The 54,764-nt window shown below is 70.6% G+C and carries 51 protein-coding genes and 1 pseudogene; 39 read left to right on the top strand and 13 right to left on the bottom strand.

Annotated elements, in window-relative coordinates; translation table 11 throughout:
• The 16 genes and pseudogenes from IO39_RS38975 to dprA form a co-directional block, all read left to right on the top strand.
• Window positions 1-205: roadblock/LC7 domain-containing protein (locus IO39_RS38975; RefSeq protein ID WP_043634933.1), on the top strand; the 205-nt coding region annotated here is incomplete at its 5' end.
• A 5-nt stretch (window positions 206-210) separates the two neighbouring features.
• Window positions 211-606, top strand: a complete 396-nt coding sequence (locus tag IO39_RS38970; protein ID WP_043634928.1) for a DUF742 domain-containing protein — start codon at window positions 211-213, stop codon at window positions 604-606.
• Window positions 587-1,056 (top strand): annotated as a pseudogene (locus IO39_RS38965) (GTP-binding protein). Before IO39_RS38970 ends, IO39_RS38965 begins: the two are co-directional and overlap by 20 nt.
• Before the next feature lie 57 nt (window positions 1,057-1,113).
• Complete coding sequence (gene ffh / locus IO39_RS38960; RefSeq protein ID WP_043634926.1) at window positions 1,114-2,661, top strand: signal recognition particle protein; 1,548 nt, start codon at window positions 1,114-1,116, stop codon at window positions 2,659-2,661.
• A gap of 298 nt (window positions 2,662-2,959) precedes the next feature.
• Entirely contained in the window at window positions 2,960-3,400 is a 441-nt protein-coding gene (rpsP, locus tag IO39_RS38955) for a 30S ribosomal protein S16 (protein ID WP_043634924.1), read from the top strand.
• Between the two features lies 1 nt (window position 3,401).
• The gene (locus tag IO39_RS38950) at window positions 3,402-3,647 is read left to right on the top strand and encodes an RNA-binding protein (protein WP_043634919.1); all 246 of its coding nucleotides are present in this window, start codon (window positions 3,402-3,404) and stop codon (window positions 3,645-3,647) included.
• Window positions 3,648-3,723: 76 nt separating this feature from the next.
• A complete protein-coding gene (gene rimM, locus IO39_RS38945; protein ID WP_043634909.1) occupies window positions 3,724-4,224 on the top strand; it encodes a ribosome maturation factor RimM in 501 nt (166 codons plus the stop codon).
• A complete protein-coding gene (gene trmD, locus IO39_RS38940; RefSeq protein WP_043634906.1) occupies window positions 4,224-5,015 on the top strand; it encodes a tRNA (guanosine(37)-N1)-methyltransferase TrmD in 792 nt (263 codons plus the stop codon). Before rimM ends, trmD begins: the two co-directional genes overlap by 1 nt.
• 138 nt (window positions 5,016-5,153) lie before the next feature.
• A complete protein-coding gene (rplS, locus tag IO39_RS38935) occupies window positions 5,154-5,516 on the top strand; it encodes a 50S ribosomal protein L19 (protein WP_043634900.1) in 363 nt (120 codons plus the stop codon).
• Window positions 5,517-5,663: 147 nt separating this feature from the next.
• Window positions 5,664-6,518, top strand: coding sequence for a signal peptidase I (gene lepB / locus IO39_RS38930; RefSeq protein WP_043634897.1), 855 nt, complete (start codon window positions 5,664-5,666; stop codon window positions 6,516-6,518).
• On the top strand, window positions 6,518-7,111 hold the full coding sequence (lepB, locus tag IO39_RS38925) for a signal peptidase I (protein ID WP_043634896.1): 594 nt from the start codon (window positions 6,518-6,520) through the stop codon (window positions 7,109-7,111). Before lepB (IO39_RS38930) ends, lepB (IO39_RS38925) begins: the two co-directional genes overlap by 1 nt.
• A 52-nt stretch (window positions 7,112-7,163) precedes the next feature.
• A complete protein-coding gene (locus tag IO39_RS38920) occupies window positions 7,164-7,832 on the top strand; it encodes a ribonuclease HII (protein WP_043634894.1) in 669 nt (222 codons plus the stop codon).
• A 39-nt stretch (window positions 7,833-7,871) separates the two neighbouring features.
• Window positions 7,872-8,195, top strand: coding sequence for a DUF2469 domain-containing protein (locus IO39_RS38915; RefSeq protein ID WP_026215037.1), 324 nt, complete (start codon window positions 7,872-7,874; stop codon window positions 8,193-8,195).
• Window positions 8,196-8,925: 730 nt separating this feature from the next.
• Window positions 8,926-9,285 carry a YraN family protein gene (locus tag IO39_RS38910; protein WP_043634885.1) on the top strand — a complete coding sequence of 120 codons (360 nt, stop codon included), beginning with the start codon at window positions 8,926-8,928 and terminating at the stop codon, window positions 9,283-9,285.
• Window positions 9,286-10,821: a YifB family Mg chelatase-like AAA ATPase gene (locus IO39_RS38905; RefSeq protein WP_043634883.1), complete on the top strand. Its 1,536-nt coding sequence runs from the start codon at window positions 9,286-9,288 to the stop codon at window positions 10,819-10,821.
• Window positions 10,822-11,006: 185 nt separating this feature from the next.
• Window positions 11,007-12,899, top strand: a complete 1,893-nt coding sequence (dprA, locus tag IO39_RS59495; protein ID WP_342671471.1) for a DNA-processing protein DprA — start codon at window positions 11,007-11,009, stop codon at window positions 12,897-12,899.
• Window positions 12,900-13,213: 314 nt separating this feature from the next.
• Here dprA and IO39_RS57050 read toward each other — a convergent pair whose 3' ends face one another.
• Window positions 13,214-14,113: a helix-turn-helix domain-containing protein gene (locus IO39_RS57050; protein WP_084774246.1), complete on the bottom strand. Its 900-nt coding sequence runs from the start codon at window positions 14,111-14,113 to the stop codon at window positions 13,214-13,216.
• 65 nt (window positions 14,114-14,178) lie between these two features.
• Here IO39_RS57050 and IO39_RS38890 point away from each other — a divergent pair, with 65 nt between their 5' ends.
• The gene (locus tag IO39_RS38890; protein WP_052423929.1) at window positions 14,179-15,477 is read left to right on the top strand and encodes an alpha/beta hydrolase family protein; all 1,299 of its coding nucleotides are present in this window, start codon (window positions 14,179-14,181) and stop codon (window positions 15,475-15,477) included.
• Between the two features lie 344 nt (window positions 15,478-15,821).
• Window positions 15,822-16,685: a tyrosine recombinase XerC gene (locus tag IO39_RS38885; RefSeq protein ID WP_245642532.1), complete on the top strand. Its 864-nt coding sequence runs from the start codon at window positions 15,822-15,824 to the stop codon at window positions 16,683-16,685.
• A 151-nt stretch (window positions 16,686-16,836) separates the two neighbouring features.
• Here the strand turns inward: IO39_RS38885 and IO39_RS59775 are convergent, their stop codons facing one another.
• Window positions 16,837-18,165 carry a M23 family metallopeptidase gene (locus IO39_RS59775; RefSeq protein WP_084774244.1) on the bottom strand — a complete coding sequence of 443 codons (1,329 nt, stop codon included), beginning with the start codon at window positions 18,163-18,165 and terminating at the stop codon, window positions 16,837-16,839.
• Between the two features lie 420 nt (window positions 18,166-18,585).
• Window positions 18,586-19,893, bottom strand: coding sequence for an MFS transporter (locus tag IO39_RS38880; RefSeq protein WP_245642533.1), 1,308 nt, complete (start codon window positions 19,891-19,893; stop codon window positions 18,586-18,588).
• Between the two features lie 372 nt (window positions 19,894-20,265).
• On the opposite strand from IO39_RS38880, the gene IO39_RS38875 reads away from it, so the two are divergent.
• The 6 genes from IO39_RS38875 (at window position 20,266) to IO39_RS38850 (ending at window position 26,759) form a co-directional block, all read left to right on the top strand.
• Entirely contained in the window at window positions 20,266-20,877 is a 612-nt protein-coding gene (locus tag IO39_RS38875) for an ArsR/SmtB family transcription factor (RefSeq protein WP_052423924.1), read from the top strand.
• Between the two features lie 613 nt (window positions 20,878-21,490).
• Window positions 21,491-22,435, top strand: a complete 945-nt coding sequence (gene rpsB, locus IO39_RS38870) for a 30S ribosomal protein S2 (RefSeq protein ID WP_043634877.1) — start codon at window positions 21,491-21,493, stop codon at window positions 22,433-22,435.
• A gap of 1,075 nt (window positions 22,436-23,510) precedes the next feature.
• Window positions 23,511-24,344 carry a translation elongation factor Ts gene (gene tsf, locus IO39_RS38865; protein ID WP_043634874.1) on the top strand — a complete coding sequence of 278 codons (834 nt, stop codon included), beginning with the start codon at window positions 23,511-23,513 and terminating at the stop codon, window positions 24,342-24,344.
• Between the two features lie 145 nt (window positions 24,345-24,489).
• Window positions 24,490-25,188, top strand: coding sequence for a UMP kinase (gene pyrH, locus IO39_RS38860; RefSeq protein WP_043634871.1), 699 nt, complete (start codon window positions 24,490-24,492; stop codon window positions 25,186-25,188).
• 43 nt (window positions 25,189-25,231) lie between these two features.
• Window positions 25,232-25,789 carry a ribosome recycling factor gene (gene frr / locus IO39_RS38855; protein ID WP_043634868.1) on the top strand — a complete coding sequence of 186 codons (558 nt, stop codon included), beginning with the start codon at window positions 25,232-25,234 and terminating at the stop codon, window positions 25,787-25,789.
• Window positions 25,790-25,919: 130 nt separating this feature from the next.
• Complete coding sequence (locus IO39_RS38850) at window positions 25,920-26,759, top strand: phosphatidate cytidylyltransferase (protein ID WP_043634866.1); 840 nt, start codon at window positions 25,920-25,922, stop codon at window positions 26,757-26,759.
• A 383-nt stretch (window positions 26,760-27,142) separates the two neighbouring features.
• Here the strand turns inward: IO39_RS38850 and IO39_RS38845 are convergent, their stop codons facing one another.
• A complete protein-coding gene (locus IO39_RS38845) occupies window positions 27,143-28,165 on the bottom strand; it encodes a suppressor of fused domain protein (protein ID WP_052423923.1) in 1,023 nt (340 codons plus the stop codon).
• A gap of 212 nt (window positions 28,166-28,377) precedes the next feature.
• Here IO39_RS38845 and rlmN point away from each other — a divergent pair, with 212 nt between their 5' ends.
• On the top strand, window positions 28,378-29,478 hold the full coding sequence (rlmN, locus tag IO39_RS38840; protein ID WP_043634860.1) for a dual-specificity RNA methyltransferase RlmN: 1,101 nt from the start codon (window positions 28,378-28,380) through the stop codon (window positions 29,476-29,478).
• Window positions 29,479-29,661: 183 nt separating this feature from the next.
• Here rlmN and IO39_RS38835 read toward each other — a convergent pair whose 3' ends face one another.
• Window positions 29,662-30,330 (bottom strand): hypothetical protein, encoded by a 669-nt coding sequence (locus tag IO39_RS38835; protein ID WP_043634857.1) that lies wholly within the window; start codon window positions 30,328-30,330, stop codon window positions 29,662-29,664.
• Window positions 30,327-31,361, bottom strand: coding sequence for an ABC transporter ATP-binding protein (locus IO39_RS58290; RefSeq protein ID WP_084774238.1), 1,035 nt, complete (start codon window positions 31,359-31,361; stop codon window positions 30,327-30,329). Before IO39_RS58290 ends, IO39_RS38835 begins: the two co-directional genes overlap by 4 nt.
• A 115-nt stretch (window positions 31,362-31,476) precedes the next feature.
• On the opposite strand from IO39_RS58290, the gene IO39_RS51410 reads away from it, so the two are divergent.
• Window positions 31,477-32,001 carry a DivIVA domain-containing protein gene (locus IO39_RS51410; RefSeq protein WP_052423922.1) on the top strand — a complete coding sequence of 175 codons (525 nt, stop codon included), beginning with the start codon at window positions 31,477-31,479 and terminating at the stop codon, window positions 31,999-32,001.
• A gap of 134 nt (window positions 32,002-32,135) precedes the next feature.
• Here the strand turns inward: IO39_RS51410 and IO39_RS38820 are convergent, their stop codons facing one another.
• Window positions 32,136-32,789, bottom strand: coding sequence for an HAD-IA family hydrolase (locus tag IO39_RS38820; RefSeq protein ID WP_043634853.1), 654 nt, complete (start codon window positions 32,787-32,789; stop codon window positions 32,136-32,138).
• A gap of 18 nt (window positions 32,790-32,807) precedes the next feature.
• On the opposite strand from IO39_RS38820, the gene IO39_RS38815 reads away from it, so the two are divergent.
• Window positions 32,808-33,083, top strand: coding sequence for a hypothetical protein (locus tag IO39_RS38815; RefSeq protein ID WP_043634851.1), 276 nt, complete (start codon window positions 32,808-32,810; stop codon window positions 33,081-33,083).
• Here IO39_RS38815 and IO39_RS38810 read toward each other — a convergent pair.
• From IO39_RS38810 to iolC, 5 genes are all read right to left on the bottom strand, one after another.
• Window positions 33,010-34,098, bottom strand: coding sequence for an AI-2E family transporter (locus IO39_RS38810; protein ID WP_245642531.1), 1,089 nt, complete (start codon window positions 34,096-34,098; stop codon window positions 33,010-33,012). The two genes, IO39_RS38815 and IO39_RS38810, sit on opposite strands and share 74 nt — an antisense overlap.
• Before the next feature lie 235 nt (window positions 34,099-34,333).
• Window positions 34,334-36,181: a 3D-(3,5/4)-trihydroxycyclohexane-1,2-dione acylhydrolase (decyclizing) gene (gene iolD, locus IO39_RS38805; RefSeq protein ID WP_043634850.1), complete on the bottom strand. Its 1,848-nt coding sequence runs from the start codon at window positions 36,179-36,181 to the stop codon at window positions 34,334-34,336.
• The gene (iolB, locus tag IO39_RS38800; protein ID WP_043634848.1) at window positions 36,178-37,020 is read right to left on the bottom strand and encodes a 5-deoxy-glucuronate isomerase; all 843 of its coding nucleotides are present in this window, start codon (window positions 37,018-37,020) and stop codon (window positions 36,178-36,180) included. Before iolB ends, iolD begins: the two co-directional genes overlap by 4 nt.
• Window positions 37,021-37,075: 55 nt before the next feature.
• A complete protein-coding gene (locus IO39_RS38795; protein WP_043634845.1) occupies window positions 37,076-37,981 on the bottom strand; it encodes a Cgl0159 family (beta/alpha)8-fold protein in 906 nt (301 codons plus the stop codon).
• Window positions 37,978-38,916, bottom strand: a complete 939-nt coding sequence (gene iolC / locus IO39_RS38790; RefSeq protein ID WP_043634842.1) for a 5-dehydro-2-deoxygluconokinase — start codon at window positions 38,914-38,916, stop codon at window positions 37,978-37,980. Before iolC ends, IO39_RS38795 begins: the two co-directional genes overlap by 4 nt.
• A gap of 158 nt (window positions 38,917-39,074) precedes the next feature.
• Here iolC and IO39_RS38785 point away from each other — a divergent pair, with 158 nt between their 5' ends.
• The 9 genes from IO39_RS38785 to IO39_RS38745 are packed head-to-tail and all read left to right on the top strand — an operon-like array spanning window position 39,075 to window position 50,028.
• Entirely contained in the window at window positions 39,075-40,457 is a 1,383-nt protein-coding gene (locus IO39_RS38785; RefSeq protein WP_043634839.1) for an extracellular solute-binding protein, read from the top strand.
• The gene (locus IO39_RS38780) at window positions 40,432-41,358 is read left to right on the top strand and encodes a carbohydrate ABC transporter permease (protein WP_043634836.1); all 927 of its coding nucleotides are present in this window, start codon (window positions 40,432-40,434) and stop codon (window positions 41,356-41,358) included. The genes IO39_RS38785 and IO39_RS38780 overlap by 26 nt, the downstream gene beginning before the upstream one ends.
• Window positions 41,355-42,173 carry a carbohydrate ABC transporter permease gene (locus tag IO39_RS38775; protein ID WP_043634833.1) on the top strand — a complete coding sequence of 273 codons (819 nt, stop codon included), beginning with the start codon at window positions 41,355-41,357 and terminating at the stop codon, window positions 42,171-42,173. The genes IO39_RS38780 and IO39_RS38775 overlap by 4 nt, the downstream gene beginning before the upstream one ends.
• The gene (locus IO39_RS38770) at window positions 42,174-43,238 is read left to right on the top strand and encodes an ABC transporter ATP-binding protein (protein WP_043634830.1); all 1,065 of its coding nucleotides are present in this window, start codon (window positions 42,174-42,176) and stop codon (window positions 43,236-43,238) included. It abuts the gene before it with no gap.
• Window positions 43,235-44,407 carry a CehA/McbA family metallohydrolase gene (locus tag IO39_RS38765; RefSeq protein ID WP_043634827.1) on the top strand — a complete coding sequence of 391 codons (1,173 nt, stop codon included), beginning with the start codon at window positions 43,235-43,237 and terminating at the stop codon, window positions 44,405-44,407. Before IO39_RS38770 ends, IO39_RS38765 begins: the two co-directional genes overlap by 4 nt.
• Window positions 44,398-45,291 carry a TIM barrel protein gene (locus IO39_RS38760; protein WP_043634825.1) on the top strand — a complete coding sequence of 298 codons (894 nt, stop codon included), beginning with the start codon at window positions 44,398-44,400 and terminating at the stop codon, window positions 45,289-45,291. Before IO39_RS38765 ends, IO39_RS38760 begins: the two co-directional genes overlap by 10 nt.
• Window positions 45,288-46,367, top strand: coding sequence for a Gfo/Idh/MocA family protein (locus tag IO39_RS38755; protein WP_043634823.1), 1,080 nt, complete (start codon window positions 45,288-45,290; stop codon window positions 46,365-46,367). Before IO39_RS38760 ends, IO39_RS38755 begins: the two co-directional genes overlap by 4 nt.
• Complete coding sequence (locus IO39_RS38750) at window positions 46,364-49,114, top strand: glycoside hydrolase family 38 N-terminal domain-containing protein (RefSeq protein ID WP_043634821.1); 2,751 nt, start codon at window positions 46,364-46,366, stop codon at window positions 49,112-49,114. The genes IO39_RS38755 and IO39_RS38750 overlap by 4 nt, the downstream gene beginning before the upstream one ends.
• A 35-nt stretch (window positions 49,115-49,149) precedes the next feature.
• Entirely contained in the window at window positions 49,150-50,028 is an 879-nt protein-coding gene (locus IO39_RS38745) for a hypothetical protein (protein WP_043634817.1), read from the top strand.
• A gap of 9 nt (window positions 50,029-50,037) precedes the next feature.
• Here the strand turns inward: IO39_RS38745 and IO39_RS38740 are convergent, their stop codons facing one another.
• The gene (locus IO39_RS38740; protein ID WP_211267328.1) at window positions 50,038-51,531 is read right to left on the bottom strand and encodes a PucR family transcriptional regulator; all 1,494 of its coding nucleotides are present in this window, start codon (window positions 51,529-51,531) and stop codon (window positions 50,038-50,040) included.
• A gap of 69 nt (window positions 51,532-51,600) precedes the next feature.
• On the opposite strand from IO39_RS38740, the gene speB reads away from it, so the two are divergent.
• Genes speB through IO39_RS38725 form a run of 3 tightly spaced genes read left to right on the top strand, consistent with a single transcriptional unit; the run spans window position 51,601 to window position 54,673 of the window.
• Window positions 51,601-52,539 carry an agmatinase gene (gene speB, locus IO39_RS38735; protein WP_043634814.1) on the top strand — a complete coding sequence of 313 codons (939 nt, stop codon included), beginning with the start codon at window positions 51,601-51,603 and terminating at the stop codon, window positions 52,537-52,539.
• Window positions 52,536-54,053, top strand: a complete 1,518-nt coding sequence (locus tag IO39_RS38730) for a purine-cytosine permease family protein (protein WP_043634812.1) — start codon at window positions 52,536-52,538, stop codon at window positions 54,051-54,053. The genes speB and IO39_RS38730 overlap by 4 nt, the downstream gene beginning before the upstream one ends.
• Window positions 54,050-54,673 carry a cyclase family protein gene (locus IO39_RS38725; protein ID WP_043634810.1) on the top strand — a complete coding sequence of 208 codons (624 nt, stop codon included), beginning with the start codon at window positions 54,050-54,052 and terminating at the stop codon, window positions 54,671-54,673. The genes IO39_RS38730 and IO39_RS38725 overlap by 4 nt, the downstream gene beginning before the upstream one ends.
• The last annotated feature ends 91 nt before the right edge of the window (window positions 54,674-54,764 follow it).

The raw sequence follows: 54,764 nt of genomic DNA, 5'->3' as shown, positions 1-54,764 counted from the left end.
TGCGGTCAATCAGACGATCGTGGAGATGCAGCGCGGGCTGATGCTGATCATGTCGATCAGTGATGGTTCGTGTCTGGCGGTGCTGGCGGCGCCGGATTGTGACATGGGTCTGGTGGCGTACCAGATGACGCTGATGGTCGATCGCGCCGGTCAGGTGCTGACTCCGGCTGTGCGCGCGGAGCTGCGCGCCAGCCAGTCCAGGTGATGTAGGTGACGAATTCGTGGCACAGCGGCGGCTGGGAGCCCCCGCCCCCGCCCCCCAGCTCTGACCCCGCCTCGCCGGTACGGCCGTACGCCGTCACGGGAGGCCGGACCGCGCCCAAGGTCAAACTGGCCATGGAGGCCCTGGTGTCCTCGGCGACCGCCGAGCACCGGGAGTTCTCCCACATCACGCCCGAGTACAAAGCGATCAGCCAGCTCTGCCTCCAGGTCAGATCGGTGGCCGAGGTCTCGGCGCTGCTGCGGATGCCGCTCGGCGTGGTGCGGGTGTTGATCGCGGACATGGCGGCGGAGGGCCTGGTACGAGTGCATCAGCCGCAGCTGGAAGCAGGCAGACCGGACGTCAACCTGCTGGAAAGGGTGCTCAGTGGACTACGCAGGCTCTAGCCCCGGGCTCACCTCGGCGAAGATCGTCGTCGCCGGTGGGTTCGGGGTGGGCAAGACGACGTTCGTCGGCGCGGTGTCGGAGATCATGCCGTTGACCACGGAGGCCGTCATGACCGACGCCTCCGCCGGGATCGACGGTTCATGTGGGACGACCTGGTCAAAGGAGCGATCGGCGCGGTCGTGCTGGTCGACACGCGCCGGCTGGCCGACAGCTTCCCGGCCATCGACTACTTCGAGGAGGCCCAGCTCCCGTTCGTGGTCGGCATCAACGGCTGGGACGGCCAGTACCCGCACAGCGACTCCGAGGTGCGCGACGCGCTCACCCTGTCGCCGCACATCCCGCTCGTCCGGCTGGACGCCCGGTCGAAGGAGTCGGTCAAGCAGGTCCTGATCCAGCTCGTCGAGCACGCGCTCACGGTCCGGATGGCCGTGCCAGGCTGGAGCGGCTAGCGAAGCGGATAGGCTGGAGTCTTAGACGTACATTCGCTTCGAGGACTGGCCAACCACGTGTTCGAGACGCTATCCGACCGGCTGACATCGGTCTTCTCCTCCCTCCGATCCAAGGGGCGGCTGTCCGATGCCGACATCGACGCCACCACCCGTGAGATCCGCATCGCCCTGCTCGAGGCCGATGTCGCGCTGCCGGTGGTCAAGGCGTTCGTCGCCCAGGTCAAGGAGCGCGCCCGCGGTTCCGAGGTCTCCCAGGCGCTGAACCCGGCGCAGCAGGTCGTCAAGATCGTCAATGACGAGCTGATCGGGATCCTCGGCGGCGAGACCCGCAGGCTCCGCTTCGCCAAGACGCCGCCGACCGTCATCATGCTGGCGGGCCTCCAGGGCGCGGGCAAGACCACGCTGGCGGGCAAGCTGGCCAGGTGGCTGCGCGAGCAGGGCCACGCGCCCATGCTCGTCGCCGCCGACCTGCAGCGGCCCAACGCCGTCCAGCAGCTCCAGGTCGTGGGCGAGCGCGCCCAGGTCGCCGTCTACGCGCCCGAGCCGGGCAACGGCGTGGGCGACCCGGTCGGGGTCGCCCGCGCCTCCATCGACGAGGCCAGGCGGCTCAACCACGACATCGTCATCATCGACACCGCCGGTCGCCTCGGCATCGACCAGGAGATGATGAAGCAGGCCGCCGACATCCGCGACGCGGTCTCGCCCGACGAGACCCTGTTCGTGGTCGACGCCATGATCGGCCAGGACGCCGTCACGACGGCGCAGGCGTTCATGGAGGGCGTGGGCTTCGACGGCGTCGTGCTGACCAAGCTCGACGGCGACGCCCGCGGCGGTGCGGCGCTCTCGGTGCGGCACATCACCGGCCGGCCGATCATGTTCGCCTCCACGGGCGAGAAGCTGGAAGACTTCGACGCCTTCCACCCCGACCGCATGGCCTCCCGCATCCTCGACATGGGTGACATCCTCACCCTGATCGAGCAGGCCCAGAAGACGTTCGACGAGGAGCAGGCGGCCAAGATGGCCGGCAAGCTCACGTCGGGCGAGAACTTCACGCTCGAGGACTTCCTCGAGCAGATGATGATGGTCCAGAAGATGGGGCCCATCAAGAACCTGCTCGGCATGATGCCCGGCATGGGGCAGATGCGCGACCAGATCAACTCCATCGACGACCGCGACCTCGACCGCATCGCGGCCATCATCCGCTCGATGACCCCCGCCGAGCGGCAGGACCCGAAGATCATCAACGGCTCGCGCCGCGCCCGCATCGCCGCCGGTTCCGGCGTCTCCGTCAGCGCCGTGAGCAACCTCGTCACCCGCTTCTTCGAGGCGCAGAAGATGATGAAGCGGATGGCCGGCGGCATGGGCATCCCCGGCATGCCGGGCGGCCGGGGCAAGGCGGGCAAGGCGCAGAAGAAGGCGAAGAAGGGGCGGCGCGTGAGCGGCGACCCGCGCAAGGCCGCGCTGGGCAAGGCCGCCTCCGACTCCGCCCCCGCCGAGCCGAAGCAGGGCGGCGTGCTGGGCAACCTCGGCGGCAAGCTGCCGCCCGGGGTCGAGCTGCCGCCCGGCTTCGACCCGTCCAAGCTGCGGCTGCCCGGACAGAAGTAACGTCCCGCGTTACGGGGCCCGCCCTCTTCGGGGGCGGGCCCCGTCCGGTTGCCGGGGCGTGGCGCTCCGGGGGCGCCGGGGCGGCGCGGAAGCCCTTGCCGGACCTTTGCGGTGCCCCCGGCGTGACGGGTCGTGGGCACTGCCGTCGATCTGGCACAATGACATGTTGGAACACCGTGGCCACGCGGGTGCCCTCTCATCTCCCGCCGGTCGCGCCTGTCCCTGGAGCGTCATCCCGTCGTGCCCCACTCGGCGTGATGCCGTTCACCCACGCTCGAATGCAGGAGAGACCACACCCGTGGCAGTCAAGATCAAGCTCAAGCGGCTCGGCATGATCCGCAACGCTCAATACCGTATCGTCGTCGCCGACAGCCGCACCAAGCGTGACGGCCGGGCGATCGAGGAGATCGGCCTGTACCACCCGAAGGAGAACCCTTCGCGCATCGAGGTCAACGCCGAGCGTGCGGCTTACTGGCTGGGTGTCGGCGCGCAGCCGACCGAGCCGGTGCTCAAGCTGCTCAAGCTCACCGGTGACTGGCAGAAGTTCAAGGGCGAGCCGGCCCCGGCGCCGATGAAGGTCGCCGAGCCCGCGCCCGACCGCCACGCCCTCTACGAGGCCGCGGCCAAGGAGGCGCTGTCCGGTGGCGACACCGGCACGGCCGCCACCACGCCGAAGAAGAGCAAGAAGAAGGACGAGGCCGAGGCCCCCGCCGAGACCCCGTCCGAGGGCGAGGGCTGACGTGCTCGAGGAGGCTCTCGAGCACCTCGTGAAGGGCATCGTCGAACATCCCGACGATGTCCGGGTCCGCGCACGCCGCATTCGCAGCGGGCGCGTCCTGGAGGTCCGGGTGCACCCCGAGGACCTGGGCAAGGTCATCGGACGCGGCGGGCGCACCGCCAAGGCGCTGCGCACGGTCGTGAACGCCCTGGCCGACGGGAAGTACGTGCGGGTCGATCTGCTCGATCTGCACGAAGCGGTCCGTTAGCGTCAGGTTTGCGCGCCCTCATCGGCTTCGTTCCGATGGGGGCGCTCCGCGTTGAAAGAGAAGAAAGCAGGTTCACGTGCAGCTGGTCGTCGGCCGGATAGGCCGCCCGCACGGGGTACGCGGTGACGTGACCGTGGAGGTGCGCACCGACGATCCCGAGCTGCGCTTCGCCGCCGGCACTGCCATCGCGACCGACCCCGCCGACCGGGGGCCGCTCGTCGTCGCGGGCCGCCGCTGGCACAAGGGCATGCTGCTGGTGTCGTTCGAGGGCGTCGCCGACCGCGACGCGGCCGAGGAGCTGCGCGGCACCATGCTGGTCATCGACTCGGCCGAGGTGACGCCGCCCGAGGACCCCGACGAGTTCCACGACCACCAGCTCATCGGGCTGGCGGTGCAGACCGTCGCGGGCGAGCCGGTCGGAGAGGTGGAGGACGTGCTCCACCACGGCCAGGACCTTCTCGTGGTGCGCAGGAAGGGCCAGGAGGACGCGCTCATCCCCTTCGTGAAGGCGCTGGTGCCCGAGGTCGACCTGGAGGGCGGGCGGCTGGTCGTCGATCCGCCGGAAGGGCTGCTGTGATGCGGCTCGACATCATCTCCATCTTCCCCGAATACTTCGCGCCGCTGGACGTCTCGCTGATCGGCAAGGCCCGCGAGCGGGGGACCCTCGACGTGCGGGTGCACCAGCTGCGCGACTGGGCCCACGACGTGCACAAGACCGTGGACGACACCCCCTACGGCGGGGGGCCCGGCATGGTCATGAAGCCCGAGGTGTGGGGCGAGGCCATCGACACCGTGATCGGCGCCCCGGGCGAGGCGCCGCCGCCGCGCATGATCGTGCCGACGCCGAGCGGGCGGCCGTTCACCCAGGAGCTCGCGCAGGAGCTGGCCGGGGAGCCGTGGCTGCTGTTCGCGTGCGGGCGCTACGAGGGCATCGACTCCCGGGTCATGGCCGAATACTCCGCGCGGCTGCGCGTCGACGAGGTCAGCATCGGCGACTACGTGCTGGCCGGCGGCGAGGTGGCGGTGCTGGTCATGGTGGAGGCCGTCGGCAGGCTGCTGCCCGGGGTGCTCGGCAACGCCCAGTCGGCCGTGGACGACTCCTTCGCGCCCGGCTCGATGCGCAACCTGGTCGAAGGGCCGGTCTACACCAAGCCGCCCGTGTGGCGGGGGCATGAGGTGCCCGCCGTGCTGCTGTCCGGGCATCACGGAAATGTCGCCCGATGGCGGCGGGACGAGGCGATCCGGCGTACCGTACGGAACCGGCCGGAACTGGCGGCGGCGCTCGATCCCGAGACGCTGGACAAGCACGACAGAAAGCTCCTCGAAGAGCTCTCGTTTCGCCTCCAGCCGGAAGATATGGCAAACTGAATCGCTGCCAACCGTCATTTGGTTGGTCTGTCATGCCCGGGAGACGGTCCCGGGCTCATCACATCAGCAAGCGCGTCCGCCGCGAGCCACGGCCGGGTGGACCTCCGCGTGCTCGCGAGGACTTGAGGTTTAGCTCTCATGCACACGAAGATCCAGGAGCTCGAGAAGGCGACCCTGCGCAGCGACGTGCCGGATTTCCGCCCCGGTGACACGCTCGAGGTTCACGTCCGAGTCGTCGAAGGAAACCGCTCCCGCATCCAGGTCTTCAAGGGCTTCGTGCTGCGCCGGCAGGGCAGCGGCGCCCGCGAGACCTTCACGGTCCGCAAGGTCAGCTACGGCGTCGGCGTCGAGCGCACCTTCCCGGTGCACAGCCCGGTCATCGAGAAGATCGTGCTCGTGACCCGCGGTGACGTGCGTCGCGCCAAGCTCTACTACATGCGCGACCTGCGCGGCAAGGCCGCCCGCATCCGCGAGAAGCGCGAGACGACGGCCGCCAAGTAACCCCGGCCCGAGCCAAAGGCCCGCACGCGCATGCGCATGCGGGCCTTTCGGCTTTACAGGGGCGTTTCCTTTATGTGGAGCGACTCGTGCACGGTGTAACGTCGGTCGAGGCTTGTCGAGCCGGTGCATCATCTAGGCTCGTCAGCGATGACTAACGAAAGCCAGGAGCACGGCGCGGCGCGCCGCCCTGTCGAGGACGAGGTGGACGTGGTCGCGGAAGAGGCTCAGAAGCCGGCCAAGGGCGACAAGGAGAAGAAGGGGTCGTTCTGGAAAGAGCTTCCCGTTCTCGTCGTGGTGGCCCTGGTGCTGGCCCTGATCATCAAGTCCTTTGTGGTCCAGGCCTTCTACATTCCGTCGGAGTCGATGGAGAACACCCTGCTCACCAATGACAGGGTCCTGGTCAACAAACTCGTCTACCACACCCGCGACATCGAGCGTGGCGACGTGGTGGTCTTCTCCGGCGTCGACTCCTGGGACGGCGAGTTCCAGCTCGAAGAGCCGTCCAACCCGGTCGCGGCGTTCTTCCGGTGGGTCGGCACGGCGTTCGGCATCGTGCCCGGAGAGAAGGACTACATCAAACGCGTCATCGGCGTCGGCGGCGACCACGTCAAGTGCTGCGACTCCAAGGGGCGCATCACGGTCAACGGCACGCCACTCGACGAGGAGGGCTATCTCTATCCGGGTGACGTGCCCTCCAGCGAGTTCTTCGACATCACGGTGCCCCCGGGGCGGCTGTGGGTCATGGGCGACCACCGCTCGGTCTCGCTCGACTCCCGCGCGCACACCGGTGACCCGGGAGGCGGCTCCATTCCCGAGGGCCAGGTCATCGGGCGGGCCTTCGTGATCGTGTGGCCGTTCAACCGGTTCGACTCGATCGACATCCCCGAGACGTTCGCGCAGCCCGGGCTCCAGGCGCTCGGTGGCGCGGTGCCGCTGGTCGCCGGGTTCGGGATGGCCGTACCCTTGGTGCTGGTCCGTCGGCGCCTGCGCAGGAGGCGTTGATGGCTGACACCGAGAAGGCGGAGGGCGTGGGGAAAGAGAAGAAGAAGGGCGGGTTCCGCGAGACCGTCCTGCTGCTCATCATGGGCGTCGGCATCGCGCTGTTGCTGCAGGCGTTCGTGGTCGGTTCGTTCTACATCCCGTCGGTGTCGATGGAGAACACGCTGCTGGTCAACGACCGCGTGTTCGTCAACAAGCTCGCCGGCAAGCCCGAGCGCGGCGACATCGTGGTCTTCAAGGGCTGGAACGGCGAAGACACGATCAAGCGGGTGATCGGCGTGGGCGGCGACAGGGTGGTGTGCTGCGACAAGCAGAAGCGCATCACGGTCAACGGCACCGCGCTGGACGAGAGCTCCTACCTCTATCCTGACGATTACGCTTCCGGCGATACGTTCGACGTCAAGGTGCCGGCCGGGAAGCTCTGGCTGATGGGCGACCACCGCAGCGCCTCGGCCGACTCGCGGGCCCACATGGAGGAGCCCGGAGGGGGCTTCATCTCGGAGGATGCGGTGATCGGCAAGGCCGTGGTGCGCTACTGGCCGCTGTCGCGGGGCTACCTCTTCTCCCGGCCCGACATTTTCGACAAGGTCAAGTAAGCCCGCCTTCCAGTCGCGGTTTGCGGCGAATGGGGCGTACGCTGCCTGTGTCATGACAGTTGCGTTCCGCCCTCGACCGAGCGTCGTCCGGCGCGATTCCGGACTCTACGCCTATGAGCGGGCGCTGGCCCGCCGCGGCCTCACCCCCATCGCGGGCGTCGACGAGGCCGGTCGCGGCGCCTGCGCGGGCCCGCTGGTGGTCGCGGCCGTCATCCTGCGCAGGCAGATCGACGGCCTCGGCGACTCGAAACTGCTGACCCCCGCGGTGCGGGAGCGCCTGTACGACCAGATCACGCGGGTCTCCCACGTGGGCATAGTGATCATCCCACCGGGGGAGATCGATGCCAAAGGTCTTCACAAGTGCAACGTTTCAGGAATGAGGCGGGCCGTCGCGCAGTTGCCCTGTGATCCGGAGTACATCCTGACGGACGGCTTCCCGGTGCCGGGCCTGCCGGCGCCGTCACTGGCCGTATGGAAGGGGGACCAGGTGGCCGCGTGCGTGGCGGCCGCGTCCATCGTGGCCAAGGTGACCCGAGACCGGCTCATGGTCGCGCTGGACGAGCGCTACCCGCAGTACGGCTTCGCCGAGCACAAGGGGTATGTCACACCAGGACACCGGCTGGCGCTGGAGGCGCACGGCCCGTGTCCCGATCACCGTTACTCCTTCGTCACGGTGGCGAGGGAGATGGGTGAAAATGAAATGGGGGCCGGGGTTGCCTGAGCAGGCGAACCGGGGGACCGGTACGACAGGAGGACCGCGATGAGCGCAGAGGATCTCGAAAAGTACGAAACCGAGATGGAGCTGCAGCTTTACCGCGAATACCGTGATGTCGTCGGTTTGTTCACGTACGTGGTGGAGACTGAGCGGCGGTTCTATCTGACCAACTCGGTCGATCTCGACGTCCGCACCGCGGAGAACGGCGACGTCTTCTTCGACGTGAAGATGCAGGACGCCTGGGTGTGGGACATGTATCGGCCGGCGCGGTTCGTCAAGAACGTGCGGGTCGTCACGTTCAAGGATGTGAACGTGGAGGAACTGGCCAAGGCGGACCTGGAAATGCCCAAGGAAGGGTTCTCGGGGTAGGGGCGGCGGCGGGCTGCTCCGGGTTCGGGAACGTTCGTGGGCGGGAGGGGCCCGGGCCCGGCGAGCAGGACCGTGTGACGCCGCAGGGCGGAACGATCCGAGGTCGTTGACCGGAATGATTCGAGGCCCCATGGGTGCGGAAGCCGTCGGGCGAGGTCGCTGAAGAGGTCGCCGGGCGAGGTCGCTGAAGAGGCGGTCGGGCGAGGTCGCTGAAGAGGCGGCCGGAAGCGGTCGCTGAAGAGTGGCCGCGTTCTGCTCAACCGTTTTCGTCTTTCTGCTTTCGGCGGCAAGGCGGGCCCACGCCTCGCCCCGCCTCCCTCCCCGCCAGCCGCGAAGCCCTTTCACCCGCCCTCCCAAGTGGCGGCTTTCTACCGTCTCGCTGTTCGGGATGACCTTCTCCGTCACTCTGCCGTCAAGCGCGGTCGCTATCGCCATTTCGGCTTTTGGGTGTTTCGCCGTTCGGCGTCCGGTGCGGCCGTTTCCGCCGCCTCGCTGTCCACCCTGTCCAACAGGCGCACCAAGTACACGATCTTCACCACCTCCATTACTTCCGTCCCCGTCTCCTCATCCAGCTCGCCCTGGCCTCCTTATCCACAGCCCTCGCCAACTCCCCACCCACAATCCCCAGAATCCCGTTCGGCTCCTCCTCCGCCACCCCGCATCCGAGAAGGTCACGACCAGACCCGCACGACCCGACAGGACGCGCGACCCGACAGGACGGAGATGGCCCATGGCCACGGAGAGCAAGCTCGAGCTCGGCAAACGCGGCGAACAAATGGCCGTGACCTACCTGGAGGCCGAGGGCATGGAGGTGATCGAGCGCAACTGGCGCTGCCGCCACGGGGAGATCGACATCATCGCGAGAGACGGCCCCGCCCTGGTCGTGGTCGAGGTCAAGACCCGATCGGGCAGATCCCACGGCACGGCGCTGGAGTCTGTGAGCCCCGCCAAGCTGGCCAGGCTGCGCATGCTCGCGGCCAAGTGGCTGTCCACCCAGACCCGCACGTTCGCCTCCATACGAGTGGACGTGATCGCCCTGGAGCGCTTCGCCGGCGATTTCGCCATGCGGCATGTGCGGGGGGTGATCTGAATGGCCGTGGCCCGCACACGAAGCGTGGCCCTGGTGGGAGTCACAGGCCGCACGGTCGAGGTCGAGGCCGACGTGGGCAACGGCCTGGCCGGCATCCATCTCATCGGCCTCCCCGACACGGCGCTCAGCGAGGCCCGCGACAGGGTCAGGTCCGCGGTCGTCAACAGCAGCTATCCCTGGCCGGACGCCCGCATCATCGTCAGCCTCTTCCCGGCGAGCCTGCCCAAGCGCGGATCGCAGTTCGACCTGGCCATAGCCGTGGCCATCCTGGGCGCCGCGGGCGTGATCCCGGCCGAGCGCATCGCGCAGCCGTTCTTCCTGGGGGAGCTGGGCCTCGACGGCCGCATAAGACCCGTGCGCGGCGTGCTTCCCTCGGTCCTGGGCGCGGCCAAGCACGGCGACGTGACCGTCGTGGTGCCGTCCGGTAACTCGGCGGAGGCCGTCCTCGTGCCCGATGTGCAGGTGGTCCCGGTCGCCGACCTGCGGCAGCTCGTGGAGTGGCTGCGCAGGGGAGACGACCCGCCCAAGCCGGTCGAGACCGAGGAGTGCGCCGAGCCGCCCAAGCCGACCGACGCCCACGACCTCGATCTGGCCGACGTCGTGGGCCAGCCGGTCGCCCGCCGCGCCCTTGAAGTGTGCGCCGCCGGGGGTCACAACCTCTGGATGCTCGGGCCGCCCGGCACCGGCAAGACCATGCTGGCCGAACGTCTCCCCACCCTCCTGCCGGATCTGGAGCTCGACCACGCCCTGGAGGTCACCGCCATCCACTCGGTCGCGGGCGTCCTGCCGCCCAGCGCTCCCATGGTGAACCGGCCACCGTTCGTCAGCCCGCACCACACCGCGACCTCCGCCGCGATCATCGGCGGCGGCAGTACGATCGTCCGCCCCGGAGCCGTTTCCCTGGCTCACAGAGGGGTCTTGTTCCTTGACGAGGCTCCGGAGTTCCAACGCCACGTCCTCGACGCGCTGAGACAGCCGCTGGAGTCCGGCCGGGTGACGGTGTCCAGGGCCGCGGGTTCGGTCACGTTCCCCGCCAGATTCATGCTCGTGCTGGCCGCTAACCCCTGTCCTTGCGCCCAGGCGGAGGACCAGGGAGACACCTGCAAATGCTCTCCCACGGTGAGACGTCGCTACCTGGGCAGGTTGTCGGGCCCGCTCCTCGACCGCATCGACATGAAGGTCACGGTCGTCCGCTCGTCCAGACGCGAGCTCCTGGCCGACCGCCAGTTCGTGGAGACCAGCAAGACGGTGGCCGAACGCGTCCTGCTGGCCCGCGAACGCGCCGCCAAGCGCCTGGCCGGCACCCAGTGGCGCTCCAACGCCGAAATCCCCTCCTCCGTCCTCCACTCCGACTATCGCCCGTCCGCCGAGGCCATGCGCCCCATGACGGCCTGCCTCGACTCGGGCACCCTCACGGCCCGTGGCCTCGACCGCGCCGTCCGGGTCGCCTGGACCCTTGCCGACCTCGCCGACAGGGACACCCCCGGACCAGACGACACCAACGCCGCCCTCAGCTTCTGGCTAGGCGTGACCTGAACCAGCTCTGACCGTGCCACCTGACAACCCTGAGCAGCCGCGTGACCACCGGTTCCGATCAGACGGGGCCTCGCATCCCGCGAAGGCCGCCGACGATCGCATCCCGCCCGAGGACTTCCGCAACTCCACTCCGCCGAAGACCTCGACAATCCCACCCCGCATCATCGGAGGATCTCTTGACCCGCATGCCTCCCATAACTCCGGAACACGCGCTACCTCCCGCAACTCCGGAAAACACGGAGTGCGCAGTTCCCAGGACGAACACACCTCCCGTCCTTACGGGAGCCGTATCCGAGGTTGCGAATGCCGCCGGCCCAGCACCCGCAATCGCAACCGAACTGGCCGGCGTGGCTGGACACCGGCCGCAGTCCTTGCCCCCGCCCCCATATCCGTACTCGCTACAGGCGCAATCGCCGCCCATGGCGCATACTCTGCCGGATTACGCCCAGGCGCCCTGCGGTGCCCAGGCTCCGCCAGGCCACGCCCACGGTCAGAGCTCGTCACTTCACGCCGGCAGCTCGCCATCCCACGCTCAAACGCCGCAACCCCACGTTCAGGATCAGCCCCTGTCTCAACCTCTGGCCGCAGCCCAATCCACCGTCAACTCCGACGCCCACTTCCCAAGCCACCCCGAATCCCGCGGCCATGTGGAACCCGAGGGGCAAGGGAAACCCCGGACGGAAGGGGAATTCCCGAACCACGTGGAATCCCGGGGCCGCGTCGAGTCCCGGCGTCACGTGAAATCCCAGGGCCACGCCCAACCCCCGAACCAGGCGCCATTCTCAGACCACCCGCAGGTAGAGCATGAAAGCGGGGCGCAAGGGATGCGGCGTGCGGCTCGGATTCCTGTTGAAGTCGAAGCCAGGGCGGCACTCATGAGGGCCGCCGACGTAGGGGACACCGTCATGGGCCGCCTCGTAGCGGAGTACGGGGCGCCACGAGCAGTGGAGGCCATCCGAACGCGTGCCCTGCCGCCAGAATTCGTGGCCCGGGAAGCCGAGCAAGAACGACCGCAGGACCTCACATCCCGTCTCAACGCCTGGTACGCCCGCCTCGCAGCCGCCGACCCCGTGGCCGACGTCGAAGCCGGACTAAGGTCCGGAGCCAGGCTGATCATCCCCGGTGACCCGGAATGGCCCACCCAGCTGGACCAGCTGGGCCGCAGCCGCCCTCTGGGGCTTTGGGCGCACGGCAATGCGGACCTGCGCTTCTCCTGCCTGCAATCAGTGGCGGTGGTCGGTGCGAGAGCGGCCACCGCCTACGGGGCGCACCTCGCGGCCGAGTTCGGCGTCGGTCTGAGCGAATCGGGCTGGACCGTCGTGTCCGGGGGAGCGTTCGGCGTGGACGGCGCGGCCCACAGGGGCGCGCTGGCCGCCGGTGCGCCGACGGTCGTCGTACTGGCCTGTGGCGTCGACGTCTGCTACCCGACCGCTCACGAACCCTTGTTCACCGCGATCAGGGAGAAGGGCGTGGTGGTCAGTGAATGCCCGCCCGGCGTCCATCCGACGCGAGCCCGCTTCCTCATCCGGAACCGGCTGATAGCCGCCCTGTCGAGAGGCACCGTGGTGGTGGAGGCCGCGCTCCGCAGCGGCGCGCTCAACACGGCCACGCACGCCCTCGCACTCAACAGACACCTGGGAGCCGTCCCGGGCCCGGTCACCTCGGCGATGTCGGCCGGCTGCCACAAGCTGCTCCGGGAGCGCAAGGCGGTGTGCATCACCACACCAGAGGACATGATCGATCTCGTGGGCGTGATCGGCGACGACCTGGCCCCACAGCTCAGGGCTCCCGTGGTCGCCAGGGACAAACTCAACGAGCCGACCAAGAGAGTCCTGGACGCCGTCCCTTCCCGAGGCGGCGCGGGGCCGGCCTCAATCGCGGTGGCCGCCGGGGTGGCCCTGGACAAGACGCTGAGCGCCCTGGGCGGCCTCGCCGCCGCGGGTTACATAGAACGAACCCCGGACGGCTGGCGTCTCCGCAGGCAGCCGAGTGCGTACCGCAAGGCTTCCGAATCCGTCGCCCTCGACCCCCCACCCACCCCCGAACCCGACCCGACCGACGCCCCGCCACCCCCGTAGCCCCCGCACCCGTAGTCCCCGTCACTCCCGGACGCTGGCTGGCCTTGGGCGTCGGCTGGCCTCGGACGTTGGTTCGCCTCGGACGTCGGCTCGCCTCGGACGTTGGTTCGCCTCGGACGTCGGCTCGCCCTGAACACCCGCCCGCTCCAGACACCTGAACGCTCCCGAAACGCCCCCACCTCTGGATGCCGGGCCCGCCTTCGGGGAAGTCGGCGGATCGGGCGCTCTCACAGGTTCTGGACGTGCTGCCACCTCTGGTCGTCTCGGCAACTCGGGGTCTCGCCAGGCGCCGTCGCTGCCGTCGTGGTCGCTGTTTATCGCCGTGCGTCGCCGTCATCGTCGGAGCTGTAACCGCTGTCGGTGCCGCTGCCGCTGTCGGCATCGGCGCTGTTGCCGTTGCTGATGCCGCTACTGCCGTGGGTGTCGCTACCGCTGTGAGTGTCGCTAACGCTGTTGGCGCTGGTGCCGCTGCTGGGTTCGGCTGGGCCGGCAGCGGCACCGCTGCCGCTGCAGTTGGGGTTACCGGCATCGGCGTCGCTGTGCTCGCTGATGCGGCTGTTGCTTTCGGTGCTGCTGCTGTCGGCGGGCCCAATGGCGTTGCCGAGGCCGCCGCTGGTGCTGGTGGCGCGGCCGATGTCGCGTTCTTGGTCTTGTTCTGGGTCGTGGTCAGTGGTGGGAGATGGGGGTGGTGTTTCGGTGGGGAACAGGATGGGGCTGAGCAGGTATTGCGTGCGGCCTGGTGCGAACGAATTGGTCAGCCGGGGTGCGATGGCCGCGCGCAGCTCGGTGATCAGCTCGTGGAGTTCGTCCGGGCTGAGCCAGAGCGCGTGCTGCCGGTAACCGACGAGGTCGGCGACCGGGTCGGCGTCGTCTCGGTCGAGGTAGGCGTTGAATTCCGCGAGCAGGATGGCCATCGCGGTGGCGAAGCCGCGCCGATGGTCGTCGCGTGACAGTGATTCGAGCATGGCCGCGTCGATCACCGCGAGGTCTTGGCGTAGCCGGTAGCGGCGCTCCACCGCCCCTCGTACCCGCCGCTCGTCGGCCACCTCCAGCACTCCCTCGCTCGCCAGCAGGTCGATGTGCCGGTAGAGCGTGGCCTTGGAGACGTCGGGGATTCGCGCAGCCAGCTGGGAGGTCGTGAGCAGGCGTCCGCCACGCATCGCGTGTACGACCCGCAACCGGACGGGATGGGCCAGCAGCTCCAAAGTGTCCACGGGCTTATAGTCTCATATGTGTTACCTTTCTCAAGAATGAGATAGGTGCTCGTGGAGGTGCTGTGATGGCAAGCGATCCGGTGATGACGGCCGTGTCGGTCGTGGAGATGGCGGGTGAGGGGCGCTTCGCTCAGATTGGGCGGTTGTTCGCGCCGCGGTTACGGGCGATGGTGTCCGCGCAGATGGTGCAGGCCGCTTGGGAGGCCGAGATCGGCAAGCGCGGTCCGGTGTCCGTTGTGGGGCAGCCGGTGAGTGAGCCGGCCGGCGAGGGGCTGGTGCGCGTGAGCGTTCCGGTGGTGTGCGAGCAGGGAGAGTTCACACTCGTCGCCGCCGTCGACGCCGGTGGCGAACTGCACGGGCTGCAGCTCGTGCCCGCGGTCACCGCCTCATGGGCGCCACCGCCCTACGCCGAGCCCGGCAGCTTCGCGGAGGAAGACGTCACGGTGGGCGACGGCGCCGACGCCGTGCCCGGCACGCTGACTCTGCCGCACGCTGGTCAGCCCGGTCCTGGTGTCGTCCTGCTCAGCGGGGGAGGCCCGTTCGATCGGGACGGGACCAGCGGTCCGAACAAGCCGCTCAAGGACCTGGCATGGGGACTGGCGAGCCGCGGCGTGACGGTACTGAGGTTCGACAAGGTGACCCATGCGCACGGCCACATGATGGACGAGCCCGGCTTCACCATGACGAGCGAGTACGTGCCGCACGCGGTCGCCGCCGTACGCCTCCTGAGGCGGCAGCCGGGAGTGGACCCGGAGCGGGTCTTCGTCTTGGGGCACAGCATGGGAGGGAAGGTCGCCCCACGGGTGGCCGCTGCCGAAGACGCGGTGGCCGGTCTGGTGATCCTGGCCGGCGACACGCAGCCGATGCATCATTCCGCCGTACGCGTGGGCCGCTATCTCGCGTCGCTGGACCCCCCGTACCTCTCCGAGGACGTGGTCGAAGGGTTCGCACGGCAGGCCGCGACGGTCGACAGCCCTGATCTTTCGCCTTCGACGCCGGCAGACGCTCTGCCCTTCGGCTTCCCGGCTTCGTACTGGCTGGATCTGCGTGACTACGACCCGGTGGCGACCGCGGCGGCGCTGGGCCGGCCGATGCTCATCCTCCAGGGCGGGCGGGACTACCAGGTGACCGTCGCCGACGATCTCCCGCGTTGGCGGGCGGGTCTCGCAGGCCGGTCAGAGGTCACGATCAAGGTGTACGACGCTGACGACCACCTCTTCTTTCCCGGGGAAGGGCCGTCCACTCCGGCGGGATACGGTTCGGCGCAACACGTCGATCCGGCCGTGGTCGATGACATCGCGGCGTGGTTGATGAGCGCGGGGAGCGGTCTGGGCCAGTCGGCTGATGGCGGAGGTTCCGGGTGACGGATTCCCTGTCCGGTTTTGAGGCACGCTGACCTCCCGGGTGACTGCCGGGTGGGCGCCCTCGTGTGCCCGTGTGTGAGATTGCGGATGTGATCATCCGAACCTGCCGGTCGTCGGGCTGGTGTGGTTGATATCGCTGGGCGATGGGTGTGGCCTGGACTTCGGTGGGTGGCTGGGTGAGGGGTGGTGTGTTGGTCAAGGTGATGGTCCTGTGGGTCTAGGGAAATGGCGATGTTGTGGTGTTGGTGGTGTTTGGGTAGCGGCGCATCGTCAAGGGCGTTGATGCCGTGCCTTGAGGGTGGTGCGGACACGAGGGGGGTTCGGGCGTGGACAGGGATGAAGTCGTGGCCGAGTTCGGGCGGTATCTGCGGCTTGAACGTGATCTGTCCCCCCATACGGTGCGGGCGTACCTGACCGATGTGAACTCGCTGCTCGATCACCTGGGCGGGCTGATCGAGGGGCTCGACATCGGGGCGTTGCGGGAATGGCTGGCCGGACAGCACGCGGCGGGCAAGGCGCGGGCCACCCTGGCGCGCAGGACCGCCTGCGCGCGTACCTTCACCGCTTACTGTCACCGGCGGGGGTGGCTGCCGAACGATCCCGGGCTGCTGCTGGGAAGCGCCAAGGCGCCCCGGCCGCTGCCCGCCGTGCTCGACCAGCGGCAGGCGCAGGCCGTCCTGGAGGAGCCGCCGATCGGGGAGCCCAAGGAGATGCGGGACCAGGCTCTTCTCGAGTTGTTGTACGCCACCGGCGTACGGGTGAGCGAACTCTGCGCGCTCGACGTCGATGACGTGGACCGTGAGCGGAACGTCATCAGAGTGCTGGGCAAGGGACGTAAAGAGCGGTCGGTGCCGTTCGGGATGCCCGCGCTGCGAGCGCTCGACCGGTGGTGTATCCACGGCCGGCCGCTGTGGATGCGGGAGAGGTCGGGGCCGGCCCTCTTCCTGGGGGTGCGGGGTGGACGCATCGATGCGGGGACCGTGCGGCGGGTGGTGCACGCCCGGCTGGCCCAGGTGGAAGGCGCGCCGGACATGGGCCCGCACGGGTTGCGGCACAGTGCGGCGACTCACCTCCTTGAGGGCGGTGCGGATCTACGCAGCGTGCAGGAACTGCTGGGACATGCGTCGTTGAACACGACGCAGATTTATACGCATGTCTCGATTGAGCGGTTGCGGGCGGCGTATCGGCAGGCGCACCCGAGGGCGTGATCGGTGGAGTCCGGCCTCTTCGAGAGGAGGTTCGGGCGGAGAGACCGGCTCGTTGACGGGCAGCCCTGGATGGGGGAGCAGGCCCTGGGGAAGGGCGGTTCGGTCAGGGTGGGGGGCCGACATCGCGTGGTCGGTTGCGGTGAGGGTGCCGTCATGCGCGGGAAGGAGGGCCGTTCCTGCGAGGTCCGGCCGCGTGGCGTCGTCGCTTGCGGTGCCAGCCGACCGGGCGGTTGCGTGGTCGCGGACGTGTGGGGCGTCTGCGGTGGGTCCGGTATGCGGTCGCGATCAGGAGGAGGGCTGCGAGGAGGGCGCCGAGGCCGGTGATCACTATGGCGAGGAGAGAGGGCGGGCCTTCGCGTTGCAGATGCCGGGTTGTCTTCGTCGCGTGGTGACGCCGGTGGTTTGGTTCGCCCCCGCGGCCGGTGGGGGTGGTGGGGCCACCCAGCGGGCCGGCCGTCGCGGGGGTGAATCTGGGGCCGGTGGAGGCCGTGCGGCTGGCGTAGGCCGCGCTGGTGGAGGTTGGGGTGGGGTGGTGAAGGGCGGGCCTGGGGAGGGGAGCGGACCCGCTCACAGGAGGATGCCGTGGTGCTGGCGCCCGGGGAGGCCCGTTTCTTGTTGTGGTGAGGTGCAGGTGCCACGCGTGCGGCGGTTGTGGAGCCGGACCTGCTTGAGGGGGGATGAGGGTAGTGCTGCGAGGCTCGGTGACGGTGGGCGCGCCCGTGGGCGGGGCGGAATGAGGGCCATGGCGGGGTGGGGCCAGGGGGTCGGCGCCTCGCGCGGTGGGCCGGGCGGAGGGCCAGAAGGGCAGGAGCCGGGTGGGGGCCTGGCCCAGGAGCTGAAGTGGGTTCAGATAGCGGCCTTCGCGTAGCAGACCCCAGTGCAGGCATGACTCCGCGCAATGGGGTTTCGAGTCCGCCGGACTCTCGAGGACGCCGAGTTCGGCTCCGGCCGTGATCGGCTGGCCTCGGCGCACGGAGGCGGTGACCGGAAGGTACGTCGTTCGCAGGCCGTCTTGGTGGTCGATCGTGACCACGCCCTTTCCCGCCACGGGGCCGGCGAAGCCGATCGTGCCCGGGCCTGCCGCCAGGACGGGGGTGGCTGCGGGGGCGGCCAGGTCGATGCCACGGTGACCCGCGAGCCAGGGCTCTGGCGGCGGGAAGAAGCGACGGATGATCCGAGGCTGCCCGTCGAGGGGCCAGCGCCAGGTGGAGGAGGGTGAGGCTCTGGCTGAGGGGGCGCGGACGGGCAGGGCCAGAGTGGCGCAGAGGAGCGCGGTCAGGGTGATGGAGGTGGCCCTGGCCAGGGCCCTTGGGGGAAGGGGCGGCGCCGGCGGGATTGCGCGTCGTCGGCGAGTGCCGGCCGGTGATGGCGATGCGGGTTTCGGCGTGCGGCAGTCGCCTGAAGGGGTCGTGGTGGTTCGCGGGGTAAGGGGGATTGCTGTGTGACGTTCGGGCGCGGGGGCGGCGAGGTGGGTGTTCATGCGGTGAAGTTTGGGCGCGGCGCCGTGGATGGGTTGGGGTGAACGTCGTTCTGTGGATAAAGGGCCGTGGATCAAGCCGGGCTGTGGATGAAGGGTTCGGGTAGGGCGCGGAAGGGTGGATGATGGGTGCGGGCCCGGCGGCGTCCGACGGCAGTGAAAGGCGGGCGTCCCCGTAGAGCGGTGTCACCACCGGGGCCGGCACGGGCAGCGACCGCCGCTCCAGGAGCGCGGTTGCTTACCCGTAGAGCGGTGCCATCCCTCGCCCGACGTTCGCCGAGGTGAGTGGCACGTGACGTGAGAGTGCTGATCCACTGCTGGGTGGGTGGCCACCACGCAACGCGCCGTCCCGCTCGGCGCTGATCCTCGTGGTGGCGACAGAACGAAGTCAGTTTCGCGCAGGCCGGCGGGGGTGCCGGGGCGTTAGAGCCTATGGCGTTTGGATTCGATCAACTGGTCCGGGCGTGCGGTGAGCGATGTGGATGTGGTCGCCGGTGCGGATGCGGAATTCGGTTCGAGGTCGGAACGTACAGGCTTGAGGTGGGCGGGCTTGAGGTGAGTCGGGCGGATGGGGGACGTCCAGATCCAGACGGCACTCAGGGCTATTCCTGCCGCGCAAATGAGGATGACCGGGCGTAGGCCGAGAAACTCGGCCAGGAATCCGCCGGCGAGGCCGCCCAGGGCCAGGACGCCTTGCACCGCGAAGGTCATGGTGGCGTTCACCCGGCCGCGCAGTTCGGGAGTGGTTTCTCGTAGGGTGATCGCCCCCATGCAGGTGGCGAAGGCGACGACTATGCCGCCCGTGATCGTGCTGGTCAGGGCGAGCAGGGAGAGTTTCCACCACAGCGGGCCGGCCAGCAGGCCCACTGCGAGGATTTCGATGGGGAAGAAGACGACTGAGATGAGAAGAATGCGGTCTTCGCCGTAGCGCTTGGAGAGGCGGGCCGTGATCCAGGCGCCGAGCAGTCCGCCGATGCCGCTCAGGGCGGTCAGGACGCCGATCAGGCCTTTGGGGATGTTCAGGGTGTTCAGCATGTAGAGCATGTAGACGGCCGTGTACGCCATGGCGAAGAAATTGATGGTGACGCCGGCGGCCAAGAGTGCGCGCAGTGCGGGGTTGGTGACGCTGGTTTTCAAGCCTTCAACGACGTCTCGCCACATGCCCTGGGAGGCGGCGGGAGTGTTCTTCTCGGGGGTACGAATGGCGCGCAGCAAAACGGCCGAGACCAGGAATGACAACGCCTCCATCAGTACGGCCAAGGGGGCTGTGAGGACCTGCACCAGGAGACCTGCAAGGCCGGGGCCGCCGACCGACGCCACCGAATAGGAGGCGTGAAAGCCGGCCATGGCCTCCGTCCGTTGCGCCGCGGGCACCACCGCCGCCACGTGAGGAAAATTGGCGGCTTTGAAGAGCACGCCGGCCGTGCCGATCACCAGGGCCACGGCGATCAGCCATACGACGTTCAGCACTCCGAGAAGCCAGGCAAGGGGGATCGTGGCGGCGGCGGCGCAAGAGACGAGTTCACAGACGATCATCAGCGGGCGGTGGCGGGCGAGGCGGTCCGCGATCGCTCCCGCCTGAAGACCGAACAGGAGGGCCGGCACCGAGGCGGCGGCGGTCAGCATGCCCATCTGGGAGGGGGAGGCGGTCAGCAGGGTGATCGCGGTCAACGGGATGGCCAGCTTCGAGACCTCTGAGCCGGTGACCGAGATCGTCCTGGCCGTCCACAACAAACGGTAGTCGCGTTGTTTTCTGAGGGAAATGAGTGGGTCGAGGCTGCCGGTCGAGGGATCTGGCCCTGCATCGGCTGTCAGGCGTGGCTCGGTCCTTGGTCCCGGCTCGGACCCTGGTCCCGGTTCGGACCCTTGCTCCGGCCCGGACCCTGGTCCCGGTTCGGTCTTTGATTCCGGCTGGGGGCCTGGTTCTGGAGCGGGCGCTGGGTGGGGGGTGGCTGCCCCCAGAGGCGGCTCCGGGTTTGGGGTTGCGTCAGCGGACGAGGGAGTGGTCGAGGAGTTGTGAAGGGAACGCTTCATAACTGTGAAGGTAATCCTTCATAGTTATGAAAGCAATGCTTCAGATCGGAAGATGGGTACGTTTGGCGCATGACGCGGGACAGTGAAGGGCTCAGTGATCCCAAAGCGATGCGGGCGCTGGCCCATCCGGCGAGGCTGATGATCCTTGACAGGCTTCGCGTGAACGGGAGTGCCACCGCTACCGAAGTGGCCGAGATCGCCGGGATCACGCCCAGCGCTGCCAGCTACCACTTGCGGATGTTGGCCAAGTACGGGTTCGTGGAGGACGCGCCGGCCCGGGGAGATGGCAGGGAACGGGTCTGGCAGGCGGTGGACAAGCCGCTCAGCGTCGGGGTCGAGCCTGGAGATCAGCCCGAGGTTCGGGCGGCGAAGGTTCTGCTGATCAGCGCGTTTCGGCGAGATGGCAACGAGGAGGCGGAACGGGCTCTGGCGAACCTTGACGCGGAGTCCGAGGAGTGGCGAGACGCGACGGTGTTCGGCCGGTATCGGCTGCGGCTCGACGCCGAGGAGCTGGCGAAGCTGAACGAGGAGATCGTGGAGTTGATCGAGCCGTACCTCGCCCAGCGTCGTGGGGAGAAGACCGCGCCTGAGGGGGCCAGGGTCGTCGAAGCGCAGGTGAACCTGTTTCCGGTGGTGGCGAGGGTGGTTCCGGGGCTGCCCACCGAGGATCACGACGCCTGAGGTGATCTCCCGCCTCGGGGGATTCGTGGGGAGCCGGCGGCGGCCATGCGGATCTGCGAGCGCCTGGGCTGCCTGAGTGCGGCGCGCTCGGTCCGGCCTGCGGTTGTCGGGTGCGCGAGGGGTGCGTCGGAACTCGGTGGACGGTGGGGGAGACGGTTGGCGGATGCCGAGAAGGCGACTGGTGAACGCCGGGGCACGCGGGCGGTGGATCGTGGGGAGGCGGTTGGTGGGCGCCAAAGGTGGTTGGCGGACGTAGGGGATGGGCCGTTGCTGATTGGTGGGGAGGTGGTTCGGCGGGCCGGCTGGTGATCGGTGGAGAGGCGCTTGGTGGATGGTGGGGAGGTGTGCGGTGGAGTGAGGGGTGTTGTCGCAGAGGGGATGGATGTCCGTTTGACCGTAGACGGTCAGCCTGGGGCGGTGTGGGAGGTAGACTTTTCGGTGGCCTGTGACCACAGGCCGACTTCGCATGCCCCATTGCGGACCGCGCCATCGGTCCGGGCTACATGTCCGGCGGGAGCGGGTTCGGGGCATCAGGGCGGTAGACAACGCGCTGCCGCGGCACAACCGAGAACCGCGCCCATCCGCAGGGCGCCAAGACCTGGAGGACCAGCACATGGCCCCCGTCGTCACCATGCGACAGCTGCTCGAGAGTGGCGTTCACTTCGGTCACCAGACTCGGCGCTGGAACCCGAAGATGAAGCGCTTCATCTTCACCGAGCGCAACGGCATTTACATCATCGACCTTCAGAAGTCGCTGTCGTACATCGACCGCGCCTACGACTTCGTGAAGGAGACCGTCGCTCACGGCGGCACGATCCTGTTCATCGGCACGAAGAAGCAGGCTCAGGAGGCCATCTCCGAGCAGGCCGCCCGCGTCGGCATGCCGTATGTCAACCAGCGCTGGCTGGGTGGCATGCTCACCAACTTCTCCACCGTGCACAAGAGGCTGCAGCGTCTGAAGGAGCTCGAGGAGCTCGACTTCGACAACGTCGCGGGCTCGGGGCTCACCAAGAAGGAGCTCCTCATGCGCCGTCGTGAGAAGGACAAGCTTGAGCGTACGCTCGGCGGCATCCGTGACATGGGCCGTGTGCCCAGCGCCGTGTGGGTCGTCGACACCAAGAAGGAGCACATCGCGATCAGCGAGGCCAAGAAGCTTGGCATCCCTGTCGTCGCGATCCTCGACACCAACTGCGACCCCGACGAGGTCGACTACCCGATCCCGGGCAACGACGACGCCATCCGCGCCGTCGGCCTGCTGACCAGGGTCGTCGCCGACGGTGTCGCGGCCGGTCTGATGGCTCGCTCCGGCGCCGCCCGCGGTGACGAGAAGCCGGCCGCCGCCGAGCCGCTGGCCGAGTGGGAGCGCGAGCTCATCGAGCAGGGCACCGGTGAGCGCGCGGCCGACGAGGCCGCTCCCGCCGAGGCTGCTCCTGCCGAGGCCGCTGCTCCCGAGGCGGCTGCTCCTGAGGCCGCTGCCGAGGAGAGCGCCCCCGCCGAGGAGGCTGCCGCTCCCGCCGAGGCCGCGACCGCCGAGGGCGAGACCGAGCAGCAGGCCTGACGTCCCAGCAGGGTGCCGCTGGGTTCGCCGCGTCCACTGGGTCCTGAGCCCGGCCGTCCTCCGATGAGGACGGTACGAGCAAGGACCGGCTCGGCGGACCTGCGGTTCCCGGGGGTGACGGTTGTCGCCTCGGGGCACGACAGGTCGAAGTGGAGCTCCGGCGAAGCCGGGTAAGAGCGGGCCGACGAAGCCGGGCAGCGAGTAGGCCGGGCGGATGCGGGCCGGGTAAGTGCACGTCAGGCTGGTTACCAGTCAGGTGCGTACGAACCAGGCCGACTGTCAGCCAGTACTGCGAACCGGGCTGAACGTCGGTCAGGTGAGTGCGGGTCCGATCGGTGCGAGCCGGGCGGGGCGCAGTCCAGGACCGCGTGGTTCGGGACGCTCCGGCTCGGTGAGGCGGGTGGCTCCACAAAGCCAGGTGCTGCCTGGCGAGGCGACATGACAGCTGAATAGGGCGAACCACTGGGCCGATCGCCACGGATCTTGGGCGGTCGGCAGGCAAGGCAGGCGTTCCGGCTCGGCAAACGGCCGGGCAGGGACGGCACGCCGGGCCTGCCGGTCCGAGGTCCGGGCGGTAAGCCGGGCCGGGGAGAAGCGGCGGTGACGATCGGGGGACGACGACTGGACCTCGGACGACCACGCCGCCGGACCTCCAGTACTAGGGCCGGGCCGGTTGGTGCGGATGGCACAGGCGAAATGCTTGTCCGTCGGCTGACTGGACGGTGCGGACGGTGCGGGCAGGGATGCCTGGCCGTCGCCCGGCCGGGAGGTGTCGATGGTGCGGGCAGGAATGTCCGGCCGGCCGGTTGTGGTGGTGTCGAGGGCGGGTCTCGTCGTTCAGGCGATGAGGTCAGGTGTTCGTCACGCCATGGTCCCGGGCCAGAGTGGTAAGCCGAGACGAGGCTGGGCAGTATGCCGAGCGAAGCAGCGGCAAAGCCGGGCTGACCCGGTCCCGGGCAAGGCAAGGCTCCTGTACGGCACGTGCCTGCGCCGTACGAACGAGGGTGGGTGGCCGATCAAGGCGGCCCGCCCGATCCACGATGACGACGACGAAATCCCACAAGGAAAAAGAGCAATGGCTTCCGTGAACATGGCCGACGTCAAGCGGCTTCGCGAGATCACCGCTGCCGGCATGATGGACTGCAAGAAGGCGCTCGAGGAGTCGGACGGCGACTTCGACCGCGCCATCGAGCTGCTGCGCCTCAAGGGTGCCAAGGACGTGGGCAAGCGCGAGTCTCGCACCGCCTCCAACGGCCTGGTCGCGCTCAAGCAGGACGGTGACTCCTCCGCCGCGCTGGTCGAGATCAACTGTGAGACCGACTTCGTGGCCAAGGGCGAGCGCTTCCAGGAGCTGGCCGCCCAGGTCGTCGCCCACGTGCTGGCGACCAAGCCCGCCGACGTGGCGACGCTGCTCGAGTCCTCCTTCGACGGCAAGACCGTCAAGGAGCACCTCGACGTCGCCAACGCCGCGCTGGGTGAGAAGATCGAGATCCGGCGCTTCGCGGTGCTGGAGGGCGGCTACATCGGCGCCTACATGCACAAGACCGACCCGGCGCTGCCGCCGGCCGTCGGCGTGCTGGTGCAGCTCGACAAGCCGAACGCCGAGGTCGCCAAGGACATCGCGCAGCACGCTGCCGCGATGGCCCCGCAGTACCTCAAGCCGGAGTCCGTCCCCGCCGAGGTCGTCGAGAAGGAGCGCAAGCTCTTCGAGGAGATGACCCGCGAGGAGGGCAAGCCCGAGGCCGCCATCGGCAAGATCGTCGAGGGTCGCGTCAACGGCTGGTACAAGGACTTCACGCTGCTGCAGCAGGCCTTCGTGAAGGACAACAAGAAGAGCGTGGGCAAGTACGCCGGTGAGAACGGCGTCGAGGTCCTCGGCTTTGTCCGCTTCAAGGTCGGCCAGGCTTAGGCTTAGGCAAGCTGCCAGCTCAACGTTCCACCGAATGAAGGAGGCCGCCGCCGTGCAGGACCACCGGGAGTCAGCCCAAGAATCCACACGGACGGCGGCTTCCCCATCTCAACACCCGCAGAGCGCCCTCAGGTGGAAGCGGGTGATGCTGAAGCTGTCAGGAGAGGCGTTCGCCGGCAGCGAGCCGCTGGGCATCGACCCGGTGGTCGTCGATCACCTGGCCGACTCGATCGCCGAGGCGGTCAAGGAGGGCGTGCAGGTCGCGGTCGTGGTCGGCGGCGGCAACATGTTCCGCGGCGCCACCCTGTCGCAGGGGGGCATCGACCGGGCCAGGGCCGACTACATGGGCATGCTGGGCACGGTCATCAACTGCCTGGCCCTGCAGGACTTCCTGGAGCGGCGGGGCGTGGAGACACGCGTGCAGACCGCCATCACCATGCAGCAGGTGGCCGAGCCGTTCCTGCCGCGCCGCGCGATCAGGCACCTCGAGAAGGGGCGCGTGGTCATCTTCGGCGCCGGGCTCGGCTCGCCGTTCTTCTCCACCGACACCGCGGCGTCCCAGCGCGCCCTGGAGATCGGCGCCGAGGCGCTGCTCAAGGGCACCCAGGTGGACGGGATCTACGATTCCGATCCGCGCAAGAACCCGGACGCGGTCAGATTCGACCACCTTGACTACGGCGAGGTGCTGCTGCGCGACCTCGCGGTGATGGACGCCACCGCGATCAGCCTGTGCAAGGACAACGATCTGCCTATCGTGGTCTTCGACCTCATGGGCGAGGGCAACATCCTGCGAGCGGTACGCGGTGAGAAAATCGGCACGCTGGTGAGTCCCGCAGGCAAATGACGGAGCGAGCCCGACACCGCCAGCTAGAAGACAGGGAGCCGCTGTGATCGACGAAACCCTCCTCGAAGCCGAGGACAAGATGGACAAGGCCGTTTCGGTCGCGAAGGAGGACTTCGCGAGCATCCGGACGGGCCGCGTCACCCCCTCGATGTTCAACAAGATCAACGCCGAGTACTACGGCACGCCGACGCCGATCCAGCAGTTGGCGTCCTTCCACGTGCCCGAGGCGCGCATGGTCCTCATCCAGCCGTACGACAAGAGCTCGATGGGCGCGATCGAGAAGGCCATCCGCGACTCCGACCTCGGCGTGAACCCGACCGACGACGGTCAGGTGATCCGCGTGACGTTCCCGGAGCTGTCCGAGGAGCGCCGCAAGGAGTACATCAAGGTCGCCAGGAGCAAGGGCGAGCACGCGAAGGTGTCGATTCGCAACATCCGCCGCTCCGCCAAGGAGATCCTCGACAAGATGATCAAGGACGGCGAGGCGGGTGAGGACGAGGTCAGGCGGGCCGAGAAGGAGCTCGACGACCTCACCCAGAAGCACGTCGCCAAAATCGACGAGCTGCTCAAGCACAAGGAAGCCGAGCTGCTCGAGGTCTGAGCGGCGCGCTGCGCGGCGGATCGTGCCGGGCGGGCCGCATCGCGGGCCGGCTCGGGCGACCCGCCACAGGTAGCGGGTCACCTACGGCCCTCGCCGCCGATGGCGGGGGCCGTGGCTCTTGGAGAAATCTGTGGAAGAACGTACGGCTGGCACCAGCTCGAGCGGCGGCAGCCGTACCGGTAGGAACCTGCCCGCCGCCATCGCGGTCGGCGTCATTCTGGGCGCGCTGGTCCTCGGCACCGTATACACGATCAAGGAGCTGTTCCTCCTGGTGGTCGTGGGCGCCGTCGGTGTCGGCGTGCTGGAGCTGACCAAGGCCTTCGCCACCCGTGACATCAAGGTCCCGGCCGTGCCCGTGCTGGCCGGCCTGGTGGCGATGCAGGCGGGGGCGTACTGGGGCGGGCCGCTCTGGTTGCTGGCCGCGTTCGCGATCTTCGCGTTCGTGCTGCTGATCTGGCGGATGTTCAGCGACGGTACGAACGGGTACGTACGCGACGCTTCGGCGTCGGTGTTCACGCTGTTCTATCCCGCGATGCTCAGCGCGTTCGTGGCGCTGCTGCTCAAGCCGGACGACGGCGACCACCGGGTGCTGATCTTCATCGCGGTGACCGTCGCCAGCGACATCGGCGGCTACATCGCGGGCGTGTTGTTCGGCAGGCACCAGCTCACCGTGATCAGCCCGAAGAAGACCTGGGAGGGGCTGACCGGGTCGGTCGTCGCGTGCACGGCGGTCGGGGCCTGGCTGGTGGTGTGGCTGCTGGGCGGGGAGATCTGGCAGGGGGCGCTGATCGGGGCGCTGGGGGCGCTGCTGGCCACCGTGGGCGACCTGGTCGAGTCGATGATCAAGCGGGATCTCGGGATCAAGGACCTGGGCACGATCCTGCCGGGGCACGGCGGGCTGATGGACCGGCTGGACTCGCTGGTGACCACCTTGGTGCCGGCCTGGCTGCTGATGACCCTGTTCTTCTGACCCGGGACCGCCGGCTTCCGGCCGGGGTTCGGAGGCTTCTGATCCGGCAGTCCCGGCTTCCGGGCCGAGGGTGGGGACTATTGGCCCGGGAGTCCCGGGCTTCCGACCGGGGGTGGGGGACTTTGATCCGGGAGTCCCGGGCTTCTGGCCAGAGGTGCAGGGGCTTCTGGTCCGGGATTCTGGCCGGGGGCCGAGGGCTTCTGATTCGGGAGTCCCGGGCTTCCGGCCGGGGGTGGGGGAACTTCTGATTCGGGAGTCGCGGGCTTCTGGCCGGAGGTGCAGGGGCTTCTGGCAGGGGTTTGGGGCTTCTGGGCCGGGGGCCTGGTCTCCGGGCTCGGGTTCCCCGGCGGGACGCGGCAGGTGGGTCGCGGAGTGCGGGGCGGCTAGTGTCGCTGGGATTCCAGGGACTGGGTGGTGATGGGGGACAACCAGAGCCAGCGGACGATCTCCCCGCCGAATGCGAATCCGGACATGTCAGGCATGTGGGGTGGGTTGGCCTGCATCAGAACCCCCGAGTACTGCGGCCCCAGCGGGAACGTCGCCGGCTCGTGATACCACTTCGCCGTGTGCCCGTGGCCGAGCCAGGTCACCGAGTGCCACGGATACTGCGCCAGCCACACCAGCAGCAGCGCCGCGTCCTTCGGGTCGTCACGGGTGGCCACGGCCAGCTCGATCCGCGCGTAGGCGCCGGGCTTGTCGATCCACTGCTCCACCGTCGGCATGCGCTGGCAGCTCATGCCCACCGTGGACAGCACGGTGAAGCCGCGGTCGGCGTGCGGGGGCCGTTCGGTGATGCCGACCGTGGGCAGCCGCTCGCCGCTGGCGTCCCAGTAGCGGCCCGCCGGCCCCAGCACCCGGTCCAGATGGCCCATCACGAACTGCTGGAACGACGGCCACGACCCCTCGCTGTGCCGCCAGCGCCAGTAGGACCTGGCGTTCGAGATGCGCGGCTGCAGCCCTTCGAGCGCCTCCGACAGCGCCCAGGCGAACGGCGACTCGCCCACCGCGTCCCGCGCGTACCCCGGCATGCCCCTGCTCATGTCGGCCCAGCCCGGGATGACCGCGAGCAGCTCGTCGTCCTCGTAGAGCGCCACGCCGTCGCCCTCCTCGAACCACAGCGGGCTGAGCTGGCCGAGCGGCCGGCGGCCCTCGGGATGCAGCGTGTTGGGCCGGGGCATCAGCGGCGGCCGGCCCGAGTTGATCCGGGCCAGGTCGACGACGGGCGGGGCGGGGCGGTGGTTGGCCAGCCAGACGGCTCCGTGGACCGTGCCGTCGGGCGAGCACAGGTAAGCTACCGAGGAGTCCTCGTCCCGCTCGACCACGAGCGTCCGGCTCCCGTAGGGGTTGCCGGCGGCGAGCACGACCTCGGTGCCACCCTCGCCAGATGCCGACCGAAAAATCGCCATACGAGATGACTGTAGATCGGTCGGAGACCAAGACGCGAGTCGTACGGAGACCGAATGAGAAATCTCCGGAGGCACCGCCGCTGCGCCCCCTAGCAGCCACGATAAGGGGCGCGGTGGGCCGGGCGCGCGGGTTTCCGCGCCGGGAGGAAATTCCCCCTCCGGCCCGAACGTTCAATACCCTGGTCGCAAACCACTCAAGCAAAGGCAGCACAGTGTCCCAGGCTCCAGGTCAGCTCACCTTCGTCGCGCCCCGGCGGGCCAAGCCCGCACGGCACCTGGCCGACCTGTCGATGGCCGACCGGCGCACGGCGGTCGCCGAGCTGGGCGAGAAGGCCTTCCGCGCCGACCAGCTCTCCCGCCACTACTTCGAGCGCCTCACCACCGACGTGCAGGCGATGACCGACCTGCCCGCGTCAGCCAGGGAGAAGCTGTCCTCGCTGCTGCCCACCCTGCTCACGCCGGTCAAGGAGCTGACCACCGACGGCGGCACCACCCGCAAGACGCTGTGGCGGCTGTTCGACGGCGCGCTGGTGGAGTCGGTGCTCATGCGCTACCCCGACCGGGTCACGATGTGCGTGTCGTCGCAGGCCGGCTGCGGCATGAACTGCCCGTTCTGCGCCACCGGGCAGGCGGGCCTGACCCGCAACATGTCCACCGCGGAAATCGTCGAGCAGGTCGTGGCGGGCGCGCGGGAGCTGGCCGCGGGCCAGGTGCCCGGCGGGCCCGGCCGCGTCAGCAACGTCGTGTTCATGGGCATGGGCGAGCCGCTGGCCAACTACAAGCAGGTGATCGGGGCGGTCCGCCGCCTCGTGGAGCCGGCGCCGCACGGGCTGGGCATGTCCGCGCGGGGCGTCACCGTCTCGACCGTGGGCCTGGTGCCCGCGATCGGCAAGCTCGCCGACGAGGGGCTGCCGGTGACGCTGGCGCTGTCGCTGCACGCCCCCGACGACGAGCTGCGCGACACGCTGGTGCCGATCAACACGCGCTGGAAGGTGGCCGAGGTGCTCGACGCCGCCTGGGCGTACGCGGCCAAGACCAAGCGGCGGGTGTCGATCGAGTACGCGCTGATCAAGGACATCAACGACCAGGAATGGCGCGCCGACCTGCTCGGCAAGCTGGTCAAGAACAAGCTCGTGCACGTCAACCTGATCCCGCTCAACCCGACGCCCGGCTCCAAGTGGACGGCCTCGCGGCCGGAGGACGAGCGGGCGTTCGTGCGGCGGCTGCAGTTCCACGGCGTGCCGGTGACGGTGCGCGACACGCGGGGGCGGGAGATCGACGGAGCCTGCGGGCAGCTCGCCGCCGCCGAGTAAAGCGGGCTCCGGCGCAGGGCTCCGGCGGCAGGGGCTGCGACGGCGGGGTCTCGGCGGCGGGGTTCGGTACGGGTTCGCGGGTCCGGCTGTGGCGCGTGGGCGGGTTCGGCGGGCGTGGGCGGTTGTCCGGCGGCGCGGTCACGGGGTTTCGGTCCGGGGCGTGCCGCGCCGCACGGGAGTGGGTCAGGTTCTGCGGCGCAGCCAGACGTACGCGGCCAGGCCCGCCAGGCACCATGCCAGGGAGATCGCGGCGAGCTGGGGGAACTGGGCGAGGAGCGCGCCGGAGTTGGCGGCCTTCATCCACGAGGTGAGCGGCACCGTCAGCCAGTACAACGACGTGGCGCTCACCAGCAGCATCGCCAGGAAGCCCAGCAGCAGCGTCATGATCGAAAAGGCCGGGGACGGCATGATGGCGCGGCTGGTGAGGGCGCCGAGGGCGGTGCCGGTCAGGGCGGCGACCACGTACAGCAGGATCGCGACGGAGAGCAGGCCCGGCGACGGGGAGCCGGTGATTCCGAGCAGCAGGCCCCAGAGCAGGCCGGACGTCGCGAAGACCGCGCACGCCGTGAACGCCGCCAGCAGTCCCGCCGCCACCTCCCTGCCGCGCCCGCCCACCTGTATCGCCGACATCTCGCGCTGCCGGTCGGGCTCGGTGTCGAGCAGGCTTCTGGCGGCCCAGGCCAGGATGGGGACGAGGAGTATGGCGCCGTCCACCAGCACGCCGGCCTCGGCCCCTCTCGGCGCCCGGTTGCCGTGGACGATGGCCAGCATCGCCAGGGTGAGGAGCAGCGCCTGGTACACGCGGTGCGAACGGACGTAGGCGGCCAGGCGGAAGACGGTCAGGGCGATCATCCGGTCACCTCGGTCGTGCGGGCCCTGCGGTCCTCATCGCGGGTCTCGGCCTCGGAGGTCCGATCCTCGGTCGCCTGTGTCCTGCGGGTTTTGCAGGCTCGGTCCTCGGCCGTGTGTGTCCTGTGGGTCTCGGTCTTGTACGGCTGGTCCCCGGTCGTGCGGGGCCGGTGGTTCCCCGCGTCGATCTCGCGGGCCTGGTAGCCCTCGTCGCGCATCCTGGCCAGGAAGCGCGGCAGCTCGTCGGCGGGCAGGGTGACCGCCACGGTGGCCTGGGGGGCCGAGGATGCGTCCGGCACGGTGGTCTGGGCGGCCGAGGAGGTCTCCGGCTTCGTCGGCTCCGCCGGTGGCGCGGTGGTTCGGGGAGGGGCCGCTGTTGTCGAGGGCGCGAGGGCCGGAGTGGGTGGGGTGGGCTCCGGGGGTGTCGTCAGGGGGGTGGTGGTGCTCTCCTTGAGGCGGCCGTCCACCATCGACCAGTGACGCAGGCCGGGCAGGCCGCGCAGGCCGCCCTGGTGGTCGCTGGCGATGACGATGCCGCCCCGGGCCGCCACCTCGGTCGCGATCGCGGGCAGCACTTCGCGCGTGTCGGCGTCGAGGCCGGCGAACGGCTCGTCCAGGATCAGCAGGCCCGGATCGGCCATCAGCGCCTGGGCCAGGCCCACCTTGTGCGCGCTGCCCTTCGACAGGTCGGCCAGCCGGGTGCCGAGGAGATGCCCCATGTTGAGGCGCTCGGCCCACGGCTCCCAGCGGGCGCCGCCGCGTACGCGGGACATGTGCCGCAGATAGGTCGCCACGTTGAACGGCTGGCTCGACGGGAAGCGGTCGGGGGCGAAGCCGACCACCGGCGGGCGGCCGGTGATCGTGCCCGTGCTCGGCCGGGCGAGCCCCGCCAGGAGGCGGAGCAGGGTCGACTTGCCCGCTCCGTTCACGCCGGTCAGCTCGATCACGTCGCCGGGGGCGAGGTGGGCGTCGGCGTCGTGGATGACGAGGGGTGCACGTCTTCGATAGCGAAAGGTGACGTTGGACAGACGCATGATCCCGTAACGGTATATCTCGGGTCGCAGGGCCGGGATAAAGGTCCGACAATGGAGGTACCCCAGCACATCTCAAGAGGAGTGAGGCTTGAACCGCTTTCCGCGGGTCATGGGTATGCGTTCAGGCTATGACCCCGTCGAAGTCGACGCCCTGATCGGGCGGATCGAATCGACCCTCGGCAGAGGCTCGCACCCGGTCGAGCCCGTCACCGCGGACGAGGTCCGCACGGCCACGTTCCGCGCGAAACGCGGCGGTTACCAGGAGACCGCGGTGGACTTCGCGCTGGAGGCGTTCGTGGTGGCGCTGGAGACCCAGGCGCGGCGGCCCATCCGGCTGGCGATGACCGAGCCGACCGGTGAGATGCTGCGCGAGGAGTGGTTCGAGACCCAGGCCGCCAGGGTCGAACGCGTGGCCTTCCGCCCCGGCCGCATGGGCACGGGCTACAACGAGGACGAGATCGACGCCTTCCTCGACCGGATCGTGGCCACGTTACGCGGCACGACCGACTACCCGGTGACGGCCAAGGAGGTGAGGGAGGCGAAGTTCTCGACGGTGCTGTTCCGGTCCGGCTATCTGATCGCGGACGTGGACTCGTTCCTCGCGGGCATCGCCGACGTCCTCGACCAGCGACTGCTCTGAACCGGCCGCGTCACCGGGCATGACGCGCGGGACTGCCTCGGCCCCGCCGTCGCCGCCATCACCCGCGGGCGGCCTCGGCCGCCACCGCCATCGCCCGCGGGTCGGCTCGACTGCCTCGGCCGCCGTCGCCGGCATCACGCGCGGGCTGCCTCGACCGCCGCGAGCAGGCCGCGCAGATCGGGCTGTACGCGCTGGATGACCGACGCGTCCGCCGGCCGTTCGCCAAGCCGGTTGATCCACACGCGCGGCAGCCCCAGCCGGTGCGCGGGCACCTGGTCGTGGACGTAGCTCTGGGCCACGTGCACCCACACCTCCGGCTCGTAGGAGTCGCGGAACAGCTCGAAGTGCGCCGGCGCCGGTTTGTACGCCCCGGCGTCCTCGGCCGTCACCACCGCGTCGAACGGCACGGGCAGCCGCCGCCGCGTCTCGGCGACGAGGTCGCGGTCGCAGTTCGTCAGCAGCGCCAGCCGCCACCCGGCCGCCCGCAGCGCCGACAGCTCGGCCCCCACCTCGGGGAACACCGGCCAGTACGGCAGCGTCGCGGCCAGCACCGAGGCGTCGTCCGCGCCCAGCTCCACCTTCTCCTCCGCGCACGCCCTGCGCAGCGCCTCGGCCAGCACCAGGCGGTAGCGCAGGGCGGGCGACTCGCTCTGGACGGCCTGCTCGTGCCGGTTGTACGCCTCCAGCAGCCGCGCCCCCTGCCCAGGGGCGATCAGCTCGGCGCTGGTCAGGATGCCGTGCCGCCAGTCCACCAGCGTGCCGTAACAGTCGAACGTGACCCATCGCATAGAGCCATAATGACGGTCATGACCGTATCCGTGCGGCCCATCGGGGCCGGCGATCTCCCCGTGGTCACCCGGGTGCTCACCGGAAGCTGGGGCGACTCCACGGTGATCGCCCTCGGCCGCGGGGAGCTGGTGGACGCGGCGAAGCTGCCCGGCTTCATCGCCGAGGTGGCGGGCGAGGTGGCCGGCGTGGTCACGTACGCGTCACGCCTGCGCCGGATGCTCAGCCAGAGCCAGAGCCAGAGCCAGGCCTGGGCCCCGGGCTGGGGCCAGGGCTGGGGCCAGGGGTGGGGGTAGGGCCAGGGGCGAGGGTGGGGCCGGTGCGGGGATGGTGCAGGAGGGCGACGAGGACCGAGGTGACCGGGGCAGCCAGGAACGCGCCCGTGATCCCGGCGACCACGCTGCCCACCGTGATCGCCACCAGGATCACCGCGCCCGGCAGGTCGAGCGCCCGGCCGTAGATCTGCGGCGCCAGGACGTGCCCCTCGATCTGCTGCACCGCCACCGTCACCGCCACCACGATCAGCGCCACCAGCCAGCCCTTGGCCACCAGCGCGACCACCGCGGCCAGCAGCCCGGCGAAGAACGCCCCCACCACCGGCAGGAACGCCCCCACGAACGTCAGCACCGCCAGCGGCAGCGCCATGGGCACGCCCAGGATCCACAGCGCGACCCCGATGAAGAACCCGTCCACCAGGCCCACGATCGCGACCCCGCGGATGTAGCGGCCGATCACCGAGAAGACCAGGTCGCCGGCCTCGGTCACGCGGGTCCTGGCGGGGGCGGGCACGAGGGCGACCAGCCAGCGGAAGAGGTGGTCGCCGCCGTGCACGAAGTAGATCGACAGGATGATCGCCAGCACCGCCCCGACGACCACCTCGCCCACGGTCCTGACCCCGGCCAGCGCGCCGGTGGTGATCGTCCGGCCCTGGTCGGACAGGTAGTCCCTGGCCTGCGCGAGGATCTGCTGGTCATCGAGCCCGAACCGGGCCGTCAGGCGGTGCAGGTCGTCGAGCACCTGGCCGAGGCTGGCCCGCAGCTCCGAGACGCTGGCCACGGTGGGCGGCACCAGCAGCGCGCCCAGCCCGGCGGCCAGCAGGACGGCGCCGGCGAAGACGATCGCGGTGGCCGCCGCCCGGCCGAGCCCGCGCGAGCGCAGCCAGCGGGCCGGGGGCAGCAGCAGGGCCGTGAGGAAGACGCCGATGATGATCGAGATCACCACCGTGCGCAGGTGGTAGAGGCAGAAGAAGGCCACCGCGGTGACCGCGATCCACCCGAGCAGCCGCCACGGCCCCATCCCCTGCCCCCTCATCGTGCCTGGTCAGAGGAGTTCCCCGGGCCGATCACAGGCAACCCTGCCCCGCCCGGGGTCCTCGCCGGCCGGGGTGACCCCGTCCGGCCCGGGTCCTGGTCGGGGGTGACCCCGTCCGGCCCGGGTGCTGATCGGGGAGAACCCGCCCCGCCCGGTCCTCGCCGGCCGGGGGGTGACCCGCCCGGTCCGGGGTCCCCCGGGCAAGGGGTCTCTCCGGTCGGAGGGGTGGCCCGGGTCAGGCGGGTGGGGTCAGGTGGAGGCGCTGGGAGCGCTTGTTCGCCTCGTACGTCTCCCGCGCCGCGTACGTGGTGCTCGTCGTGGCCGCCTGCGCCACGGGCACGTCCCACCACGCCTCGGAGGAGGGCACGTCGTCGGCCAGCCGGTCGGTGCGTACGTGGATCACCGTGGTCTCGGCGGCCGAGCGGGCCGTGTCGAGGGCCTTGCGCAGGTCGGCGACCGACTCGGGGCGCAGCACCGTGGCGCCCAGGCTGGCCGCGTTGGCCGCCAGGTCCACCGGCAGCGGCCCGCCGTCGCGCCGCTGGTAGGCGGTGCCGAGCCGCTCGGCGCCGACGCTCTCCGACAGGCGGCCGATGGAGGCGAAGCCGGAGTTGTCGACCAGCACCACGACCAGCTTGACGCCGTCGGCGACGGCGGTGACCAGCTCCTGCGCCATCATCAGGTACGACCCGTCGCCCACCAGCACGAACACCTCGCGCTCCGGGGCCGCCAGCTTCACGCCCAGGCCGCCGGCGATCTCGTAGCCCATGCAGGAGTAGCCGTACTCGACGTGGTAGCTGCCGGGACCGCTGGGCCGCCAGAGCTTGTGCAGGTCGCCGGGCATCGACCCGGCCGCGCAGACCACCACGCCGTCGTCGCCGGCCGCCGCGTTGACCGCGCCGATGACGGCGGCCTGCGAGATGGGGGTGTCCTCCACGGCGTAGGCCGCGTCCACGGCGGCGTCCCACGCCCGGGTCAGCTCGGCGGCGCGCTCGCGGTGGGCGGCCGGCGCGCTGTGGCCCGCGCACGCCTCGGCCAGGTCGGCCAGCCCCTCGCGGGCGTCGGCCACCAGTTGCAGGCCGGACAGCTTGGCGGCGTCGAAGCCGGTGATGTTGAGGTTCACGAAGCGGGCGTCGGGGGCGAAGATCGTCCTGGAGGCCGTGGTGAAGTCGCTGTAGCGGGTGCCGACGCCGATGACCACGTCGGCGTCGCGGGCCAGCGCGTTGGCGGCCGTGGTGCCCGTGGCGCCGATCGCGCCGACCGCGAGCGGATGCCCGTACGGCAGCGCGCCCTTGCCCGCCTGCGTCTCGGCCACCGGCGCCCCGAGCGCCTCGGCGAAGGCCATCAGCCGCTCGGTGGCCTCGCTGTAGATCGCCCCGCCGCCGGCCACGACGAGCGGGCGCTCGGCCGAGGCGATCAGCGCGGCGGCCCGCGCCAGGGCGGCACGCTCGGGCCGCGGCCTGGGGATGTGCCAGACCCGGCGGGCGAACAGCTCGTCGGGCCAGTCGTACGCCTCCGCCTGCACGTCCTGCGGCAGCGCCAGCGTCACCGCGCCGGTCTCGGCCGGGTCGGTGAGCACCCGCATGGCGGCCAGCAGCGCGGAGGGGAGCTGTTCGGGGCGGTTGATCCGGTCCCAGTAGCGGGAGACGGGCTTGAAGCAGTCGTTGACCGAGATGTCGTAGGAGCGCGGGTCCTCCAGCTCCTGGAGGACGGGGCTGGCGGCGCGGGTGGAGAAGATGTCGCCGGGCAGCAGCAGCACGGGCAGGCGGTTGATGGTCGCGCCGGCCGCGCCGGTGATCATGTTGGTGGCGCCGGGGCCGATCGAGGTGGTGCAGGCCAGCGTGGCCAGCCGGTTACTCGCCCGCGCGTAGGCGGCGGCCGTGTGGACCATGGCCTGCTCGTTGCGGCTGAGCCGGTAGGGCAGGTCCTCGGTGGAGGTGGCCAGCGCCTGGCCGAGGCCGGCGACGTTGCCGTGGCCGAAGATGCCGACGCAGCCGCCGAAGAACCGGCGCTCGACGCCGTCGCGCTCGCTCCACTGGCGGGCCAGGAAGCGCACGACGGCCTGCGCGACGGTCAGCCGGATCATGGGGTCCTCCCGAACGGCACTCTGGGGTCGGTGGGCTGGGCGTCCCAGGAGGAGCGGATCCAGGCGTGGCGGGGGTCGTCGCAGAACGCCATCGAGCGCTGGTCGGCGGGGCCTGCCAGGACGTTGAGGTAGTACAGGTCGTAGCCGGGGGCGGCCATGGAGGGGCCGTGGTAGCCGTACGGGACGAGCACCACGTCGCCGGAGGAGACCTCGGCCAGGGTGTCGATCCGGCCGCGCTCGGAGGAGTAGACGCGCTGGTAGCCGAAGCCCTGGTCGGCGACCTCGAAGTAGTAGATCTCCTCCAGCACCGCCTCGCCGGGGTGCTCGGTGTCGTGCTTGTGCGGGGGATAGGAGGACCAGTTGCCGCCGGGGGTGAGCACCTCGACGGCCATGAGCTTGTCGCAGCCGTCGAAGGCGTCGGGGGAGCAGAAGTTGTTGACCTGGCGGGTGGCCTGGCCGGCGCCCCTGATCTCGACGGCCGTCTCGGCGGCGGCCACGTAGCGCGGGGGCAGCGCGCGGGTGGCGCGGGCCGAGGGGAAGGCGATGCGGCCCGCGCCCTCGACGGTGACGTCGGCGCCGATGGGCAGGTAGGCGAAGTCGGAGGGGCCGTCGAAGACCGAGGCCCGGCCGACCAGCACGAACGTGTCGCCGGGGAGGGTGACCGTGCAGGAGCCGGCCAGGGGGAGGACGAGCATCTCCTCCTCGCCGGTGTGGAAGGAGAGCGGGGCGCCGGTCAGGTCGGCCACGCGCAGCCCGGAGTAGGTCCAGCCGGCCGTGGACGGGGTGATCTCGACCGACCAGGGCCCGTCGGCGGCCTTGCCGTACGGGATGTGGGTCATGCGGCCTCCTTCGCCGGTCGCGGGGCCGGGGTGGTGCCGTCGAGGGTGAGCTCGGTCATGTGCGGGCCTCTCGTACCAGCGCCGCGGCGCCGTCCACCGCGGTCGCGACGTCGTCGTCGGGTGGGTAGAGCAGGGCGCGCCCGACGACGAGGCCGCGCACGCCCGGCAGGCTCAGGGCGCGGTGCCAGTCGGCGTAGGCGGCGTCGATGTCGGGCGGGTCGCCCCCGAGCACCAGGGCGGGCAGCGTGGTCGCGGCCATCACGCGCTCCATCTCCGCCACCGCGGGGATCTTCAGCCAGGTGTAGGCCGAGGTCACGCCGAGCGCCTGGGCGACGCTGATCGAGCGGATCACGGCCTCGGGCGACAGGTCGTTGCGCAGGACGCCCGACTCCGAGCGGCGCGACCAGAACGGCTCGACCATGGCCACCAGCTTCCTGCGGGCCAGCTCGCTGACCGCGCGGGCGCACGACTCCAGCGTGGCCACGCTGGCGTGGTCGGTGGGGTCGATGCGGCAGAGCATCTTGCCGCCGTCGAGCCGCATGGTGTCGATGGAGTCGGCGTCGAAGCCCGTGAAGCGGTCGTCCAGCTCGAACACCGAGCCCTGCAGGCCGCCCCGGTTCATGGAGCCGAAGGCCAGCTTGCCCTCCAGCGCGCCCAGCAGGATCAGGTCCTCCAGGACGTCGGGGGAGGCCAGGATGCCGTCCACGCCGGGCCTGGACAGCGCCAGGCGCAGCCGGTCGAGCAGGTCGATGCGGCTGGCCATGGCCAGCGGCCGGTCGCGCACGGCCAGGGCGCCGCGGGCCGGGTGGTCGGCGGCGATGATCAGCAGCCGCTCGCCCTCGGCGGGCAGGCCGCGCCGCTGCCGGCGGGCCGCGGCCGCGGCGATCTCCTCAGGCCGGGTGGCGCGGATGTGGGTGAGCCGCCCGTAGTCGGCCGGCCTGGACAGCGTGGTGTCGCTCAAGGGCGCGCCCCGTTCAGCAGGCTCTCCACCTCGTCGGTGGTCGGCATCGCGTCGGCGCAGGCCAGCCGGGCGGCCACGAAGGCGCCCGCCGCGTTGGCGAAGCGCAGCGTGCGCTCCAGCGGCCAGCCGCGCCGCAGTCCGAGGCAGACGGCGCCGCCGAAGGCGTCGCCCGCGCCGATCCCGTTGACCACCTTCACCTCCATGGGCTCCACCAATGCGCTCTCCTCGGAGGTACGCGCGAAAACCCCTTCCGGGCCCATTTTCACGATCGCGATCCGTACGCCGGCGTCGAGGAGGGCCCGCGCGGCCGCCTCCGGATCGCGTACGCCGACCGCGACCTCCACCTCCTCCAGGTTGCCCACGGCGACGTCGGCCAGCGGCAACACGCGGCGCGCCGCCTCGTGGGCGGCCTCGGGCGACTCCCACAGCGTGGCCCGGTAGTCGAGGTCGAACACCGTCCACCCGGAGGTGCGGGCCGCGAGCGCGGCGGCGTGGGCGGCGGCGCTCGGCTCCCGGCTCAGGCCGGTCAGCGAGAACCAGAACAGCTCCGCCGCGCCGATCGCCGCCAGGTCGAGCATGGCGGGGGTGATCCGCAGGTCGGGCGGATGCTCGCCGCGGTAGAAGTAGATCGGGAAGTGGTCGGGCGGGAAGATCTCGCAGAACGTCACGGGCGTGGCCGGGCCCTCGATGGTGGTCACGAAGGCGTCGTCCACGCCGAAGCCGCGGATCGCCCGGCGGACGTAGTCGCCGAACGGGTCGGCGCCCACGCCGGTGATGACGGCGGAGCGCAGCCCGTGGCGTGCCGCGGCGACGGCGACGTTGGTCGGGCTGCCGCCGAGGAACTTGCCGAAGGTCTCGACGTCGGCCAGGCCGACCCCGGTCTGCAACGGATAGACGTCGACGCCGCAGCGGCCGATGGTGATCAAGTCGTACAACGGCACCTCCAGGGATGGAGCTTATTCACCACACTATGGCATATTGTCATGACATTCGGATGTCCGCTATGTTGCGGTTAACGGCCAAGCCTTTACGTCATATGAATGTCATGACATATTGGCCATACGCCTCCTTGTAGACATGTCGGAGGGTTTGCATGGCATTGCGGAAACGTGTGGTCGCGGTAGCCGTCGCGGCCGGTCTGGGGCTCACCGCCTGCGGCGGCCAGTCCTCCGGCGGAGGCGGTGACGCGATCGAGCTGACGATCACCCAGAACGCCATCGCCGGCGGCAAGAACGCGGCCGCCGCGAAGTTCGTCGCCGACTGGGTGATCCCCACGTTCGAGGCGGCCCAGAAGGCGAAGGGCAAGAACGTCACGGTCACCTTCATTCCCAGCGGCGTCGACGATGAGCAGTACAAGACCAAGCTCTCCCTCGACCTCAAGTCGGGCAAGGGCGCGGACGTGATCGACATCGACGGCATCTGGGCCGGGGAGTTCGCCGAGGCCGGCTACCTCAAGCCGTTGTCGGAGGTGGTCGGCCCCGAGGCGGACGCCTGGGACGGCTGGGCGCAGATCCCCGAGGCCGTGCAGGGCATGGCCGAGTTCGACGGCAAGAAGTACGCCCTGCCGGTCGGCACCGACGGGCGGGTGCTCTACTTCAACAAGTCCCTGTTCGCCAAGGCCGGCCTGCCCGCCGACTGGCAGCCGAAGAGCTGGCAGGAGATCCTCGACGCCGGCGCCAAGCTCAAGTCGGCCGGCGTGCCCGTGCCGATCCAGATCAACGCCGGCACCGCCATGGGCGAGGCCACCGCCATGCAGGGCGTGCTGCCGCTGCTCGCCGGCGCGGGCGGCGAGGTCCACCGGGACGGCAAGTGGACCGGCGCCTCCCAGCCCCTGAAGGACGCGCTCGGCCTCTACCAGAAGATCTACGGCGGCGGCCTCGGCGACCCCAGGCTCCAGCAGGAGGCCAAGGGCCGCGACAAGTCGTTCCAGCAGTTCGCCCAGGGCAAGATCGGCATCCTGATGGAGGGCGACTACTTCTGGCGCGGCGTGGTCAATCCCAAGACGGGCGTGGCCAAGATGGCCGACCGCGACCAGGCCGTCGGCTACGCCCTGATCCCGGCCATCGAGCCCGGCAAGGGCATCCGCGGCCAGGACTTCGTCAGCATGTCCGGCGGCGCGCTGCGCACGGTCAACCCCGGCAGCAAGCACCCCAAGGAGGCGTTCGAGCTGCTGGCCTTCACCCTCTCGCCGGAGGCGCTGAAGGAGGAGACCAAGGACGGCAACGTGCGCGTCACCCCCCGCTCCGACGTCAACAAGGAGATCCTGGCCGGCGAGCCGCTGCTGACGTTCATCTCGGAGAAGGTGCTGCCGCTGACCGCCTACCGGCCGCCCGTGGCCGTCTACCCGCAGGTGTCGGTGGCGCTGCAGGAGGCCACCGCCGCGGTGGCCGGCGGCACGCCGCCCGACCAGGCGGCGGCCGACTACCAGAAGAAACTCGAAGGAATCGTCGGTGGCGCAGGCAATATCGCCTCCTGAGGCCCCGAAGGAGACCCGCACCGGCCGCTACAGCTCCGACGCGGCCGGCCTGGGGAAGGCGCGGGCAGGGGTCTTCGTGGCCCCCGCCCTGCTGCTCGTGGCCGCCTTCCTCGTCTTCCCCGCGCTCTGGGTGCTCTATCTCGGGCTCACCAACTACCGCCTGACCGGGGCCGCCGCCGCGGAGCCCGAGTTCGTCGGCCTCGGCAACCTGCTCGGCGCGGTCGCCGACCCCGCCTTCTGGAACTCCACGTGGCTGACCGTCCAGTTCGTGCTGGGCTCGGCCGTCATCGGGCAGGTGGGCCTCGGCTTCACCATCGCCTGGCTGCTGCGCGACCGGCGCGGGCCGCTCAAGCGGCTGGTCGAGGGCCTGGTCATCCTGGCCTGGATCCTGCCCGGCGCCATCGTGTCGTTCCTGTGGGTGGCGCTGCTCGACCGCGACGGCGGCACGCTCAACGCGCTGCTCGGCCTGCCCGGCTTCGCCTGGCTGCTCGACCACCCGATGTTGTCGATCATCGTGTTCAACACCTGGCGCGGCACCGCCTTCTCGATGATGCTGTACGGCGCTGCCCTGTCGAACGTGCCGCCCTCCCACCTGGAGAGCGCCCGCCTGGCCGGGGCCTCCTCCTGGCAGCAGCTCAGGGACGTGGTCTTCCCGCACATCAGGGGCCACATCCTGACGAACCTGCTGCTGATCAGCCTGTGGACGTTCAACGACTTCACCCCGTTCCTGCTCACCGCGGGCGGCCCCGACGGCAAGTCCGAGGTGCTGGCCGTGCACGTCTACAAGGTGGCCCTGCAGAGCGGCGAGCTCGGCCACGGCGCCGCCGTCTCCACGATCATCCTGCTGATCAACCTGGTCGTGGCGGTCTTCTACCTCCGACTGCTGCGGAGCAGGCGATGACACGTTTCGTGCTGGGCCGGATCGGCTTCTCCACCCTGGTGGCGGTGCTGCTGGCGTTCTTCACGCTGCCGCTGCTGTGGCTGGTGACCGCGCCGTTCACCTCGAACCCCACCTACGAGGTGACCGTGCCCGACTTCACCTGGGACAACTTCGCGGCCGTCGTCGAGCACCCCTACGCGCTGCCGTCGCTCTGGAACTCCGTGGTGCTGTCGGCCGGCACCGCCGCGCTGGTCGTGGCCTTCGCCGCGCTGGCCGCCTACGCCCTGAGCCGGGTGCGGCTCCCCGGCCGCGACGCGCTGCTGTACGCGTTGCTGCTGCTGTCGTCGATCATCACCGGGACCGCGGCGATGGTGCCGCTGTTCCAGCTCGCGGTCGAGCTCAACCTCATCGACTCCCAGTTCGGGCTGATCCTCATCCTGACCGGCGGGCTGCTGCCGGCGGCGATCTTCATGCTGAAGGACTTCGTGGACGCCACCCCCCAGTCGTACGAGGAGTCGGCCCGGGTGTTCGGGGCCTCGCCGCTGCAGATCGTGCGGCACGTCGTCGTCCCCCTGGTGCGGCCCGGGCTGGCGACCATCGCCGTGTGGGCCGTGGCCAACGTGTGGGGGAACTTCCTGATGCCGTACCTGCTGCTGAGCGACGTGCGGAAACAGCCGGCGGCGGTGATCACGTACACGTTGTACACCGAGGGCGGGCAGGCCAACCTGAGTATGTTGTCCACGTTCGGGCTGCTCTACTCGATCCCGGTCGTGCTCATGTACCTGTTCGTCAGCAAGAAGTACGGCTTCCGCTTCCACGGAGGGATCAAGCGTTAAATGGCCGCCATCGAACTACGCGGGCTGAGCAAGGTCTACCCCGGCGGGGTGCGCGCCCTCGACGCGCTCGACCTGGTCATCCCCGACGGGGAGTTCTTCGCCCTGCTCGGGCCCTCCGGATGCGGCAAGACCACGCTGCTGCGCACGATCGCCGGCCTGGAGAGCGCCACCGGCGGGTCGGTGCTCATCGGCGGGCGGGACGTGACCGGCACGCAGCCGGGCGGCCGGGACGTGGCCATGGTCTTCCAGGACTACGCGCTCTTCCCGCACATGGACGTCACCGACAACATCGCCTACCCGCTGCGCATCAAGAAGGTCGCCAAGGGCGCGCGCCGCGCCAAGGCCGCCGAGGTGGCGGCGCGGCTCGGGCTCGACCACCTCATGGACCGCCGGCCGGGGCAGCTCTCCGGCGGGCAGCAGCAGCGGGTCGCGCTGGCCCGGGTGATGGCCACGCAGGCGCAGGCCTACCTGTTCGACGAGCCGCTGTCCAACCTGGACGCCCGGCTGCGGCTGGAGGCCCGCACGTTCCTCAAGAAGCTCCAGCGGGAGCTGGGCGTCACCACCGTCTTCGTCACCCACGACCAGGCCGAGGCGCTGGCCATGGCCGACCGGATGGCCGTCATGGAAGCGGGGCACATCCGGCAGATCGGCACCCCGGCCGAGGTGTTCCAGCGGCCGGCCAACACGTTCGTGGCGGGCTTCATCGGCTCGACGCCGATGAACCTGCTGGACGGCTCCGTACGAGGTGACACGCTGGAGGTGGCGGGGTGCAAGCTGCCCGTCCCGGCCGCCGCCGAGGGCCGCGTCTCCGACGGGGACACGATCGTGTACGGCGTGCGCCCCGAGTACATGACCTACTCGGCCGAGCCCGCGGAGGGCGCGCTGAGCGGGAAGGTGGCCATCGTGGAGAACCTGGGCGCGTCCCACCTGGTGACGCTCGACGTGGCCGGCGTGAACGTGCAGGCCGTGGTGCCCGAGGGCGGCGAGCCCGCGGTCGGCGACGAGGGCCACGCCGTGCCCAGACGCGACCGGGCCCTGGTCTACCGGGACGGAGCGCTGGTGTGAGGGGCCACTGGAGCCTGGACGACCGGCTGGAGCGCGTCCTGCGGGAGGTGCCGTTCGAGGTGCCTCCGGGCAGCGCGGCCGTCACCGTGCGGCTGTCGTACGACAGGTCGCAGGGCGTGATCGACCTCGGCTGCGCGGACCCCGGCGGCTTCCGCGGCTGGTCGGGAGGCGCGCGCGACGAATACACGATCACCCCCGGCTGGGCCACCCCCGGCTACCTGCCGGGCGAGATCGAGGCCGGCACCTGGTACGTCTGGCTGCGCCTGCACCGCATCCCGCCCCGGGGCCTGGACTACACGCTGGACGTCTCCTTCGACGCCGTCACGCCCCCCGACGTGCCCGAGCCGCCCCACGGGGAGCGCCCGCCCCGGCGCGACCTCCCCGGCCTCGACGGCCTGCGCTGGTACGCCGGCGACTTCCACGCCCACACCGTGCACAGCGACGGCAGCCTCACCATCGCCGAGCTGGCCGAGCTGGCCCACGGGCGCGGCCTCGACTTCCTGGCCGTCACCGACCACAACACCGTCAGCCACCACCCCTGGCTGGCCAAGGCCGGCCGCGGGATCACGCTCATCCCCGGCCAGGAGGTCACCACCGACCGGGGCCACGCGAACGTGTTCGGCGAGGTCGGCTGGGTCGACTTCCGCCGGCCCGCCGACTCCTGGGTGGAGCACGCCGAGCGCGCGGGCGGGCTGATCTCCATCAACCATCCGCTCGGCGGCGACTGCGCCTGGCTGCTGCCGATCAGCCGCCGCCCCCGCGTGGCCGAGGTGTGGAGCTCCGGCTGGTGGGACCGCCGCTGGGGCGCCCCGCTGGCCTGGGCCGACGCCTGGCGCGACGACGTGATCGCGATCGGCGGCAGCGACTTCCACCGGCCCGGCTCCGACGGCCTGCCCGGCGCGCCCACGACCTGGGTGCTGGCCGAGGACCCGGCCGCCGTGCTGGACGGCGTGCGCGCCGGGCGCACCGCCGTCTCCACGGGCCCCGACGGGCCGCTGCTGCTCAGGCTGGGCGACGACCTGCTCGCCCTCGACGCCGACGGCCTGGTGCTGGTCCGCCCCGACGGCAGGCGGCAGGTGGTGCGCGGCGACCGCGCGCGGCTGGCCGCGATCGACGGACCGCACCGGCTGGAGACCCACGAGAATGAGGTGATCGCCCTATGCGCGTGAGGAAAGTCGCCAACGCCCCCGTCAGCTTCGGCGTCTTCGAGCTCAGCGACGGCCCACCGCCGCTGACCCCCGACGAGATGGTCCGCGCCCTGGCCGAGGCCGGCTACGAGGGCATCGACTCCGGGCCCATCGGCTATCTGGGCACCGGCTCAGAGCTGGCCGAGCGGCTGGGCGGGGCCGGGCTGCTGCTCTGCGGCGGCTGGGTGGACCTGCCCTACCGCGACGAGCAGGCGTACGCGAGGGGGCTGGGCGCGCTCGACGCCGCGCTCGACGTGTTCGCCGCCGCCCCCGAGGGCGACCTGCCGCCCCGGCCCACGATCGCCTGCTCGGGCTCGCCCGAGCGGTTCGCCCGCCCCGGCGGCAACGCCCCCGGCCTGCCCGCCGGCGAGTGGCCCGGGTACGCCGCCCGCGTCCAGGACGCCGCCGACCGCTGCCGGGCGCGCGGCTTCGAGCCCGCCTTCCACCACCACCTCGGCACGTACGTCGAGACCCCCGAGGACGTCGAGCGGCTGCTGGAGCTGACCGACGTGCAGCTCTGCCTGGACACCGGGCACCTGCTGCTGGCCGGCGGCGACCCGGTCACGGCGCTGCGCGCGTGGGCGGGACGGGTCGGGCACGTGCACATCAAGGACGGCGACACGCGCATCCTCGCCCGCGCCCTCGCCGACGGCGCGGACCTGCGCGAGCTCATGGGCCGGGGCGGCTTCGCCCCGCTCGGCGAGGGCGAGCTGGACCTGTCCGCCGTGGTGCGCGCGCTCGACGAGATCGGCTACACGGGCTGGATCGTGATCGAGCAGGACACCCTCCCCGGGCGGCGCACCGTCGCCCGGAACATCGCCGACCAGGCGGCCAACCGCCGCAAGCTGAAGGACCTGGGACTTTGAGAATCGCGCTGGTGGGGTGCGGGGCCGTCACGCAGGCGGTCTACGCGCCGCTGCTGTCGAGGCGGCGGGACCTGTTCGAGGTGAGCGCCGTCTGCGACCTGTCGCGCACCCTCGCCGACGCCGTGGGCGACCGGCTGGGGGCCGCGCGGCGCCACACCTCCGTCTCCGAGCTGCTCGCCGAGGGCGGGTTCGAGGCCGTGCTCGTGCTGGCCTCCGGCTCGCACGGGGAGACCGTGCGGCAGGCCCTGGCCGCCGGCCACGCCGTGCTGTGCGAGAAGCCGCTCGCGCTGACCAGGGCCGAGGTGGCCGCGCTGCCCGAGGGGCGGCTGATGGTCGGCTACATGAAGCAGTACGACCCGGCCGTGCGCCGGGCCGAGGAGGTGCTGGCCGGGCTCGGCGGACCCGAGGTGATCAGGGCGGTCGAGGTGACCGTGCTGCATCCGAGCGGGGAGTCGCAGCTGGCGTTCGCGAACCTGACGCAGGCGCGCGACGTGGACGCGGAGCTGCTGGCCGGGCTGCGGGCGGCGGAGGGCGAGCTGGTGTCGCGGGCGCTGGGGGAGTCGGCGCCGGAGTCGGTACGGCACCTGTACGGGGTAGCACTCGGCTCGATATGCCACGATTTGTCGCTCTTGAGGCGCTTTACTGGCTCTCCTGAGGAAATTTCGTACGTGGAGACCTGGGGTGACCCGCCCGGCTCCATCGAGATCTCCGGGTGCCTGCCGGTGCGCGGCCGGTTCTCCATCCGCTGGCACTACCTGGAGGACTATCCCGCCTACCGGGAGACCGTCGCCATCCACCACGACCGGGGCTCGCTCGAACTCGTCTTCCCCTCGCCCTACCTCATGAACGCCCCCACCACGCTCACCGTGGTGTCCGGCGCCGAGAGCCGTACGCGATGGCGTGAGGTGACTGAGGCGTTCGAGGTACAACTCGCGGCCTTCCATGCTTTCGTGAACGATGGCAAGCCGCCGCTCACCGACGTGGCAGGCGGGCTGGCCGACATCGTCACGGCGCAGCGGATCGCGGCGCGCTACGCCGTACAGCATGATCTGCCCATTGGAGGGGAGGCAGCGTGAGCACGGAGATCGTCGTCGTACCGCACACACACTGGGACAGGGAGTGGTACGAACCCTTCCAGCGCTTCAGGCTGCGCCTGGTGGCGCTGCTCGACGAGGTGCTCGACACGATGGAGCGCGAACCCGCCTACCACTTCACCCTCGACGGGCAGCTCGCCTGCGTGGACGACTACCTGGAGGTGCGGCCGGAGAACCGCGACCGGGTGGCGGCGCTGGTGGAGTCGGGGCGGCTGGCGGTGGGGCCGTGGCAGATCCTGCTGGACGAGTTCCTGTGCTCGGGCGAGAACATCGTGCGTAACCTGGAGCTGGGCATGGCCAGGGCGGACAAGCTGGGCGGCGCCATGCCGGTCGGCTACCTGCCCGACATGTTCGGTCACATCGCCCAAATGCCGCAGATCCTCCGTAAGGCCGGGCTGCTGCACGCCTGCGTCTACCGTGGCGTGCCGTCCTCCGTCACCACCGACGCCTTCGCCTGGGTCGCGCCCGACGGCACGGCGGTGCGCACGCAGTACCTCCCGGCGGGCGGGTACGGCAACGGCGCCCACCTCTTCTCCGGCGGCCAGGGGCTGCGGGAGCGGGCGGCGGCGTTCGTGCGCACCATGCGGAAGTGGCACGGGCCCGAGGGGCCGCTGCTGGCCATGTACGGCACCGACCACTCCGCGCCCGTGCGCGGGCTGCCGGAGATGGTGGCGGAGATCGGCGCCCGCATGGACACCTTGTCCGGATATATCGGGGCTTATGCGGGTTCAGGGGAGGTGGACGGGCTGCCCGAGGTGCACGGCGAGCTGCGCTCCCACGCCCGCGCCAACATCCTGCCCGGCGTCATCTCCGTGCGCGCCCACCTCAAGCAGGCCATGAGCCGCGCCGAGCGCATGGTCGAACGCTACGCCGAGCCGCTGGCCGCCGTCTGGGGCGACGAATGGCCCGGCCGCTTCCTCGACATGGCGTGGTGGCGCCTGGTGGACGCCAGCGGGCACGACTCGGTCACCGGCTGCGGCGTGGACGAGACCGCCCAGCAGGTCGCCGCCCGCATCGCCGAGGCCGAGCAGCTCGGGCAGGCCGTGCGCGACATGGTGACCGCCGAACTGGCGCGCGCCGTGCCGTCCGACGGGGTGCTCGTCGTCAACCCCACCCCCGCCGCGCGGTTCGGCGTCGTGGTCGCGGACGTGGCGGGCGCCGACCCGCTGGTGGACCCGTCCGGCGATCCGGTGCCCACCCAGCCCCTGGAATACGCGGCCACGCTCCTGCTCGACGAGGAGATGGACCCCGCCACGGCGCTGACCTTCATCCACGGCACCGAGCTGTACGGCCAGCACATCACCGGCTGGCAGGTCGAGGACGGGACACTGACCTTCACGGTGGCCCGCGAGACGTCAGAGGTCTTCGACGTGGACGACCTGCGCCCGGCCCTGCGCGGCGTCACCCGCGTCCGCATCCTCGCCGAGCCCCGCCGCACGGTGGCCGCCCTGGTGCAGGTCCCACCCCTCGGCCACACGAGCGTCCGGCCCGCGCCGCGCGACGCCGTCTACGGCCCCGAGCCGGTGGACCAGCCGCCCCGCCGCTTCCACGGGGAGCACCACCCGTCCTGCTGGCTCAGCTCCGACTCCGCGCCCCTGCCCGTGCGCGGGGACGAGCAGGTGCTCGACAACGGCATGCTGCGGGTGCTGATCGCGCTCGACGGCACGCTCACGCTGGTCGGCCAGGACGGCACCACGGTCAACGGGGCCGGCCGCCTCGTGGACGGCGGCGACGTGGGCGACACCTACAACTTCGCGCCGCCGCTGGCCGATTTGATGATCTCCGAGCCGTCGTCCGTCGAGATCGAGGTGATCTGCACCGGCCCCCTGGTGGCGGTGGTGGAGGTGCGCCGCACGTACGAATGGCCGGCCTCGGCCGAGAACGTCGACGGCGCCCCCGAGGTGCCGTCCATCACGCGCAGCGCCAGGACCGAGGAGATCGACGTCCTGACCCGGGTCGAGCTGCGTGCGGGCGAGCCGTTCGTCCGGCTGCGCTACGAGTTCGACAACCGCTGCGCCGACCACCGGGTGCGCCTGCACGTGCCGCTGCCCGCGCCGGACGTGCGCTCGCACGCGGAGGGCCAGTTCGCGGTCGTCACCCGCGGCCTGACCGCCGAGGGCGGCTGCGGCGAGACCCCGCTGCCCACCTTCCCCGCCTCGTCCTGGGTGGCCGCCGGAGGCGTGGCGGCGCTGCTGGAGCACGTGACGGAGTACGAGGTGGCGGACGGCGAGCTGGCCCTGACGCTGCTGCGCTCGGTCGGCTACCTCTCCCGCAACCGCAACGCCCACCGCCCGGAGCCGGCCGGGCCCCAGCTGGTCACCCCGGCGGCGCAGTCGCGCGGGCCGCGGTCGGTGAGCCTGGCGCTGATGCCGTACTCGGGGTCGTGGGAGGACGTGGTGCCCCAGGCCGAGGTCTTCCGCCACGACCTGCTGGTGGTTCCGGGCCAGGGCGAGCCGTACCTGCCGCTGCCCGCCCCCGCCGCCGGGCCGTCGGTGACCGGGCACGGCGTGGTGATGACCTCGCTCAGGGACCGCGACGGGTGGCGCGAACTCCGCGTCGTCGCCCTCACTCCCTTCGCCACGGAAGCCGTCATTTCCGGCGGCCTCGTGGAGGCCCGGCACGCGGATCTGCGGGGTCGTCCCGGGGAGTCCGTGCAGGTCACCGATGGCGTGGTGCGGTTGCCCCTGGAGCCGTGGGAAATCGCGACCATCCAATTCCGTCAACTCTGAGTAATGAGTCGAACGCCAGTAGTAATCTTCCGGCCATGGTCACGGCTCAGCACGAAGGTCTGAACAAGATCGCGACCTTCGATCTCGAGTGCACGCGTGACATGTTGCGTGCGCTGTTCGACGTCCCGATCCCGAAGTCCGGTGAGGCGTGCACCGCCTCGCCGGACCTGTCGGAGGTCGACCCCGGCGTCTGCCGGGCCGACGGGGCGATTCTCTATGGCGAGGGAGGGGAGAAGTTCGGGGTCATCGTCGAGACGCAGCGCGCCCCGGATGAGGAGAAGTGTTATTCGTGGCTGGAATACATCGCGAATTTCCGGTCACGCGAGAAATGTCCGGCATGTCTGGTGGTCATCTGCCCCAACGAGCGGGTGGCCCGGTGGGCGGCGAAGGTCATCTCCACCGGCCATCCGGGGCTGACGCTGAAGGTGCTCACCATCGACAAGTGGAACACGCCGGTCATCACCGACGCCGGGCAGGCGCTCGACAACATCGCGCTGGCGGTCATCTCGACCGTCACCCAGAGCGAGCACCCCAGGTTCGGCGAGATCTGCGCCGCGACACAGCAGGCGCTGGGGGGTATCGATCCGGGGCTCGCTTATCGGTACGCTCGCTATGTCACCCTGTCACTGGAGGGTGACGCACAGGAAGGATGGAGTCAGGGGATGCGGACCATGACGTATCCATACCAGGGAAAGTACGCCGAGGGCCTCATCGCGGAAGGCGAGGCAAAAGGCAGGGTAGAAGGTGAGGCACGGGGCGAGGCGCGGGCCGTGCTCAAGATTCTCGAGAGTCGGGGTCTCTCGGTCTCCGAGGAGCTGCAGAACCGGGTCATGGGCTGTCAGGAGCGCGCCGTCCTGGACATATGGGTCGCGCGAGCCCTCTGGGTCGAGTCGGCGGAGGAGATCTTCGACTGAGGCGGCCGGTCAGGGTTTGAGGCGGCCCAGCCGGCGGGCCGCTCTGATGGCCAGCCAGACCTCGGCGAAGGCAGCGCTGGACGACAGGTCCCGGCCCGTGAGGGTCGCGAAGCGCCGCAGGCGGTAGGCCAGCGTGTTGGGGTGGATGTGGAGGACGGCCGCGGCGTCCTCCACGTGACGGTTGTGCTCCATCCACACCCGCACCGACTTCAGCAGCCGTGAATCATGGGCCTCGTCGTAGGCCAGCACCTCACCCAGCACGTGCTCCACCAGGGCCGACAGCGTCGCCGGGTCGTCCGGCAGCCAGCGCCCGGTGGTGTCCTCGCCGTAGTGCACCAGCGGCTTCCCCGACTCCACGGCGTGCGAGACCGCCCAGACCGCCTCCCGCTGCGCGACCCGCAACGGCTCTCCGGGCGGGAACGGCCGGCTGACGCCGGCGGCGGCGCCCGGCACGGCGGCGACGGCCGGCCCCATCCCGGGCGGGCCCAGCAGGTAGTGGTCGTTGCCGCGCCGGAGCATCAGGTGCGGCAGATCGTCCAGGGCCCGGCGCAGCGCGTCGTCGGGGACGCCCCGGACCACCAGCAGCACGGCGTCGGAGGACATGGGCAGGCCCAGGCGGGCCAGGCGGCGGCGGGCGGCCGGCGGGTCGAGGAGGTCCTGCAGCAGCTCGGCCAGCGTCTCCGCGCCCTCCCTGCGCAGGGTCTCGCGCTCGTGGCGGGCCATCGCCACCTGGAGGGCGGCGACCGTGGCGATGTGCTGGACGACGGCCAGGCCGGCGGGCCGGGCGCCCTCGCGCTCGAAGGCCACCAGGTGGCCGGCGGGGCCGCCGGGGGCCGAGACCGGCAGGACGAAGCCGCCGGGGATCGTCGGCGGCGCGTCGGGCTCGGCCGGCAGGACGTCCAGCGGCGGGACGGGCACACCGGGCAGCAGGGGCCGCCCGCTCCGAGTGGAGAGATAGACGTCGTAGCCCGACAGGCGTTCGAGGCGTTTGAACAGGGTGGCCGTGTCGAGATCCTCGGCGGCCAGCCAGCGCAGCGCGCCGAAGACCTGGAGCTGGGCGCCGAGCCGGTGGCTGGCGTCCTCCTGCAGCGCCGCCGCCACCTCCTGCGAGATCGCGATGAACGGCACCGCCAGCGGCACCTCCAGCACCGGCATGCCGCGCTCCTCCGCCACCGCGAAGAACGCCGGGTGCAGGGGCGGCACGTGGAGCTGGGCCGACAGGGCCAGGGCCGAGACGCCGGCGTCGTCGAGGCGCTCCAGGTAGGCCCGCTGCCTGGCGGCCGTGCGGGGCACGCCGAGGCCGGTCGTCATGATGACCTCCGAGCCGAGCAGCCAGGGCGTCGGATCGTCCAGCTCGCTCACGTGGGCCCACGAGACCGAGCGGGACAGGCCGGACTCGCCGGCCAGCAGGCGGAGCTGGAGTGCGGGAGAGCGCAGGAGGTCTTCGACGGTCAGCCGGTCCTCGGCCGTACGAACGTCCCGCGCGAGCTTGTGGTCAGCCACAACACACACCGTAGTACTTCGTGGCTGTGACAATTGCCGCAGGTCAGAGGCGTGGCGAACACTGACCGCATGACTCTCGGCCCCGTCGACTCCAGCAAGGTCCCGCGCTTCGCCGGGCCCGCCACGTTCGCCCGCCTGCCCCGTCTCGACCAGGTCGGCCGGGCCGACGTGGCGGTGGTGGGCGTGCCCTTCGACACCGGCGTCTCCTACCGGCCCGGCGCCAGGTTCGGCCCCGCCGCGGTCAGGGAGGCCTCGCGGCTGCTGCGGCCCTACCACCCGGGGCTGGACGTCTCCCCGTTCGAGCGGGTGCAGGTGGCCGACGCCGGGGACATCGCGGTCAACCCGTTCGACATCGGCGCCGCCATCGAGACCATCGAGGGGGCGGCCGGCGAGCTGGACGCCCGGCTGGTCACCATCGGTGGCGACCACACGATCGCGCTGCCGCTGCTGCGGGCGGCGGCCAGGAAGCACGGCCCGGTGGCGCTGGTGCACTTCGACGCGCACCTGGACACCTGGGACACCTACTTCGGGGCCGAGTACACGCACGGCACCCCGTTCAGGAGGGCCGTCGAGGAGGGCATCCTCGACACCGAGGCGCTCAGCCACGTCGGCATCCGGGGCTCCCTCTACGGCAAGAAGGACCTGGAGGAGGACCGGCGGCTCGGGTTCGGCATCGTGACCGCGGCCGACGTGCTGCGGCGCGGGCTGGACGAGGTGATCGGCCTGCTGCGGCAGCGGATCGGCGACCGGCCGCTCTACGTCTCCGTGGACATCGACGTGCTCGACCCGGCCCACGCCCCCGGCACGGGCACCCCCGAGGCGGGCGGGCTCACCAGCAGGGAGTTGCTGGAGATCCTGCGCGGCCTGGCCGACCTCGACCTGATCGGGGCCGACGTGGTCGAGGTGGCCCCGGCCTACGACCACGCGGAGATCACCTCGATCGCCGCCTCCCATGTCGCCTACGACCTCGTCAGCCTGATGGCACTCCACAAGGAGCACCGGACATGAGCGGCACGTCCATCACCGAGATCGAGACCTACGGCGTCGAGCGCATCCCCGACGCCGACCGCACCGCCCGCCCCCTCGACCTGTTCCGGGTGGCCTTCGGGGGCGCGAACACGTTCGCCACCTGCGTGCTGGGCTCCTTCCCCATCCTGTTCGGGCTGTCGTTCTGGCACGGGCTGGCCGCCACCGGGCTCGGGCTCGTGGTGGGGGCGCTGATCCTGGCGCCGCTGTCGTTGTTCGGGCCGCTCAACGGCACCAACAACGCCGTCTCCTCCTCGGCGCACCTGGGCGTGCACGGGCGGATCGTGGGCTCGTTCCTGTCGCTGCTGACCGCGATCGCGTTCTTCTCGATCTCGGTGTGGTCGTCGGGCGACGCGCTGGTGGGCGGCGCGCACCGGCTGGCCGGGCTGCCGGACACCGACCTGTCGTACGCGGTCGCGTACGGCGTCTTCGCCGTCCTCGTGCTCGTCGTGTGCGTGTACGGCTTCCGCTTCATGCTGTTCGTCAACAAGATCGCGGTGGCGGCGGCGTCACTGCTGTTCGTGCTGGGCGTGTTCGCCTTCGCCGGGGACTTTGACCCGTCCTACGCCGGCACCGTCCACCCGGGCGACGCATTGTTCTGGCCGTCGTTCATCGGCGCGGCGCTGATCGTGCTGTCGAACCCGGTCTCCTTCGGCGCCTTCCTGGGCGACTGGTCACGCTACATCCCGGCGGACACGCCGCGCGGGAAGGTGATGGCGGCGGCGTTCCTGTCGCAGCTGGCCACCATCCTGCCGTTCCTGTTCGGCCTGACCACCGCCTCGATCATCGCCACCAAGGCCGCCGAGTACGTGGACCCGGCCGCCCCCAACTACGTCGGCGGCCTGCTGGCCGTCTCCCCGGGCTGGTATTTCCTGCCCGTCTGCCTCATCGCCCTGATCGGCGGCATGTCCACCGGCACGACCTCCCTCTACGGCACCGGCCTCGACTTCTCCAGCGTCTTCCCGCGCTTCTCCCGGGTCCAGGCCACGGTGTTCATCGGCACGCTGTCGATCCTGTTCATCTTCGCCGGGCGTTTCGCCGCGAACCTCACGCAGAGCATCTCCACGTTCGCCACACTGATCATCACGTGTACGGCACCCTGGATGGTGATCATGATGCTCGGCTACGTGACGCGGCGTGGCTGGTACGACCCCGAGGCGCTGCAGGTGTTCAACCGGCGCCAGCGCGGCGGGCGCTACTGGTTCACGCACGGCTGGAACTGGCGCGGCCTGAGCGCCTGGCTGGTCTCGGCCGGGCTGGCGCTGGCCTTCGTCAACCTGCCGGGGCAGTTCGTCGGGCCGCTCGGCGGGCTCGCGGACGGGATCGACATCTCGCTGCCGGTCGGCCTGGCCGTCGCGGCGATCCTCTACCTGGCGCTGCTGGCGCTCTTCCCCGAGCCGCGCGAGGTCTACGGGCCGGCCGGCCCGCGCCTGGTGCGCGCGGCCGACACCCCGGTCCTGCCGATCGTCGACCCGGCGGCGGAGGCGGCGACGTGATCATCGACCTGTCGGCGCCGATCACGACCGGGATGCCCGTCTACCCGGGCGACCCGGAGGTCACGGTCGAACCGGCGCTCACCGTGCCCCGCGACGGCGTGAACGTGCTGGGCCTGCACCTGGGCTCCCACTCCGGCACCCACGTGGACGCGCCCCGCCACATCGACGACGCGCTGCCCGCGCTGGACGAGCTGCCGCTGGAGCGCTTCTGCGGCCCGGCGACCGTGGTGGACGTCCGGGGCCTGGCGCCCCGCTCGGCCATCGGGCCGGAGGCGTTCGAGCACGTGACGGCGGGCACGATCGTGCTGGTCGCCACCGGGTGGTCGGCCCGCTTCGGCCGGCAGGATCATCCCTTCCTGTCCGCGGAGGCCGCCGCGCTGCTGGTCGGGCGGGGGGTGCGGACGGTGGGCATCGACGCGCTCAGCGTGGACCCGACGCCCGCCGACGCCTTCCCGGCGCACGAGACGCTGTTGCGGGCGCACGCGGTCGTCGCGGAGAACCTGGTCGGCCTGGATCGCCTGCTGGAGGCGGGGGAGCGGCCGATCGAGGTGTTCCTGCTGCCGCTGCGGCTGCCGGGGGCCGACGGCTCACCGGTGCGGGCCGTGGCCCGGATCGGCTAGCCCCGTTTTCCGCACGTGAGTGATCTTCAGCGGAGGTCTCGTGGGTCGATGTTGAGGAGATCCAGGAGATGGAGTTGGAGGTCGGTGGGTT

Origin of the sequence: Nonomuraea candida (assembly GCF_000725485.1) — a bacterium.
Taxonomy (GTDB): domain Bacteria; phylum Actinomycetota; class Actinomycetes; order Streptosporangiales; family Streptosporangiaceae; genus Nonomuraea; species Nonomuraea candida.
This window is presented reverse-complemented; position numbering and strand designations above follow the sequence as displayed.

What these genes read in the sequence shown, in the direction of transcription:
- IO39_RS38890 (WP_052423929.1), top strand. Translation starts at nt 14,179, where the DNA reads ATGGCAAGCGATCCGGTGATGACGGCCGTGTCGGTCGTGGAGATGGCG.
- iolD (WP_043634850.1), bottom strand. Translation starts at nt 36,181, where the DNA reads ATGATCCGGCTGACCGTCGCGCAGGCCGTCGTGCGCTTCCTGGCCCGC.
- dprA (WP_342671471.1), top strand. Translation starts at nt 11,007, where the DNA reads ATGCCTCCCATAACTCCGGAACACGCGCTACCTCCCGCAACTCCGGAA.
- IO39_RS58290 (WP_084774238.1), bottom strand. Translation starts at nt 31,361, where the DNA reads ATGCGTCTGTCCAACGTCACCTTTCGCTATCGAAGACGTGCACCCCTC.
- IO39_RS38875 (WP_052423924.1), top strand. Translation starts at nt 20,266, where the DNA reads ATGACGCGGGACAGTGAAGGGCTCAGTGATCCCAAAGCGATGCGGGCG.
- IO39_RS38770 (WP_043634830.1), top strand. Translation starts at nt 42,174, where the DNA reads ATGGCCGCCATCGAACTACGCGGGCTGAGCAAGGTCTACCCCGGCGGG.
- IO39_RS38920 (WP_043634894.1), top strand. Translation starts at nt 7,164, where the DNA reads ATGACAGTTGCGTTCCGCCCTCGACCGAGCGTCGTCCGGCGCGATTCC.
- rpsB (WP_043634877.1), top strand. Translation starts at nt 21,491, where the DNA reads ATGGCCCCCGTCGTCACCATGCGACAGCTGCTCGAGAGTGGCGTTCAC.
- rplS (WP_043634900.1), top strand. Translation starts at nt 5,154, where the DNA reads ATGCACACGAAGATCCAGGAGCTCGAGAAGGCGACCCTGCGCAGCGAC.
- lepB (WP_043634897.1), top strand. Translation starts at nt 5,664, where the DNA reads ATGACTAACGAAAGCCAGGAGCACGGCGCGGCGCGCCGCCCTGTCGAG.
- trmD (WP_043634906.1), top strand. Translation starts at nt 4,224, where the DNA reads ATGCGGCTCGACATCATCTCCATCTTCCCCGAATACTTCGCGCCGCTG.
- IO39_RS38845 (WP_052423923.1), bottom strand. Translation starts at nt 28,165, where the DNA reads ATGGCGATTTTTCGGTCGGCATCTGGCGAGGGTGGCACCGAGGTCGTG.
- IO39_RS38810 (WP_245642531.1), bottom strand. Translation starts at nt 34,098, where the DNA reads ATGAGGGGGCAGGGGATGGGGCCGTGGCGGCTGCTCGGGTGGATCGCG.
- IO39_RS38760 (WP_043634825.1), top strand. Translation starts at nt 44,398, where the DNA reads ATGCGCGTGAGGAAAGTCGCCAACGCCCCCGTCAGCTTCGGCGTCTTC.
- IO39_RS38905 (WP_043634883.1), top strand. Translation starts at nt 9,286, where the DNA reads ATGGCCGTGGCCCGCACACGAAGCGTGGCCCTGGTGGGAGTCACAGGC.
- IO39_RS38910 (WP_043634885.1), top strand. Translation starts at nt 8,926, where the DNA reads ATGGCCACGGAGAGCAAGCTCGAGCTCGGCAAACGCGGCGAACAAATG.
- pyrH (WP_043634871.1), top strand. Translation starts at nt 24,490, where the DNA reads ATGCTGAAGCTGTCAGGAGAGGCGTTCGCCGGCAGCGAGCCGCTGGGC.
- IO39_RS38915 (WP_026215037.1), top strand. Translation starts at nt 7,872, where the DNA reads ATGAGCGCAGAGGATCTCGAAAAGTACGAAACCGAGATGGAGCTGCAG.
- IO39_RS38815 (WP_043634851.1), top strand. Translation starts at nt 32,808, where the DNA reads ATGACCGTATCCGTGCGGCCCATCGGGGCCGGCGATCTCCCCGTGGTC.
- speB (WP_043634814.1), top strand. Translation starts at nt 51,601, where the DNA reads ATGACTCTCGGCCCCGTCGACTCCAGCAAGGTCCCGCGCTTCGCCGGG.
- IO39_RS38730 (WP_043634812.1), top strand. Translation starts at nt 52,536, where the DNA reads ATGAGCGGCACGTCCATCACCGAGATCGAGACCTACGGCGTCGAGCGC.
- iolB (WP_043634848.1), bottom strand. Translation starts at nt 37,020, where the DNA reads ATGACCCACATCCCGTACGGCAAGGCCGCCGACGGGCCCTGGTCGGTC.
- IO39_RS38745 (WP_043634817.1), top strand. Translation starts at nt 49,150, where the DNA reads ATGGTCACGGCTCAGCACGAAGGTCTGAACAAGATCGCGACCTTCGAT.
- IO39_RS38775 (WP_043634833.1), top strand. Translation starts at nt 41,355, where the DNA reads ATGACACGTTTCGTGCTGGGCCGGATCGGCTTCTCCACCCTGGTGGCG.
- IO39_RS38835 (WP_043634857.1), bottom strand. Translation starts at nt 30,330, where the DNA reads ATGATCGCCCTGACCGTCTTCCGCCTGGCCGCCTACGTCCGTTCGCAC.
- IO39_RS51410 (WP_052423922.1), top strand. Translation starts at nt 31,477, where the DNA reads ATGCGTTCAGGCTATGACCCCGTCGAAGTCGACGCCCTGATCGGGCGG.
- IO39_RS38820 (WP_043634853.1), bottom strand. Translation starts at nt 32,789, where the DNA reads ATGCGATGGGTCACGTTCGACTGTTACGGCACGCTGGTGGACTGGCGG.
- lepB (WP_043634896.1), top strand. Translation starts at nt 6,518, where the DNA reads ATGGCTGACACCGAGAAGGCGGAGGGCGTGGGGAAAGAGAAGAAGAAG.
- tsf (WP_043634874.1), top strand. Translation starts at nt 23,511, where the DNA reads ATGGCTTCCGTGAACATGGCCGACGTCAAGCGGCTTCGCGAGATCACC.
- IO39_RS59775 (WP_084774244.1), bottom strand. Translation starts at nt 18,165, where the DNA reads ATGAACACCCACCTCGCCGCCCCCGCGCCCGAACGTCACACAGCAATC.
- IO39_RS38785 (WP_043634839.1), top strand. Translation starts at nt 39,075, where the DNA reads ATGGCATTGCGGAAACGTGTGGTCGCGGTAGCCGTCGCGGCCGGTCTG.